Source organism: Rhodoferax sp. (assembly GCF_028688795.1).
Classification (GTDB): domain Bacteria; phylum Pseudomonadota; class Gammaproteobacteria; order Burkholderiales; family Burkholderiaceae_C; genus Rhodoferax.
Window position 1 is genome coordinate 57672 of sequence record NZ_JAQTXM010000017.1, and the last position, 52704, is coordinate 110375.

Consider the following 52704-nt stretch of genomic DNA (forward strand, 5'->3'; position numbering starts at 1 on the left):
ATTTCATTTTTACAAGCTTCCGTCATTTGCCAAAAAAATCACGTTTAAGTGCTTGATATTTATCACTCTGATACATGAATGCCTGTTTGGCGCATTTTTTGCTTTCACTACCGTATCGCCATCGGCAGATCCCGGTCACAGAAGCTGAGACATGAAAAAAACATCACACAAACATACAACTGTCCCACCCCAGATCCAGCGCAGTGCTGATCGATTTGACACCGAGCTACCAGTTGAAATCGGCGGCATTTCTAGTCTCACCCGAAACATCAGTGCCACTGGCATGTACATTGAGACCGACACCCATCTAACCACGGGCTCACATGTGCAATTTACGGTCGAGGTCGTCGTGCGGGGGCAAAATTTAAAACTCGTGTGTGAGGGCGAGGTCGTCAGGGTCGAGCAAAAAGGTGATACGACAGGCGTCGCAATCAAACTGGACAAATCGTTTTTTTCTGACATTGAATAAATCTAGCGCCTCATCACACTCACATCGACATGAAAATATTATTGACAGGATCTGCCGGCTTCATTGGCATGACCACCGCGCTACGGCTGCTGGCCCGAGGCGACCAAGTGGTGGGTTTGGACAACCTGAACGACTACTACGACGTGACCCTCAAAGAAAGCCGTTTGAGTCGACTCACAGCGCACCCGGGTTTCAAGTTCGTCAAGCTTGATGTCGCTGACCGGCCTGGCATGGAGGCACTTTTTGCCACCGAAAAGTTCGACCGCGTGATTCATCTGGCAGCGCAAGCCGGTGTGCGCTACTCGCTGCAAAACCCGCATGCCTATATTGAGAGCAACATTGTGGGCTTCACCAATGTGCTTGAAGGCTGCCGTCACAACAAGGTTCAGCACCTGGTTTACGCGTCAAGCTCAAGTGTCTACGGTGGCAACACCAAGATGCCCTTCTCCGAGCATGACAGCGTGGATCACCCTGTCAGCCTGTATGCCGCCACCAAAAAAGCCAATGAGCTGATGGCACACACCTACAGCCACCTGTACGGCCTACCCACCACCGGTCTGCGCTTCTTTACCGTGTACGGCCCATGGGGTCGACCCGACATGGCCTTGTTTTTGTTCACCAAAGCCATCCTGGAAGACACGCCCATTGACGTATTCAACTACGGCAACATGCAACGCGACTTCACCTATGTGGACGATATTGTTGAGGGCGTGATACGCGTGCTTGACCGGACCGCCACTGCCGACCCGACCTTTGACTCAGCCTTGTCCGACCCAGCCACCAGCAGCGCCCCGTTTCGGGTGTTCAACATTGGCAACAACAACCCGGTGCCACTGCTGGACTTCATTGGCTGCATTGAAAACGCTTTGGGCAAAAAAGCTGAAAAAAACCTGTTGCCACTGCAAGACGGCGATGTACCTGCCACCTACGCCAACACCGACGCTCTGAACGACTGGGTTGGGTTTGTCCCGGGCACTGGTGTGCAAGACGGCATCAACCGCTTTATTGCCTGGTACCGCGACTATTACAAGGCCTAAGAACAAGGCCTAAGAACAAGGCCTAAGAACAAGGCCTAAGAACAAGGCCTAAGAACAAGGTCTTAGCACAGGGCATAGGCCCCAAGCGCATGGCTCACAAGGTGTGTGCCTGCGCCTTGATCAGGCCTTCAACGCCTGCCTCACACAACTCCAGCACTCGCTCAAAGCCTGCTAGATTGCCGTAATAAGGGTCTGGTACGTCACGCAACCCCAGCTCAGGGGCAAACTCAAGCAACAAATGCAGCTTGCCAAGGTATTTTGGCGGGCACTTGGCATGCAGTGTCGTCAGATTGGACTCATCCATCGCCACCAACAAGTCAAACCGTTCAAAGTCTTTTTCATTGAGCTGGCGTGAACGGGTCTTTTCGGGCAAATATTGGTGACTTAAAAGCACAGAAGCCGCCCTTGGGTCGGTGCGCTCCCCAGAGCGCCGCGCGTAGGTTCCGGCAGAATCAAAACTGAGAACATTCACAAGACCCAGCTCAAGCACCCTCTGCTTGGCCACCACTAGGGCCATCGGTGACCGACACACATTGGCCATGCACACCAGCAAAATACTGGTCATCGGACCCTGAGCTTCTTCAGCACTGGCGACGGCCGAGTGATTTTTTCATCAAACGGGTGAACCAGCCCGCCAAAAGAAGCAAGAATCCGTTTCACATAGCTGCGCGTTTCCATAAAGGGTGGCACACCACTGTAGCGCTCTACCGTGCCTTCACCAGCGTTGTAGGCGGCCGCCACAAGCGCCACATCACCCTCAAAATAGGCCAATAACCAGCGCAAATATGTCAAACCACCGCGTATGTTTTGGGCTGGATCAAACGCATTCTTCACGTTAAAGCGCTCGCTGGTTTCCGGTATCAATTGCATCAAGCCCTGGGCGCTCTTGGGCGAAACGGCAAAGCTATTGAAGTTGGATTCGGCGGAAATGATCGCCAGCGCCAGTTGCGGTTCAATCTTGAACAGCGGTGCGAGCTTGGCCACCAGGTCAAAAATCTTGCGTGGTGCAATACTTTGGTAGTCCACCCGGGGCAAGGCCGCCGCCACTTGGGGCTCAGCCACTGGTGTTGCAGGTTCGCGCATGCACTCAGGCTTCTCAGGCACTGGTTCACCCACCACGGTCAACATGCGCTGCGCGGCCTCAATGCCCTGCCCGGCAGCCGCCTTGAAAAAATAAGCGGCCAAGGCATCGTTTCGAGGAATGCCACGCCCGTTGGCATGCATCCAGCCCAGGTTATATTGCGCCTCAGCGTCACCCAGGCGTGCGGCTTTGCAATAAAGATTGGCAGCCAGTTGTGCGTCACGCATTACACCCTCGCCGTTCTCAAGAGCCAGAGCCTGCTGAAAAAGGCCATGCGCCAGCGAACCTTCCTGGGCATGGGCCTGCCATACGGACAGCACACTCATCACGGCAAGCGCCATGCGAAGGCGTTTTTGTTTAACCTGCTTGCTCACGAATCAGTTCCAATATTCTTGTCTGTTGCAGAGGCTTGTGATAGTAATAGCCCTGCATCACATTGCAACCGGAATTTTCAAGGTAGCGCAGTTGCGTCAAGGTCTCAACACCTTCGGCCACCAGGCTCAAGCCCAATCCCTTGGCAATTGAAATAATGGCCAGCACCACTGGAAACTGGGTCTGATCATCCCTGATTTCCACCACAAACGAGCGGTCAATTTTCAAAGTATGAACCGGGAAACGGTGCAAATACGACAGCGATGAATAACCCGTACCGAAGTCGTCAATCGCCACCCTGACACCCAATTGGCACAGTTTTTCAAGTTGCTCAATGGCTGTCTTGGGGTTGCGAATACAAATGTTTTCGGTCACCTCCACCTCAATCTGCATCGGATCAATGTGGTGATGCGTCAATGTTTTGCTCAGCTTGCTATAAAAATCGCCACGGTCAAGGTACTGCGGTGACAGATTCAGTGACAGCCTCACAGGCTCCCCGCCCAGTCTGTTCCAGGCCAGCAGGTCCAGGCAAATCGCTTCCAACATCCAGTCACTGATGGCAATAATCTGGCCGCTTTCTTCGGCATAGGGCAAAAACTCGCCGGCACTCAAGACCCCCCGCACCGGGTGGTTCCAGCGCATCAAGGCCTCGGCACCAACAACTTTTTGGGTGCTCACGTCAATCTGGGGCTGGTAATACATCTCTAATTCACCCCGCTCCAGCGCCATATGCAGGCCATGCTCAATTTCAATTTTTTGACTGGATGCGTCCAGCATGGCGCGCTCAAAAAACGAGTGGCCATCCTTGCCTTCAGCCTTGGTGTGGTACATGGCAATGTCAGAATTGCTGATCAGCTCATCAATCGTTTCGCCATCCGCGGGATAAATGGCAATGCCAATGCTGGCTGAAATATGAATCGTCTGGCCAGCCAACTCAAAGGGTTGACGCAAGCCCTCCAGGAATTTTTCAGCCACCAAAACCGCATCTTGGCGGCCGGCAAGTTCAGGCAACACCACAGTGAACTCATCACCCCCCAACCTGGCCAAGGTGTCACCGCGCCGCAAACAGGCCTTCAGCCGCAGGGCGGCCTGCTGCAACAGCACATCGCCCACAGCGTGCCCCAGCGTGTCATTGACTAACTTGAAACGGTCCAAGTCAATGAACATCAGAGCCAACTCAGCACCATTTCGCTTGGCCTGAAGCACCGCCAGGTTCAGGCGGTCACGAAACAACACCCGGTTTGGCAGGTCAGTCAGGATGTCGTGGTATGCCTGGTACGAAATCAGCTGATCTGCCTTCATGCGCTCTGTGATGTCGCGAGCCACGCCATAGGTGCCATGCACTTCAAACAGCTCCGCTGTCGCACCACTGGTTTCGCCTGGCCGGTTATAAGAAATACCGACCAATTCGATGCTGAAGGTCCGTACTTCACAATCTGCATGGCGCGACTTCAGCCGCAGCTCTATGTTGCGCGTCAGGCTAAAGCGCGTCCACCCCTCCTTGAAAGCATAATGCGCACGCTTTTGGTCTTCGCCAAAAACCAGTGCGGAGTAATGTTGACCAATCAACTCTTCCGAACTGAACCCCAGCAACTGATTGACCCGGTTGTTGATGATGGTGATATGCCCCTCATGGTTCAACATGAAGATGATGTCCGGCGAGCTATCCACTAGGCTTCGGTATTTGGCCTCAGAGCGCTCCAACTGTACTGCAATGGCCTTGTTTTCAGTCAACAGGCGACGCTGCTTCAAAGCATTGTCAATGGTATTAAAAAGCGCAGCCGGCGAATAAGGCTTGCGCAGGTAATCAAACGCGCCGCGCTGCAGCGCACCAATGGCCGCGTCAATGCCAGTCTCGCCACTGGTCACGATCACATTGGCGTCCATTTGCCTGGCGTTCATGAAATCCATGACCGCATGCCCACTAACATCGGGCAGGCCCAAATCCAGAATCACCAAGTCAAACACCCGCTCGCCAAGCTGCCGCATCGCGTCACGGCCATCAACTGCACTGCTCAGGGTTAGCCCTCGGCTTTTAAGCAGCGCCTCTAAGCTGCTCAGCAACCTGGGGTTGTCCTCAACCAATAGCACCTGCGGCAACAATTCTGTGGCGCGGGGTGGAACCCAACCCGAAGCAGACAAGCCAAAAACTGATGGATCCAGACCGTTATTGAACACTGAGCTCACTCCGAACGACTGATGTCATGCCATGTCTCTTGTGGATACTGGCACAGCCAGCGACTTGGCAGTTTTTTGGGTGGGCATCAAAAGTTCAAACACCGTGCCTTCTTTGCTGCTGCTGCACGTGATCACACCATTGAGCTTTTTCACCAGACCATGCACGATGCTTAAACCGACTCCGCGATTTTTTCCCGCCTTGGTACTTCGCACGGGTGCAAACAAATTGGCCATTACGTCGGCCGGCATGCCCGGGCCAGAGTCAATCACACTCAGCTCAAAAAACGTGCGCCCCTCGCGCACCACCGTGCCACTGTTCTGAACCACAATCTGACCGCCCGCGGGCAAGGCCTCGACGGCGTTCTTGATCAAGTTGATCAAAATCTGCTTGACGGCATCGGCAGAGCCGTCAATTTCGGCTGGCTGCTCGGGCATTTTTGCACTGATCTGTACCGATGGCGGCATGAACTTGCTTTCACGAAACAAGCGTACCAAATCTTTCACTATCCGATTCACGTCAGTCCCACCTTCCTGCACCTTGGGTGTCGCGCCGGCAAACTCGCTCAAAATGTTGCCCACCCGATCAATCTCTTCATTCAGAATCAAAATCTCTTCGGTCACCGATTCTTGCCGGCTGAATTTATCGTCCAGCACGCCCAGGTAGTTTTTGATAATGGCCAACGGGTTATTCACCTCATGCACCAGCTTGCGCGAGCTTAGCTTGTGGTCGTCCTTCAAAGTCGCGATGCGACGGTCAATTTCGCCCCGGTCTGCGGCAGCACTGAGCGCTGCAGCACCTTGCACGCCAAAGGCCTGCAGCCACTTTTCCTGGCGCTTGAGTTCTGACATGCGCCACCCCGCAACGCCCGCTACCAACATCCCCAGACACCGCGTGGCACTAGCAATAGGGACACACACCAAGCATTCCGCACCAAAAATCCTCAGCAACTGGTCTTCCACAAGGCTGCGCAAGCCCTTTTCCGGCCCAACGAAAGCCGGGCGCCGTTGCAGTGCCGACTCAACAATCACCCCGCCCCCAGCAAGCGTGATCGAGAACTCTGCCAGCCGTTGGCGTTGTTCGTCAAACGACACGCCCACCAAGGCCTGGCCGCTGCCATTCATTAAAAATACAACCGTATCGTCCAGGTTAAACAGCATGCGTGCGTTTTGCCGGATGGCCCCCAACAGCTGGGCGTCACCGGTCTGGCGGGCCAGGGCCTGCCCCAGCTCAGCCATCAGCGTGCGGTGACGCATCTCGTCCGTTAGCCGCACCTGGGCCTGGTCGCTGGCAGACGGCGCCGGTATGTGTACCGGCGGCGCCAAAACATCTGGCACATCCGAAATGTCCACCCCCAAATACTCTGCGGCCCGCTTGATCTGGGCCGCTGCGCCCTGCATGATCAACTGAAGCTCTGACGCATCAAGCTCACACAACGCGCCTACGTCGGCCGCCACCGGCAACGCCGGGTCGAGGTCAGCCAGCAAATGCGCCAGATGCACGATACGTATCAATGGGTGCGCAGACTGCAGGCGTGCGGTGTCTTCGTGGTGATAGAGCACGCTGTCTGCCATGAACGAGTCAAGGTTCCAGCGCTCGATCAGCCAGGCACCGGCTTCAGAATGCGTGATCTGCAAAGCGCGTTGCTCTATCGCGCACAACTCAGCGTTGTCCGGCATCAGAAAATTGTGCACATACTGGTTTGGCGCAGCCGCAAGCAAAGCCAACCGCCCCACATCATGCAACAAACCAGTCAGATAGGCCTCTTCGGGCTGAGAATAATCGATGGACTTGGCAATCTCACGGGCCAGCACCGCCACGGTCAGCGAATGCTTCCAGAAGCCACGCAAATCAAGGCCGCTTGAATGCGGAAAACCATTGAACGTTTGAAACACAGACTCGCTAATCACCAGCGTTTTGATCAGCTCAGAGCCCAGCACATTAAGCGCCTGCAACAGCCCAACCTTGTTGCCACCCCGGTGGTAGGCCGCGCTATTGGCCACACCCAGCACCTTGGCCGTCATGCCGGCATCATTGGCGATCAGCTTCGCCAACTCGCTCATGCCGGCTTCATCAGCCTCACAAAGTTCAATCAACTTGAGCAGAATCTGCGGCATGGCTGGCAGCCTTGCCACCAACAATTGATTTCGAATGTCCTGAATGGTTTGAGTCATTTTTATAGGGATGCAATTGCCAATAATTTGCACGACAGCCAAACAACGCTGGCCTGGCAACTCAAGCAACTACACCAACGCTTTCCAAGCCAGAGTCAAGCCAAAACGCAATATACATGAACTGCTTACAAAAAGACACAAATTGCCTATCTCCTCACTATATTTCTAGGAGCACAAGTGCAGCACAAAAACAACGAGTCTCATGGGAGACACATCAATCCGCAGTGGCATGGATCACCGCGCTGCGCTTGCAATGAAGTGGCACTTCACATCCCCACCGCCTAGAATCCACAAAAATGACCTACACCGAAGAAGCCACACTATTCACCTGCGCGGGTGAGACGCTGCTGGGCATTCTGGCCAAGCCTGAAACACCTGCTGACACAGCGGTAGTGGTGGTGGTAGGCGGGCCACAATACCGGGCAGGGAGCCATCGGCAGTTTGTACTGCTGTCACGCGCCTTGGCTGCAGCTGGCTATGCCGTGCTACGCTTTGATTACCGTGGCATGGGCGATAGCAACGGAGAGCAACGCGACTTTGAAGGCATCAGCGCCGACATTGCCGCTGCCATTGATGCTCTGCAGCAACACCTGCCCAATATTAAGCGTGTGGTTCTGTGGGGCCTGTGCGATGCCGCTGCCGCCGCCCTGCTCTATTGCCATGACACCCAAGACCCACGTGTAACCGGTTTATGCCTGCTGAACCCCTGGGTGCGGTCCGAGGCCAGCCTTGCACGCACCCAAGTCAAGCACTATTACACACACCGGCTGAGGGAAAAACAGTTCTGGCTGAAGCTACTTCGTGGTCAAATCGACACACAAGCAATGACGGACCTGATACGAAACATTCGGGTGGCCCTCAATATTGCAGGTCGCTCAAACACACGGACTGATGCACCCGACCAATCACAGTCATCTCAAAAAACATTTCAGCACCGCATGTCGGCCGCATGGCACGGTTTCTCTGGACACATGCTGCTACTCTTAAGTGGCGACGACTACACCGCAAAAGAATTCCTTGAGCACACCAGAAGTGATGCTGCCTGGAAAAACTCACAACGCCATGACAGGCTCACGCGCAGTGACATTCCCGGGGCAGACCACACTTTTTCTAACGCAGCATCGCGTCAACTGGTCGAATACCTAACAGTCAACTGGATGGCCCATTGCCAGTGAGCGCAGGCGGTCCAATCAAGGCACCGGGTTCACCGCTTTTACAAGAAGCTGTGCCAAAGATGTTGAGCGCCCGAGACGCGAAGCCTGCTGCACAGCCAAAGGGTGCGCCTGCGTAGCCCTGCCCTCGCGAATACGTTGCACCAACGCTGGCAACGCCAGGGCAATGTCATCTGCTGAATTAAGGCGCACCACATCATTCAGGCCAGCGCTGCGCAAAGCTTCTGCGGTATCACCATTTGGGTCAGTCAGCCCCAACACCGGCTTGCCAGCCCGCAAATACTCGTAAACCTTAGCTGGGATCTGCGCGTTGCAATTGCTGGCCTGCATCACCAGCAGCGCGTCCACGTCAAGCATTTCTGCCAGCGCATCCCTGTACGGAATAGCCGGGCAAATCTCGATGAAATCTTGCGCCTGATGGGTTTGCGCCAGACTATTTAGCAAGTCATCGTGTACCGATGCCCGAAAGCGAATGCGTAATTGATGGGGCATCAGCGTGCCCGCTTGCATTAACCGCCCTAAAGCCTCAAACAGCTGAGTGGGATCACGCTCTGAGGGGTAGACAATGCCACTGTGCAACATGACCAGCGGTCGCCCTGAAGCCAACGGAACGGCTGGTGCATTTGGTGCGGACGAAAAACTCTCTTCGTCGTAACCATTTTCCAGTACAACCATGCGCTCGGCCATGCCGGGGTAACGCTGCTGATACATGCGCGCTGCGCCCGGCGTGGTGAACACACAAAATCGCGCCCGCGCGGCTGCGTCGGCCTCTATGCGCTGGTAAGACTGCCAGGTGCGATGGTCAGCCGGGTAACCGTCTTGCGCCATCGGGTCCCTGAAGTCAGCCACCCACGGCAGGCCTGACTTGCGGTGCAGCGCAGAGGCAATCACATGCGCGGTGGCAATCGGGTAGGTTGACCAGATCACGTCCGGCTTATAGGCTTCAATCATTTCAAGCCCCTGGCGAACGGCATCAAACCTCCAGCTGATCCAGCGGTCAGGGCGGGCCATCCAGCCCAGGTAACGGCGGCGAAACTGCAAATGGCGTGCGGTGTCCAGCGCAAAGGCGCGCCGCACCACGGTATCTGCCGGTACATCGGCCAGCAAATCAGCGTCTGTCTTGTCATAAGCATGCGGGCTTGCACTGAGCACCAGCGGTTGCCAACCCAAGGCCGGCAAATGCTGCACAAACCGCAAAGTGCGTTGAATGCCGCTGCTCCCCGCCTGCGGCGGAAAGTGGAATGCAATCATCAAGATCCGTTTCATAAAGCATCATAGCGCCTGATAATTCCGCACATGCAACCCAAACCATCCGCTTTGGTGTCCCCAAAAAAATCACCTCCATGCTGACTGTGAGCATTTACCGGCACCCGGATGAAATCCCCGGCGACGTGCAGCAACTGTTTGCTGCGGGTGCCACACACAACATTGAGCACAGCACCGCCTGGTACGCCAACCTGATCGATTCGGTGTACCCGGGCGATGACGGCATCCACATTTATGTACTGAAAAATAATGGCATGCCGGTGGCCGCGCTGCCGCTGCGCGCAACCATGGCCACTTTGGGTCAACAGGTGCAATCGCTCAGCAACTACTACACCGCGCTGTATGCCCCGCTGATCACACCCGGGCTTGAGTCCAGCGACCTAGCTGTGTTATTGGCTGCCGTTCATGATGCCCATGCGCCACTTGCATCCGTGCGGCTGGCGCCCATGGACCCTGAGTCTGCCGGCTTTGGCCTGCTGATGAATGCCCTTAAAACGGTTGGTCTGGTGCCGTTCAAGTTTTTCTGCTTTGGCAACTGGTACCTACCCGTTAAGGAAGACTGGCCCGCCTACCTGCAAAACCGCAACGGCACAGTGCGCAGCACCCTCAAACGCATGGGTAAAAAGTTTGCTGCGGTAGGCGGCAAGCTGGAGCTGGTCCAAGGCGGTGACGAGCTAGAGCGAGGCGTGGCCGCCTACCTGCAGGTGTATGCATCCAGTTGGAAAACGCCCGAGCCATTTCCGCAATTTGTACCAAACCTGATCCGCACATGCGCCGCGCACGGCTGGCTGCGGCTGGGCATTGCATGGCTCAATGGTGAACCCGTTGCGGTGCAACTCTGGATTGTGGCAAACGGCAAAGCCAGCATCTACAAGCTGGCCCATGACGAAAAATTCAAGACTTACGCATCCGGCACCCTGCTCACTAGCATGTTGATGGCGCATGTGATGCAACACGACCAAGTCACTGAAGTGGACTACCTGATGGGCGACGATCCCTACAAACAGCTGTGGATGAACCAACGGCGTGAGCGCTGGGGCATCATCGCCTACAACCCCAAAACACTGCCTGGCCTGCTTGGCTTGGGAAAAGAGGTGCTGGGGAGACGGCTCAAGGGCGCCCTGTCCCTGAAGTCATGGATTGCGGGTTGGTGATAATCAAACCCTCTGTTTTGTTTCTATGGGAATCGTTCATGAAAATTACTGTCATTGGCACCGGTTATGTGGGTTTGGTGTCTGGCACTTGCCTGGCCGAAGTGGGCAACGATGTGTTGTGCCTGGATGTGGACCCAGCCAAGATCAAGATTCTGGAAGATGGCGGCATGCCCATATTTGAGCCCGGCCTGCAAGAAATGGTACGCCGCAACGTGGCCGCCGGCCGCCTGCACTTCACCACCGACGTGGCACGTGCTGCGCACTTTGGCACCATCATGTTCATCGCCGTGGGCACACCGCCCGGTGAAGACGGCTCAGCCGACATGCAATACGTGATCTCTGCGGCGCGCAGCATTGGCAAGCACATGACCGACTACAAAGTGGTGGTTGACAAAAGCACCGTGCCTGTGGGTACCGCAGATGCGGTGCGCGCCGCCATCCATGACGAGCTTGCCCAGCGCCAAATCAGCATTCCGTTCAGCGTGGTGAGCAACCCTGAATTTCTAAAGGAAGGCGCTGCCATTGACGACTTCATGAAGCCCGACCGCATTGTGGTGGGCTGCGACGACGAGCAAGCCGCCCTGAACATGCGCGCCCTGTATGCGCCTTTTCAGCGCAATCACGACCGCCTGATCGTGATGGACATTCGCAGCGCAGAGCTCACCAAATACGCTGCCAACGCCATGCTCGCCACACGCATCAGCTTCATGAACGAGCTGGCCAATCTGGCAGAAAAGCTGGGGGCAGACATTGAAAATGTGCGCAGAGGCATTGGCAGCGACCCCCGCATTGGCTACGACTTTTTGTACGCTGGCGCGGGCTATGGCGGCTCATGTTTCCCTAAAGACGTCAAGGCACTGATCAAAACCGCAGCGGTTGATGCTGGCATTGACCTGAAAGTACTGACCGCCGTAGAAGCGGCCAACGACGCCCAAAAACACGTCTTGGGCAGCAAAATCAAGGCGCATTTTGGTGACAACCTAGCCGGCAAACACTTTGCCCTGTGGGGCTTGTCATTCAAAGCCAACACCGACGACATGCGCGAAGCCACCAGCCGCGAGGTCATCAAAGACCTGATCACCGCCGGGGCTACTGTGACCGCTTACGACCCCGTGGCAATGGCTGAAGCCAAGCACTGCTTTCCCAATGAGCCAAAGCTCAGCTACGCAGAAAGCCAGACCGCTGCGCTGGACGATGCAGACGCACTGGTCATCGTGACCGAATGGAAAGAGTTCCGCAGCCCTGACTTCACCACCCTGAAAGCCAAGCTCAAAACCCCTCTGATTTTTGACGGCCGCAACCTCTACGACCCCAAGCTGGTACGTGAACTCGGTTTTAAATATATGGCCATTGGCCGCTAACGCGAAACAACAAGCTTGTCATGCCCTCATGAATGCATGGATTGCGGGTCAAGCCCGCAATGACATATGTGGGCCAACAGCTACGGCGCCAGCAGCCTTTTTTCCAAGTGTGTTTTGAAATCCCTTTTTGTGTGAATAAACATGTGGACGATTAATTGCTGGCTGTCGAATTCATAGACAACCCGCGTCTGCCTTACCAGAGTCTTCCTGAAGTTGTCGTAACCCAAACCTGCAAGCTGCTCGACGTGCGTGCCAAGCAGGGGATTGGCTGCGATGCGCTTGATGGTGTCTTTAAACTCTTGATTGACCTCAGCCCAAACCAAGTCGCCAAATTGCCTCTTCACATATTTCTTGATTTCTGAAAAGTCTGCCTTGGCACCATCGAGGACAACTGCAGCACGCGTCATGCCTCGGCGTCCATCTCATTGAAGAAATCGTCCGCTGACTGAAACCTACCCTCTTGCAAATCTTTCCTGCCGAGACTCAAAAGTTTGAGCAACGCCATCGTCTCCTGCAGCCTTTCATAGGAGCCAATGTCCATAACAACCATTTTGGCTTCACCATTTTGGGTGATGATGATTGCTTCTGGATTAACCAAAAATTCTTTAACAATATCCGCTGCGTTGGACTTGAGGTATGAAATTGGCTTGATCTGTGATGCTAGGGACATGGTTGCCTCACTAAAGGTTGTTGGCCAAATATAGCCTAAATTTAGCCACCGAGTCTTTGTGTGGCCAGGTTCTCATTGCGGACTTGATCTGCAATCCATGCATTCAGGGGGCATGGATGCCGGGTCCAGCCCGTGATGCTAAGCCCCACACGAAACGGCAATAGAGCCGCAAATTTTCAATTAGCAGACTCCTATCCAGATAGGGAACCGGCATTGACATACATTTCTGCCAGAATGAATGTAGCTACCTAAAAGGCTAGCTCAACACACACTTTTGGCTATCCATGTATGTCCACCAACACCGGTAACCTCAATAGCGTCATATCCAGAGCACCCGGTGGCCTCAACTGGTGGGTTTTCTTGTGGGCTGCTGTAATCTTTATTACTTATGGCTCACTTTTTCCATTCAATTTTCTATCTGATCCAAAGCCGTTAGCTGAGTTTTATGCCCAATGGCATATGTTGCGCAATGCAGCAGACGCGGTTGACAACTTCATGCTTTTCATCCCCTTGGGCATTGGCCTGGACGCGTGCTTTCGCACTCGAAGCGCCAAACTCGCCGCGGGATTTGTGGCATTGCTGTTGTTAGGCATCGGTATCCAGTTGCTACAGCTTTATCTGCCCAGCCGCACTTCCTCTGTTGCTGATGTACTGTGGAACACCATCGGCCTGAGCGTTGGCATGCTGGCCTTCAGTCGGATTCGTCTGGCTGCAGAGAGCCTTCTGCAGGTCAACATGGGCCGACATGACAACTATGCCATGCTCTTGGTTGCCATCTGGCTTTGCTATGAATCGTTTCCCTTTGTGCCAACGTTAGATGTTGGGCTGCTTCGCGACCATGTAAAAACGGTCATCTTTGCCCCACCTTTTGAAACCATGCGCTTGCTGCAGCACACTCTGGCGGCAGCACTTGCCGGTGTTGCCATCGTACGTGCAAACTGGCTGCGACCGGGTTGGCTCAATGTAGTCATCTTAGGTGGTCTGGCGGTTTTTCTTGAAATATTTGTAGCCTATGGCAGCCTGCGGCGCGAGACACTTTTGGGCATAGCCATCGGGCTGTTTCTTGGGCATTGGTTCGACAAAGATGCAAACAAAAGAACCGGGGTGGTCGTTGTGCTGATTGCCTTGACTGCCTTTTTGATCACTGTTTTAACACCCTACAGAGGCCAGCCAGCCGACTCAACTTTCACTTGGACCCCCTTCTCTTACCTTTTTTGGTGGGGCAATACCAAAGACATTTCTCCAACCGCATTTGAAGCCCTGGTCATCGGCTCGCTTTTTTGGGCTGGTACGTTTATGAAAAGCTCTGTCAGCCAGCCATCCCCCCTGTGGCTCGGCGGTGTGTTTTTTTTGCTTCTGATGCTAGAGCTTTTTCGTATTTACCTAATGGGATATCACGGCGACACAACACCCTTGTTTCTGGCTCTGGTGCTGGTGTCATTCATTGTGTCATTTGGCCGCCGAAGCCCCACGCGAACTCATGACACGACGAACTTGCTGAACCCATTCGCGCTCCCGCTTTTCGGCCAATCTGGGAAACCACAGTTGTCGCCGGGCAACTTACGTCAGAGCCCGCAATCAGGTGCGGTTGATATAAATCCCGCTCGCGACGCTTGCACTAGTCTCCTGCGCCCCCGTGCCGAGAAAGATCCATTTTCCCGTTGGATTTATTTTCTTTATATCATCGCGGTTTTTTGTTTTATTATCTACATAATTATTACAGGGAACGCCAAAGGCATAAGAATAGAATGGCTAACCTATTGGCTCATAGGGTTATCTCTTCTTTTTTTCACCATAGAACATCCCATCATTGGAGTTGTTACTTATATCATAATCGGATATGGCATATCGAGCAACGGGCCAGAATATGACATATCTCTATCTTTGAGATTGAGGGATGGCATTGCGCTTCTGGCATTTGCTGCATGGATCATTGAAAAACGCAAATCAGGTGAATCATTTAAACTATGGAAGTTGATTCCAATTACTGCTAGCAGCTACTTTTTATGGCTTATGTTAAGCATATCTATTGCGTGGATAAAAGGTACGCCATGGGGACCGATCTTGAGATTTGACCCAGTCACTTACATTCATGCAGCAATCATGTTTGTTCTGATTGCAGATCTACTTCGAAAGAAAAGCTATCACGTCGGGTTAGCACTACTAATTATCTGCACAGCACTCGGACGGGCAATTCTCCAAGGACTAGATGGTGTTTATCTTGAGAGCTACGTAGCAACACTGCTTGTCATGAGTTTACCCATTGCAGGTATTGGCATACTGATATTGAAGAAAATATATCTGCGCATTGGTTATGGCATTATTGCCGTTGCAATGCTATTCTTCTTGATAGCGACTCAAAATAGAAATGCAGCCGTTGCTTTATTAGCTTTAGTACTGGTCTTTATTCTGCAATTACGTTTAATGTGGATAAAGAAGATTTTTATCTTAAGTGTCACCGCTGGCATCATTGCACTGGCCATGCCAAATCAATACTATGACCGTTTTAGTTCACTGTGGGATCCCCATGTTAATCAATCTACTTCTGGGCTAGATCGTGCAACGGCAGAGGGGCGTTTGGCACTTTGGCGTTCCGCTTGGGAGATCGCCAAAGATTATCCTATTTTCGGTGCAGGCCCAGGTAATTTTGCCTACTTTTTGAAATTTTATTCTCCCGGTCAAAGCAGGTTAGGTGCACATAATAGCTATCTGCAAGCGCTTGCGGAAACTGGTTTTATCGGATTATTTTTATATCTCGCCTTATTTTTATCTGCTTATCTTCTTTTAATTCGGATTCGTCAAAACCGGAATGCAACCTGGCAAGCCGATATCGCAAGCATGCTCCAGTTAAGTTTAGTAGCCTATTTAGCACTCGGTCTGTTCAATAACCGAAACGACCTAGTGCTCGCTTACATCATTGCCGGATGGGCTGTGGCGCTCAAATTCAGCCTACCGGCACCGGCTACCGGCTCAACCTCGCGAGAATCTGCCTCAGCGCCCAAGGCGCAACCAATTGCCCACCTCACGTGACGTAAACTAAACAAGCGACACATTCACGCCAAAACACCCTCCAAACCTGCAAACCCATGAACACGTTGCTCCACAAGGCCATGATCTGCGCCGCAGTGCCCAAGCGCATTGGGCTCTATGCATTGATGAAACAGCGCACTAGCTGGACACCTGAGCAAATTCAGCATTACCAAGAAAAACAGCTGCAAAAAATCATCCCCTATTGCTGGCAGCATGTGCCGTTTTACCGCAGCCACTGGCAGGGCTCCATCGACGACCCCCGAGCAATAAGAACCGTCGCAGATCTTCAGCAACTGCCGCTTTTAACCAAAGACCATGTGCGCGACAACCTGGACGCGCTCACCACCACCGACCCCAGCGTCAAAAGCACCCCGGCGCGCACCGGTGGCAGCACCGGCCGCCCCATCATCTTTCGCATGACCGACATAGACGAACAGCTTGCTTGGGCGCACATGTATGTAGGCTGGTCATGGGCTGGCTACAGCATTGGCGACCCGTTTTTGGTGGTGGGCGGCGAATCGGTGGGCGTGGGGCTGGGCGACAAGCGCACCTTCCGAGACAAAGTCATCAACCGCTGGGTCAACAGCGGCTCCAACATGACACTTGAGCGCGCCAAGGCACTGGTTGCCTCCCCGTACTTCAACACAATCCGCCTTATTTACGGTTACCCCAACTCCATCCGTGAGTTGTGCGAATACCTCGCCCAGCTCAATGCCAAGCCTGCTGCACTGAAAGGCGTGGTCTGCACGGCAGAGGTCATGCGCCCTGAAGTGCGCGAACGCATCCAGCAGGTGCTGGGCGTCAAGGTGCTTGACCAATACGGCCTCAATGACGGTGGCCTGCATGCCTGCGAAGGCCCGGAGCAAGACGGCCTGCACCTCAGTTTTCATCGTGGCATTCTGGAAGTGCTGGACGAGCAAAACCAGCAAATTCATGCGCTAGCCCAAACCGGCCGAGCCGTGGCTACACTGTTTTCAAACTTGGCCATGCCGTTTATTCGCTATGAGACCGGTGACCGCGTGCATTGGCACAGCCGTGCGCCATCAGCGTCGGACGTTTGCTGGCCGCGCATTGGGCCAGTAGATGGCCGTGCAGGTGATGTGCTGCATTTTCCCAGTGGTCGCAAGGTGCCCATGCCGGGCCTCACGCTGGTTATGCGCTGGATCGACGGACTTGACAGCTACCAGTTCATTCAGACCGATGCCGACAAGGTCACCGTGCGGTTGGCTCGCGGCCCCAATTTCTCTTGGGATGAAGCGCGCGTGCTGCAATATCTGCGTGACAAGATTGGTGATGAGGTCGAATGGAACATTGTTTGGGCCGCGCCAGAACTAACCCAGAACGGTAAACTGCTGATCATTCGGAACGACTGGCTCAAATCGACATCCGCAATTGCGTGACCGGCACTTGCACCATGCTCAGCCTGATCATCCCCGCTTACAACCATGGCCCACTTTTGGCCCAAACTCTGCCCGGTACGCTGGACCAATCCATCCGGTTTATCGAAATCATCGTGATAGACGACGGCTCAATCGACAACACTGCTGAGGTTGTACAACAATTTGCTGGACATGTGCGTTATATCCAGACAGCAAACCAGGGTGTTCAAAAGGCGCGCAACGCAGGTGTAGCGCAAGCGTCTTCAGAACGTGTGGCCTTTTGCGACTCCGATGATTTGCTAGAGCCCGATTATGTTGAAGTAGTTGGCAACTGGCTGGCCAGCCACCCCAAGGTAGATTTGACGTATGTAAACTTCTCAACCTTTGATGCCCGACCGTTCTACCCAGACAAATTTTTTGCAACACCCGAAGGATATTTTGATGGCGTTCGGGTGGAGCAAGGTTTTTATGTGGACGACCCTGACCTGTACATCAAGTCTATCCGCTACCCCTGCATGTGGGTTACAGACATGACAGTACGCAAGTCGTTTTATGAACCTTTTGGCGGGTTTGACCCCGCCTTTCAACGCATTATTACTAATGACTGGGAATTCAACTTACGGGCCATTTCAAAAGGGCGTGCCGCGTTGTGCCGTCGTGTGCTTGCCCGCGTGCGCTATCACACACGCAGCCAGTCAGATCACGCCGTTCGAACACATCTGGGTGCTGCCAAGCTGTTACAGCATGCACTAGAGTGCAATTGATGCCAGTTGTCCCCCCATCTGCGGAGGTCGATCACAAGGCTAATCTCATGACCGGCGCTCTTTGGGCAGTCGGCATGCGTTGGTCAGTCAAAGCCATTGGCTTGGTTAGCACTGCAATCCTTGCCCGGTTTTTAAAGCCGCAGGACTATGGTGTTGTGTCTATGGCTTTTTTGGTGGTAGGTTTGGTGGAAACCTTTTTGAACACCGGCGCCGCTTCGGCGCTAGTGCGTTTAGGTAGCAACCCTTCAATGGCACAAATTAATTCGGCTTGGTCATTGCGTGGCATTCAAGGATGTCTGATGGCCTTGGTGCTGTTGGCGGTGTCACCACTTGCAGCGATTTATTTCAACGAGCCACGCGTGATGCCTGTGCTTTGGGTGGTCAGCATGTGCCTGGCCTTTATGGGCTTTTCAAACATAGGCATGACTCTGGCCTATCGAGATTTGAAATTTGCCGTTGAATTCAAACAGGCACTTTATACAAAGCTAGCGTCAGTTGGCATCACATTACTTGCAGCTTGGTATTTTGTGGACTACAGGGCGCTGGTTAGCGGTATCGTCGCTGGATTTGTTGTTGAATGGTTTTTGTCTTACCGCCTCCATCCTTACCGCCCTCGTTGGTGTACCGAATGCATCGGTGAAATCTGGAAAATTTCAAAGTGGCTACTTGTCACTGGTATTGGCAGCTTTTTCTTGCATCGAACAGACCAGCTCATTGCTGGTCGTATAGGCAGCACACAGCAGTACGGTTTGTATACCGTGGGTGCAGATATAGGTGGGCTACCAGCGGGCGAGTTAGGCCCCTCGCTCACGCGCCCCCTGTTTCCTATTCTTTCAGCCATGCAGCATGACTGGGCGCGCGCCAAGTCTGCCACCTTAAAAACGCTGGGCAGTGTGAACAGCATCACCATGCCGCTAGGATTTGGGCTGGCTGCAGTCAGCACACAAGCCACTTTGCTGTTATTGGGCAACCAGTGGCTGGAGGCTGCACCATTTGTAGCGGGATTTGCCATCATCGGAGTTGTGCAGTACCTCACCAGTCCGATCAATACCCTGCTCAACGTGGCTGGTCATGTGCGGGTGCAAAGTCGTATTGTCTGGACCGAGTTTCTGGCGTTTGTTTTGCTGGCTCTGGTGTTGACACCCGCCTACCATTTGCATGGGCTGATGCTGGCGCGCATAGGAAGCGGCTTGCTGCAAGCTGCGTTAATGATGTTGGCTGCACGTCAATTCATGCAGCTCTCTTTGACGATAACGCTAGCCACTTTAGTGCGCCCATTGAGTGGCGCCATGTTAATGTATGGTGCACTAACAACATGGGGCAACAGCTTTAGTCAGCCCTTCATTAACTTGTTATGTAATGTGGTCTTGGGTGCCGTGCTCTATACAAGTTGGTTGATGTTGACTTGGCGGCTTGCGGGGCGGCCCGAAGGCTTGGAAAGCACTGCCGTTGGTTTTATCAAAAGCAGATTAAGCAGGATGCGTGGATGAATATTTACGGATTTATGATCGTCAAGGATGAGGCTGACATATTGGCTCAAACCATTCTGTCACTTATCAAGTTTGGTAGCTTTAAAAAGATATTCATCTATGACAATGGCTCTAAAGATGCCACCCTGCAAACTGCACAGCAATTCTCCAGCAATCAAGTGGTTGTAAGTCAGCTTTTGGAGCAATTTACTGACAATCTAAAGTACGAAAATGTCTATCGGCAAGTAGGCCTGTTACAAGATGGCGACTGGTTTGCGATTCTGGACGCAGATGAAATCTACCAAGAACCCCTGTTGCCAGTGGTTCTAAATGCTGAATTGGAGCAAGCCAATTTTATCGAAACTCGCTCAGCACAGTTTTACTTTACCGATGACAATAAAAACCACGAATTTAAACCTGATATAGCTGCAGCAGAGCAAAGACCGCATTATTTGATTAACTATGGTGAGCCTCGCATATTTAAATACAACTCTAAAACAAAATTAACAGCAGACCAAATCAAGAAAAAAGCACATCCATTGGTTGTCAGTAGCAAATTATTTCTCATTCATCATTTTCAATTCAGATCAGCTTCCCAAACTCAACGTCGCTTGGACATTAGATTAGCCAACAATGTGCATTCCAAAAATTGGGGCCACATCAATTCTGCCAATTGGCAAGACTATATGGTCTGCGCTAGATATTTGCATCGTTACGATGGTAACCTAAGAGAGGGATTACCGGCTGGGGCCAATTTGTACAAAATTAAAAACAATGCTGCTTACACTATGGCTAATTTATTATGGCTACGCAAGCATGGGTATCTAACTCCTGATCAGATGGAGTTTTTTGATGCTTCACGCTTGCAACGTTTGATTAGAAAACTATGGTAACCAATCAGTTGCAGCCCTCTGTATGCATCAGTATTTTGAATTGGAATAATGCTGATGAAACCTTGCATTGTCTTGAATCCCTAAAAAAAATCAATCAATCGAATGTTAGAATTATTGTCCTTGACAATGGCTCGACTGATGATTCGATCCAGAAATTACAGGTTCAAAGTGGTTTTGAGTTAATTACAAGTGCCACTAATCTTGGTTTTGCAGGTGGTCACAATAAAATTATTCAATATGCTCTTGATCATGATTTCAAGTATGTTTGGCTTTTAAATAACGACGCGCTCGTTGCAGAAAAATGCCTTGAACATTTGACAGACCATGCTGAACAACACACAGAGGGTGCATTGTTTAGCCCAGTCATTAAAAATCTCTCTCCACCGCACAAATTACAGCACGTTATCAGCCTACTAAATGCTACGCAGACAGGTGTCGAAGAATATCTCGACATTGATATAGCCAGAGAACTTCAGCAAGAGCAGCCAGATAAAATTATCTTGTGGGGAACTGCGTTGTTTTTAAGATGTTCCGCTGTCAAACATATTGGCTTGCTGGATGAAAAGCTATTCGCCTACTCTGAAGATACTGACTATTCCATGCGGTCTATCAAAAATGGTTACCGCAACCAAATTGTTTTTAATGCTGAGATACTTCACCATCAACCTGTCGGCCCTAGAAAACCACATTATTATTACTACACCCAAAGAAACGGTTTTTTGACCTGGAAAAAATATGTCAGCTTTAAAGATTTAATGCGCCTAGCCCGCTGGAATCTGCAACTGGCTCGCAAGTTAAAGGCAGATATCCCAGGGCAAATTGATGCTATCTCGGCATTGAAACTTGGCATTTGGCACGGCTGGACAAACCGTGGCGGTCCATACAACTCGCAAGAAAAACTAGGGGTTTTCCCCACCCTTCTCGTTAATTCCTTTCTGGCCATATCATGACACGCGTTTTGATCAGCATTCTCAACTGGAATTCTTCAGACAAAACTTCTGAATGCATCCAGTCTTTGATGCATCTGCAAGTCGACGAGCAACTCAGCGTCGATATTCGGGTGCGTGACAATGGCTCTGCCCTGGATCAACTAGCTAAATTAAAAGTCCTAGAGCAGTCTTACCCGTCAGTATCTTTTGACTTTAGCACTCAGAATACAGGTTTTACGGGAGGCCAAAATCATAATATTCAGTATGCGCTTGACCAAGCCTATGATTATATTTGGTTACTGAATAATGACACGGTGGTTTACCCGGATGCATTGGGTTTGCTGGTGCAAGAGATGGAATCTGATCCTAAGTGTGGTGCGAGTTCACCCATTATTCTTCGGTTGGGACAGCCTGAGATTGTAGATTTTTGTGGCGCTTGTCATGAGTGGTCTAATATTGACACGTTAAGGCCCAATTCTTTGGCTGAGGCACCAAAGTTTCTTGAAACACATGCCAAGACAGTATGGGCAGTAGGCACTGCGTTACTGCTGTCTTGTGCTGCTGTGCGAGAAATTGGCATGCTCAACAGCGACTACTTTGCCTACTACGAAGACGATGACTTTGGGGCCAGACTAGTGACCAACGGTTGGCACACCCGCATTGTTTTGGAAGCCAAGGTAGAGCACGCATGTTTTGAAGGCGACATGTTCCAGCGTCAACCCTATTTTTTTTACCTCCTGACCCGTAACGCCGTTTTTTTTGCTTTGACACATGTGCCGGCGGCTTACCGCAGGTTTTTGCGCGTGAGATATGTCACCCGTTCGTTTCATTTGGCCGAAAAACTCTATGGCCTGGGGCATGCTGCCAAAGCACAGGCATGCTTGCTAGGTCTGAGTGATGGGCTGTTTGGTCGCGGTGGCCCGCCAAAGCTTGGCCGGACGCTACCCTTTTGGGTAGCAGTTTTGCGGCCACTGTTGCGCTGGTGGAACACGCGATAGCGCAGGCAGGCCATGCTGATATCCATCATTGTCCCCACTCGAAACCGTGTGCCACTGCTGGCGCGGGCTCTGCAAGCCATCAAATCCCAGGGTCATGAAAGTTATGAGGTACTAGTGGTGGACGATGGTTCAGACACTGCCACGCGCAGCGTTTACCCCGCCCTGATGGAAAGCCTGGGCAGCGCTTTCAGCTTGATGCTTGTAGGCACAGACGGCCAGCGCGGCCAGGGGCCCTCTGCCAGTCGCAACCTGGGTATTCGCTCGGCTCGGGGTGAGGTCATCGCTTTTTGTGATGATGATGACCTGTGGCTAGACCCCTGCCACCTGAGCGCAGTGGCTACGTTATTCAAAGACCACACTGCAGTAGAGCTATGCATCGGCAACCAGCGGGCTGTGCATGTAGACGGTGCTGTACGTGACCTTTGGCTGCCCACTTTGGGCACACGCGCTGTCGGCCGCCCCATGCTAACCGACCGCTTTGGCTCGATTACCGTCGCTGACTTGATCCAAAGCGGCGGCTTTGGCCACCTGAATATGATTTGTGTGCGGCGCAGCGTGGTGCAGGCTGTGGGTGGCTTTTGGGAGGCGGTCAACTACGAAGAAGACCGCGACTTTTTTTGGCGTTGTGTTGATGCCAGCACCGCACTGTCCTACACCCCTGCCACCGTGGCCCAGCACCATGTGCCCGACCCCACCCGGCGTGTCAACGTGTCATCGGCCCTTCAACAGCAAGAGCGCTGGCTGGTGGCAGCCATGGTCAGCCAGCACATTGCAGCTAGCGTCAAGTCGCCAGCCATTGCGCAGCTTTGTCTTGCCCACGAGGGCGACCTGCTTCGGCGGCTGGCGCTGCATTGCGCTGACCACGGCCAAGCCCGCGCCAGCCTGGGTTTTGCCTGCCAGGCTCTGGGTGCCAGGTTCTCGTTCAAATGGGCCGCCTACTGCGCCTTGGCCTGGCTCAAGTCACTCAGGCCTTCATAATTGTCCGCTAGACTCAGGACATGGTTTCACCCCCAAAAGTTCTCGTCATTGGTGACGATACCCGCAGTTTTTTGACGTGCGTCCGTTCCTTGGGGCGGCGCGGTGTAGAGGTGCATGTGGCCCCCTATACGCTAGATGCCCCCGCCTTGCAGTCGCGCTACATCCGCAAGGTGCATTTGTTGCCCTACTACCTGGACGGCGGTGCAAAGTGGCTGCACGCTATGCAAACTCTGCTGGCGGCAGAGCAATTTGATATGGTGTTGCCCTGCGAAGAGCGGGGCCTGCTGCCCCTGTTTGCACACCAGGCCGAGCTGCCTGGCAGCACCGTATTGGCCATACCAGATGCAGTGGCGTTGGATGCTTTTTTTGACAAACTCAACACCCGCCAGCTTGCGCAACGTTGCAGCGTGCCCATACCCGATGGCTATGTGTGGCGGGCAGACAGCAGCGTGGCGCAGTTGCAGGCACAGCTTGGCTTGCCCGTCGCGGCCAAGCACCGCCAGTCTTACAGACTGCAGCAGCTGTATGTGCGCACGCAGGTGCGCATTCTGCAAGACGCTGCGGAAGTTAACCAGTGGCTCCAAAGCCAACAGCCAGCGCCAGACAGCGTATTTTTTGAAAAAATTGTCGAAGGTGTTGGCTTGGGTGTGTCTGTGCTGTGCCATCAGGGAAAGGTACTGCAAGCGTTTGAGCACCATCGCGCCAATGAACTGGCCGGCAGCAGCTACTACCGCAAAAGCATGCCGCTTAATGCTGAGCGCCTTAATGCCGTAGCGCGCATGGTGGCGGCTGTCAGCTACACCGGCCTGGCCATGTTTGAGTTCAAGCTCAACACCCACACCGGCCAATGGGTGCTGCTTGAAGTCAACGCCCGGCCCTGGGGCTCTTTGCCCCTGCCCGTAGCCTGGGGCGTGGATTTTCCGTATAGGCTTTTCCAGTTGCTGTGTGCCAGGCAAGAAACTCCCGCCGTGGCCTACCCCAGCGGCAGATACAACCGCAACCTGATTGCAGATATTTGGCAAATGCGCACACTGGTGGCGCAACTAAAAAGGCAACCAATCACGCTAGGTGTCGCTTTGTTGCGTTGGCTAGCGGGCTTTGGTCGGCTAATCTTGCTGCGGGAGAAACACGATGTGTGGGTAGCAGACGACCCTGCCCCGGCCTGGACCGAGATGCGCCAATTTTTGGCGCAGCGGCTGCCCAAAAGACTTTTGCCAACTGCGGTTTTGCCCAAAACCAGCGCGGCCATTGCAAAAGCCACCAGCAGCAAGCCACGGCATGTGCTTTTTGTATGTCAAGGCAATATATGCCGCAGCCCTTATGCAGAGCGCATAGCGCGCTCTATATTTAGTAGCAAAAATTTACCCATTGCAGTTGACTCTGCAGGCATGCTGCCGCGCAACCGACGGCCAGCGCCAGCCAACGCCATTGCAGCGGCCAAGTTAAGCCATGTGGACTTAAGTGACCACCTGTCCAAATGCACAGATACTGAGCTGGTTTCAAAGGCTGACTTGATTTTTATATTTGATGACATTAACTTTCAATCCTTCAAACAACGGCATCCGGATCAAGTGAGTAAACTGATCTTGCTGTCCGCTTTTGACGATGAAAAAGAAGCGGGTTACGTTGCAGACCCCGATGGCAAAGATATCGGCGAGTTTCAAATAACCTACGCACTGATTGACCGGTGCCTCAAGAATTTTGCTAAGAGATTGAAGTGATGTTTAACCTGCAAGAGCATCAGCCCGTGGTGTTACCTGCGGGTGCACCACCGGTTTTAACTGTGGTGGTAGACACTGAAGAGGAATTTGACTGGAGCCAGCCGTTTAGCAGAAGCAATACCAGCACCACATCTATCGCCGCCCAGCCACTGGCGCATCAACGGGTTTTTGACAAACATAGCGTGGTGCCTACCTATGTAATTGACTGGCCGGTGGTCACCAACCCGGCTGCAGTCAAAGTGCTGCTCGGTTTAATGGATGAGGGCCGGTGCGAGATTGGCACCCACCTGCACCCGTGGGTATCACCGCCCCATCAGGAAGAAGTGAACACCTTTAATTCATATGCGGGAAATTTGCCCCAAGCGCTGGAATACCAAAAGATTGAAATGCTCACCGATGCCATTGAGGCAGCCTTTGGCAAACGACCCCTTGTTTTTAAAGCCGGCCGCTATGGCGTTGGCCCCCACACCGCCGACACCATTGCCAGGCTGGGGTATCTGATAGATGCCAGCGTGGTGCCCTACACCGACATGCGCGGTGATGGCGGCCCTAACTTTGCCAGGCATGGAGTCAACCCGTTTTGGTTTAAAGCTGCTGGCAAAACCCTGCTTGAGCTGCCAGCTACAGCAGGCTACGCTGGCAAGCTGCACCACATGGGCCATAAGCTCTACCCACTATTGCAAAACAGCAATGCGCGTCGACTCCGGCTACCTGGCATAGCATCACGCATTGGCATGCTGGAGCGGATTAAATTGACCCCTGAAGGCTACACGAGTCAGGAGCTCATGCACCTGACGCAATGCCTTTTGAAGCAGGGTTGTCAATATTTTGGGCTGACCTACCACAGCCCATCACTGGTGCCCGGCAACACCAGCTATGTTAGATCGCAGCAGGAGTTAAGCAGCTTTATTAATGTGCTAGACCAATATGTATCATTTTTCTTGAACCAAATGGGTGGCAAAACCTTGTCGCCAACCAATTACCTTGCATTGGCGCAAGCTACCTTAATCCAACTGCCCTTTAATATGTTTGTCGACAAGTAAGTTAAGTACGGAAAGCAGGCAAATTAAAATATATACAATTTCATAATAAGTCAAACTAACCCCTGCACCACCTACCATATAGGCAAGCAAAGACAAAAACATGGCGTCTGCCATATCAATAGCCCAAACCAAATCTTGGCGCTTGCTATTTTTTATCTTTCTCCGGATTGCCTTTCGATTAGAATTCGCAGTTGCCAGCAAAGATAATAATAAAAATAAACCCACCACACCCATGTCACCCAGCACCTGAAAGTAAATGCTATGCGCTGCCTTGGGGCTATATAAATTCATATCAATATTGAAAATACTTGTCGTCGCCTTATAAGTGTCCCAAATCCAGTAGTTTTGAATGGCTGAAAATCCACCCCCAAAAATCGGGTTATCGAGCCCTATCGCCAAGCTAACCCGCCACGCCGCCACCCGATTCATAAATGAATTATCTTCATTGGCAGTTTCAATGGACGAGATGCGGTCAAACCAACTGTCTGGTGCCACAGCCAACACCAGGACCACACCCACAAGAATGGCCAAAAAAGCAACGCCCTTGCGGCGACTCATAAAAAAATACCACACCCCTAATACAGCCAATGCCAAAAAACCACCGCGTGAATTGGTAGCAATCACAGTCAAAATGGTTAATAAAAAGGCAATTAATGATAATTTTTTGGCATATTTGTTACTTAAGGTAGTAGAAAAATACAAAATGATTGGCAACACCATGACCATGGCAACAGCAAACAAATTATTATCAGTGAGTGATGAGTCTGGTATGCCACTCATTTGATGGGAACCACCAGAAACAATAAACTTAAGCCCTTCTACCACACCGTGCAAACCCAAACCAAGCGCAATCATTGCTAATACAGCATGAATGCCCATCCTATCTTTAACAAAAAATGGCACGGCGAGCACAAAAGCAAACCCTTTCATGATTTTTTCATATGTATCCATCACCATTGGGTTTGGTGACAATGAAAATGCCGCACTGAGATTGGCGTGTATCAAAAATGCAACTAACAACCAATAAGTACCCGCAAGCTCTGGCTTTTTTACTTTTTCTTTGCCTCGACCCCAAAAAAGTAAACCTAGTGCTATAGCAGCAAATATTAAATTAAACCGCACACCCTGCATAAAACCAAACAAATAGTGCGTTGGTGTTAATACCGTTGTATAGCCCCAAAATAAAAAGGCCACAAACCCATTCATAATGGCCATTGGCACCATGACGAGCATGGCCAAAAACATCACCATGTCTCTCATTTTGTTTGGTCCGTTTTCTTAAAGGCAAACAAGCCCAAGTCAACAGACTCCCCACGCGACTTTTTGATGATTTTCCAGCACAAGTAAATCATCAATCCCAAGTCCAGCCAAAACAGCGCACCCTCAACCATTTTTCAAGTCCTTAAATTTTTGAGTCAGTATCGCTACCCGATGATCCCACGAGTTAGCCTGCGCGTAACGCGTTATCTGAGCAGCATTCCACGGTTTTAGCAGCGCCGCTGCGAGTGCTGTTTGCAGCGCGGCCTTGTCACCAAAGGGCACCACCGTGCCAAGGTCATCACTCACCACCACTTCTTTGTTGCCACCCACATCGGTGGTTACCACTGGCAAGCCGCACGCCATTGCCTCCAAAAACACGTTGGCCCAGCCTTCGTTGCTAGTGGCCAGCACAAAGACATCGGCAGCGCTCAATATGTCAGCCAACTGATGATGCGGCCTGGCACCCAAAAACTGCACATGTGCCTGCAGGCCCAGGGTTTGCACTTGTTGCTCTAGCTGGGAACGGTTGTTGCCCTCTGCGGTTGCCCCTCCCACTATCAAAAACTTGAGCCTGGCAAACTGGGTTACCAGTGCGGGCAGTAGCTCTATCACCCGGTGAAAGCCTTTGCGCTCTACCAGCCCCCCTACCGACACCAGCACCATATCTTCAGCCTGCAAGCCCAGCGCCTGGCGTGCCAGCAGTTTGTCTGCACGCTTAAACTTGGCAAGGTCTATGCCATTGCCAACCACTTGCAGCTTGGCTTCAGGCACACCCAGGCGGCGGGCCACCTTGCACAGGTCTTCTGACACACCAAAAACATGGCTTGCGCGCTGCAGCGCCACCTGCATACGGCCGCAAATGGCGGGGTCTTTGGCATGGCGGTGCTCGGTGCCGCGCAGTGTGATGGTGGTGGGCACGCCAAACCACTCGCCCAGCAATGTGGCTGCATAGCCATCCGGGTAGGTAAAGTGGGCATCAAGCACATCCAGGCGCTGCTGCTTCTTAAGCCGCCTGATAGTGGTCCAGGCACCTAGTGCCATCAGCACCCCGTCAAGGCGCTTCAACACACCCGGAAACGAGAGATACCTAGGTTGAAACACCTCAATGCCAGACTGCAACTCTTGCCGAGCCACTGGGGGCCTGAAATGTGGTCTGGCCAGCCGCAGCAGCCCCTGCAACGGAAACCACGGCTTGGGCGACACCACACACAAGTCAAGCTGTTGGGCCACGTTAAACATGCGCTCGCGTACAAATACACCCGCGTTAGGCTGCGCCTTGCTGGGGAATAGGCTTGAGAAAACAACAATTTTGGGTAATTTGTCAGTCACAGGCGTGCTTGGCCGAAAAGAGCCTATCGTAACGGCTGACCATACCCGCCAACGCAAACCGCTGTAGTGCGTGCTGGCGGGCCAAGCCACCGTGCTGCAAAGCCAGCGCCGGGTCAGCCATGTAAGCCCACAACGCCTGCGCCATGCCATCTACATCACCCGGCTGCACCAGTTGCCCGGTGCCACCCACCTCAACCAGATCGGGTGTGCCGCCCACCGCAGTGGCCACCGTGGGCAGGCCAGTGGCCATAGCTTCTTGCAAGGTGCAAGAGGTGCCCTCGGTCAGTGAGGGCAGCACAAAGCAATCCAGGCAGTGCAAAATGGCAGCGACATCTTGGCGTGCACCGGGCAACCAAGCCAGGTGCTGCACACAGGCGCTTGCCAAAATGCCTTCAACCTCATGGCGCAACGGCCCCTCACCCACGATGACCAGGCGGGCACGCGCTGCGGCTTGCGGGTGCGTGGCCAGTAGCCGGACAAATGCCTGAGCCAAAAATGGCTGGTTCTTTACCGTTTGCAGCCGTCCCACGGTACCTAGCAACCAATGCTGTCCTGGCACAAACGGGCAGCCTTCAGGTGCCTGCGGGTACGCAGTGGGTGCAAACACATCGGTATCGACACCGTTTGCAATCAGGCTGCGCCGTTGTGCTGGCACACCAATAGACTTTGCCAAATAATCGTCCAGGTCTTGGGACACTGATACATAGTGACTGACAAACGGGCGATAAAGCCGCCGCAACCGCTGATACTTTGGGTTGCGCCCCTGTGGGTCTTGAGCATCCCAGCCATGTTCGGCATGCACCCGCTGCGGTACCCCTGCAGCCCAGGCAATAGGCACAAGTTCTAGTGCTGCCAAATTGCAGGTGTGAACAACATCGGGCTTGAGCTGTCGAAACAGCCGCCATATCTTGGGGTAAAGCGGCACTGCGTGCCCAGGTGGCTTGTTCAACGCAATCAATTTCACGCCTGGATCCACAATGCGCTGTGCAAAATCACCAAAATCGGTAAGTGAAAGCAAAACGTGCTCAAACCGATCGGTGGGCAAACGATTAATCAACTGTACGATGATGTTTTCAAGCCCGCCAACCGAAAAGCTGTAAACCACATGAACGATGCGAATACGCTGACTAGATTTTTGAGGTGTGGTATTTATTGTCATAAATCACCAGCTTATTAGTGCCATTGAGTTATCTTCCGATTATCTGAATTTATTATTTTTCTTAACCTTGGCGCATTCAAACTTGATTTTTCTTCACTTGCCAAATTTTTAGCAATACTGCGCGCATTGGCCGCTTTTGCAACTCACACCAGTAACCAAGCGTTAGTGCTATCACAAAGGGCGCGATGATCATTGCTGCCGACATGTAACCGGTACGACCCGTGTTGCTTGCAACGGCGTTGATAATACCAATCACCGGCAAATGAAATAAATACAACGCCAGCGTAGAGCCAGAAAAAAAAGATAAGGGTCGTGCTATCCATGCGAAAAATCTGCCCAGCCACTGCGCGCCCTGCGACATCCCGTAGATGTGAACCGCAATGCACAAGCCAGTCAGGTACTTCCAGGGCAGGCTATCAGGCACGACGCCCAGGAATCTGGCTTTGCCAAGCGACGAATAGTCTGCCCACAACATAAAGGCAAGCAGCGCCAGGCTGCCCATGGCCACCAGCAGCCCAAATCGCCCAAGCTGCCGGTGCTTGAGGAGGTAATAGGCAGCAACGCCCAGCAACCAAACTGGCAGCAAAATCAAAATTTTTGGTCCTGCAATGGCGGCCCCAGCGACCGCAAACACAATGCGCCGCCAGCCATTCAATAACATGACGGCACCAAAAATAAAGTAGTACCAAAATTCATAGGGTATCGACCAATAGGCACCATCGCTTCCAAAGTGCTGATCCATACCCCAGGATTGGTTGAGCATGATGGCAGACAACACATACCCCGACACGGTGCCACCACCTGTTGCTGCATGCGCGTTCAAATAACTTTCAGCATTGATGGCCTGCCCGATGGCATCCAACACCACGGTGAGCAACATGGCTGGCAAGATCACTGAATAAAGTCTTGCAAGCCTTGCTGCTGCATAGACTGCCAGCGTCTGCTCGCGCTGGTCAGTGACGAAGGCAATGACAAAACCCGAGAGCACAAAAAACGCCATCACCGCCTCGTTACCAAAGTAAGTGAACGGCCAAAGGTAACCACCAACAAGATGGCCATGCCCCAAATGGCTCAACACAACCACAACAGCGCAGACGACGCGCATCAAGTCAAGGTAGGCAGAAAGTTGTCGGTTCATAGGTGCTGTAGCAGACTCATCTTCATAAAGTTTATAAACGTCTCAATTTCGGTCACCCCACACCACTTCATAAACCACTTCAATATTTGTAGCTAGTAGCGCTTGCTGCATAAGGGCTAGAGGCAATATTTTTACATAATTTAGTTGCCATATATCATTTTCACTACTCGTTATTCAGTTTCATTTTTTTGGCCTCGCAAAACTGATACGGAAAATCCATTTGGCCAATAAATGCCGAGTAAGTGCGACACGACTCCGTTGCCAGTTGGTACCCAAAGGCAATCAACTCCTGATTTGCCAACACCAAATAGTCTGCATTGCTCTCCTGAGATGTGGCTGCATCATTGATCAAGCGAGCTCGGCATGCGCCGCTCAAATCTGTGTCAATCGAAAACGCCTTGTACCGACTCATCTTAGCTGTGGCTCGACCAATTGCTGCGCATATGACGGGCTCTCTTGCAAAAGAATAAAAACCCAATTCGTGATTGAGTTGCACCAGCCGCATTGAGTTGAAATCTTGCAGTGCCTGGGCAATGACATAAACCTTGCCAGCACGCGCAGCTGTCTTTGCACGCACTAGTTTGTCATAGGCAGCAGTGCGAGGAAAATTGCCAGAGACACGGTAAACCGCGACCGCCGGCGGAAATTGGCTTAACAGCCAACTGTTGGGTGACCCATCCGCCGCAATCAAAACGGTGGCCGTTGAAGGTGACTCCATGGCTGGTAGATCTACTTTGTAAGCCTGGTCGCTCCAAGCCGCCCGCAGTCCAAAATTGGAATGTACGACCCCGCCCGACAAACTCCAAAGTGATACAAGCAATGTGATTGCAAGCGCCATTCGGTGTGCAATAAAAGCGCGGAATCCCAAATAGACAAACAGAGGCAACATCACCTCTATTGCGGTCATGTAACGGCCAATACTGAAAATCTTTAACCAGACAACATAACTGAGGCCACTAAAAATTAACAACCAAGTTGTGATCATTTCTGGTGCCAGCCAAACAAAAACGGAACCCCTAGCGCGCGCACGATGCCGCCACAGATTCCAGATGCCATCAGCTAGCCAGGTGAGCAGCACTGCAAATGTAGCCACCCAAAGATAGTTATAAATCGGCGCATCATGAATCCTCGCAGGGCGCAGCCCCATCCAAACTGGCCAAGCCAGCGTCTCAATAAGATTGACTGGCCCCCACCGTGTATCGATCACGGATGTTGCCGTGGCCAACTCTGATCGAAAATGCCCATTGAATTGCGGGAACAGTGGGTTGCCAAACTTTGCCCAAACCTCGTAAAACCACCACCCCGAGCTGGCCATAAAGCTGAATAGAACGCCACCAATGTAGAGCAACAAATTGCGCAGGCGCGCAGCGGTAGCCGCCGCTGGGATCAGGGCCAATGTGATAGCCATTGCCACTGCAAAAGGCGCATTTGTCAACTTGAGTCCAATTGCCAAACCCATGAGTAAACCGATCGAACCCGCAGGTGGCTGAACAATCACCTTTTGTTCACGCAGTTTCACACACCAATGACAAAGCAAATAGAGTCCTGACAATACAAGCGGTGAACTACTGCTGTCACCAGCCGAGGTACCAAGTTGGGCGATAAAACTGGCGTTTAAACAACCCAGCACTGCTAGCAGCATTGGACCAAACATAGCAGGGTTACCACCAGCTACAAAAACTGTGCGCGCAATCAAGAATACTAAAACCGCGTTAAAGCCATGAAAACTGCCGAGTAGGAATCCAACAAACCAAGGCGGTAAGTGCAGATTAAGCCAATAGACAGGCAGATCAATCAGTGGACTGAAGTAGGACTGAAGTTGTGCTGGCGCTAAATCAAGATCGAGCCGCCCTGCTAACAACGCATAGGGGTTATAAACATGGTAGTTGCGGGTGTCCCAGTTTGCATCTTGCCCAAGAAACACTGCGAGGCAACCAGACCCGAGGATGACTGCCATGCATACAAAAAAAACCGCAACTGTTTGCCGCCTCATTATTGCCCTTGCTTAATATGCCTAGCTAGTTAATATCGAAAAAGCAGGAAGGGATATTAATTAACAGGCAGTTTAAACGCAAATCGACGGTAAGCATGGAAACTGATAAACGTCTGAAATGCGGTTGCAATTATTATTGAGATGACAGGCGTTATATTGATGCTTATTAGCCATAAATAAATTAAATAATTAATAAGTGCCATCACCATTGCCACTAATATGTATCGCAAGGCCTCATCAGAGCTTCGCAAAGTTTTCACGTTGTAAGTAAATTGCCGATTTATCAGCCAGGTAAATACCATTGCACACGCAATAGAAGGAATACGCGCCAACCAAGGATTGACGCCGGAATAAACCAAAAAATAAGTAAGGCCTGCATCTATCAAAAAACCCAAACCACCCACTATAAGGAAACGGAAAAACATTACCAAGAAATAGCTATTTTATTGAAATTAAGAATTTGTCATATACCACATGCGCTTTTGCTCAAGCCGACCACGTGCCACACTATCTAAAATTAATCCACTTACCATGAAGACAACTGCAACCAATGTAATACCAGTTGCCAAGATGGCTGTTGGAAATCTTGGAACAAGACCTGTCTCAATATATGTAAATAAAAGTGGTAAAGCCAGAACAGTAGCGGTTATCAAAAGAAAAATTGCAAGCACACCAAAAAAGCGGGCCGGCCTGATCTCCTTAAATAAAATCAAAAAAGTAAACATGATCCTGAATGCGTCACGAAATGTTCGCAGCTTGCTGACAGAGCCTTCTTGGCGTGCACCATAGTCGGTGGGAAGTTCTGCAATGGGCATACGCAGCTGGCTGGCATGCACCGACATTTCAGTTTCAATTTCAAATCCACTTGATATTGCAGGGAAACTTTTTACAAATCGTCTAGAAAATATTCGGTAGCCTGAAAAAATATCAGTAAACAAAGGACCAAACAAGTTCCGATACATGCCATTAAAAAGGCGGTTGCCAAACCCATGCCCCATACGGTGTGCATTCTCATACACGTCACGTCGCGTCCCAACAACCATATCTAGATGCTCTTCAATGAGCTTTTTCACCATTTGTGGTGATGCTGTTGAGTCGTAGGTGCCATCCCCATCGGCCATCACGTACACATCGGCATCAATGTCTGAAAACATGCGCCTAACGACATTTCCCTTGCCAGGCCAATTTTCTGCACGGACCAGCGCGCCGGCTGCACGCGCCTCTTGCGACGTGTTGTCTGTAGAGCGGTTGTCGTAAACATAGATTTTTGCTTCGGGGAGCATCCGTCGGAAGTCCTCTACAACCTTGCGAATGGATAAACCTTCGTTGTAACAGGGCAAAAGCACTGCTACATTCATATGTGTTGTTTTAGTTGTTGATAGATCGTTCACTCTTCGCTCCCTTTATGACATTCAGTTTTCCACTATAAGTGAAAAAGATGAACTTACGGTTTACACCAGTTGCCGCCTCTTCTGTATTGATAGCGGAATAGTGCATGTTGTTGTTTCGACCACACTCTTGGTCCAGATGTGCTCGGCGACGTGTCAGTTTAGGCCATCCATTTTGCCAATCCAGCTTCCCCTCTTGCTTGCTTGGCGGTGCACAATTTAGAGTTTGCGAGATGGGCACGCTCAGCAACAGACACTTCTCTTGTCTTGACGCGGCTATTTGCTCTGATATTGTCACAGCCTAAGGAAGGTCTGATTAACTCACCGTCAAGTGAGTTATGTGGCCGTTGTTTTTCAAATCGTGAGATTTCACAAGAAATCTCCAAGAATTCCTGAGTTTTGGCGGCTGCTTTGGGCCTTTTCGGCCCCGCTCAGGGTCATCGCCCGGTTTTCGGGCGCACTCATGCTTTCGCGCCCATCAATTTGCCGCGCACCATCCACAAGTTGGACAGCGCAAACAAGGTGAAGAGTCGGGCTGTGTTCTTCTTCAAGCCCCGGTAGCGAACCTTGACAAAGCCGAATTGACGCTTGATCACCCGAAACGGATGTTCTACTTTGGCGCGAATGCCAGCTTTGAGCTTCTCTGCCTTGTCGATCAGAGCATCAGCCGGGTCATCCTTGTTGAGCGCTTTGCGTTTGCCTGGACGCATGGCAATTTGCCAGGACACCGCCTTGTCCGCATCGGCTCTTTTGTCAATGCCTTGGTAGCCAGCATCACCATAAGCCAGAGTCTCTTCACCGTGCAGCAGGCTGCTGCCTTCAACGACGTCATGCACGTTGCCGGAGGTGCCGCGTACGGTGTGCACCAGTCCTGAATCAGCATCTGCGCCAATGTGGGCTTTCATGCCAAAGTACCACTGGTTGCCCTTCTGGCTGGAGTGCATTTCTGGATCGCGGGCTTTGTCTTTGTTCTTGGTGGAGGTAGGTGCCGCTATCAGGGTGGCATAGACCACGGTGCCTGTCTTCAGGAGCAAGCCGCGCTGAGTAAGCAGGTTGTTGACCGCAGCCAGGATTTGCTCTGAGAGCTTGTGTTTTTCCAGGCGATGGCGAAACCTCAGGATGGTGCTCTCGTCTGGCAGGCGGGCAAATTCTTCAAGCTGGGCAAACTCACGGTACAGCGGGGTGTCAAAGAAGGCCTCTTCCATGCCCGGGTCTGACAGGGTGAACCAATGCTGCATGAAGTGGGTGCGCAGCATGGTTTGCAATGAAAACGGGGGGCGCCCAGTTTTACCTTCGGGGTAATACGGGGCAATTAGCTCAACCAGATCAGCCCACGGCACCACTTGCTCCATCTGCTCCAGGAACACTTGCTTGCGGGTCTTCTTGACGTTCAGGTTGAGATTCAAAGTGGCTTGTTTTATGCTACGTATTTTATAGCAAATGACGGGTCTATAAGCATAATTTGCGAGGAGTTATGCAGAGTTTCCCTAACCTCATACATACCCTGCCTTATACAAAGATTAATCTCTTTTATTTTAAAGTGTAGTTATAAAAATAAGGATCAAATACAAGAGTACCACTCGAAGATGAGATATAGTTTAAATTAATCCATTCATAAATCAACGGATGAATTTTACTATACTGAAAATTAACATTGCTATCAAGCGGATGATTTGAAAGAAATATATAATCCGGCTTATTATTATTTAATCTATTAATTTCATCCAGCTCAAACTTTGAACTCCTATTAATCAAGGAATATATCTCCCAGAGTGGCATTTTCTGACGGTAAATGGCGTGTAGACTAGGCATATCGGGCACCGCCAAGAAACTCTCATTTTTTTTCATTTTGTTTTCTATAACATCACTTGCCAAGTCTAACTTAGTTGAAATTTTGGGCCTTATATAGACATAATCCCCAGTAATCTCCGTTATAATATAAGGCTTTTTCAACAATGAAAAAGTGAAATAAGGTTGCGAATCAAGTGCTGCTATTATTGAAAAAACTAGTAGTAAAAATCCTAATAAAAATGCTCGGGGCCCTTTAAGATATCCTGCAATAATTAACAAACCCATTATGACTGGCAATATACCGAGACCGAGATGCACAGTATCAGCCCGAGAGAATGTGTAATGCGCATATGGTACAGATGTGACAATGATAGAAATCAACATTAACCGCATATCATCACCAGTTACCACATATCTATTTAATAGACTTAGCACCAAGACAATAGGAAATATTATCAATAATAAGAAAAACCCACCCGTTGTTATTAGTGTAGCGCTTGTAATTACACCAACCCCATCTAAATGTACCATCCAAGGCCAAGGTATAGGTAAGGCAATATTTGTGGCGGCATACTCAAAAAGCAAACGAATACTATTTAAAAATGCTATAAAAAAACCATCAATTGCCAACATCATCCAAATATTTGGTAAAAAACCTATAAAAATACCTATGCAAAAAAAACCAATCAGTTTTACGGTTTCTTTTATTGATTTCTCAAAAATTGAAATATGGGCAACAATAAGTAAAACCGAGAATCCGCCATATACACCATGATTTCTTCCTATGACTGCAGCAAGTCCGATACAAATACCACCTAAAAACCATACATGTGGTATGCGTCGTTTTAACATCGAAAAAATACAGGCCACTAGGATAACACTTACAGTATGATCATAAACTTTGTAATAAGGAAAAACCCACACAGTTAAAATGCATCCTATTAATAGCGCAAATGCCCAAAGCGCAAATCCTACTTTTTTACTGACTGAAAGGCATGCATAGACGCCAACGACTATGCCGATAGCTTGAAATATTACAGCACTTAGGCGTGCACCCCATATGCCATCATCCCCAACAAGCCACATGATTACTGCGGCCCAGTAGTACCGACCAATGTCGTAAGCCATAAAGTCGCGCATTGGTACTTCACCGCGCAGTACCCTCTGGGCCCCATACCAGTAGAAGCCTTCATCAGCCAAATCCAAACCATATCGCCATGTCATCAAAAACCAAATAACTGTTACTAAGCAACCGGCAGTAGTTGCAATTATTAGCCTTTCTTTGCGATTTGTCGGTACAGATGTCATTGCATTCCCATTTTTTAGATTAATAATTCATCACAAAGAGTCGAGTGAATGCCCTTGGTCTCTAGCCCATCGAACAAGGCGGTATCCTCCTGGCCAAGAAAGACTAAGCTAGACCTGTCAGCGGTGGACCATCACGCGTAACAACCGCTGTTGAATACCAGCTTTTTTAGACAGTGTTCCACTTAATCATCTGTCCGAAATTCCGGTTCCATTTCTAGGTGATGTCTTGAAAATTTTTCTGCTCGTTAAGAAAGTAATCGGAACGGTTAAAACGATTACCGCTGCCATAGCGAATTCCGGCGAGATATTCATTTTTCCTATCAGTATCCACATTAGCAATAGCCCTATCATGTATTGCAGCATATAAACAAAAGGAAACTTAAGGAAGGTGACAAGCGAACTACGCCTGCGAAATACGAAGCGGACGCTCAAGAAGTAAGAGATCACAACCCCAGTTGCATAGGCCAATGTATAAGCCACGGGATAGGGGGTAAATTGTGCTAATGCCACAAACAGTGCCCATCCAAGGATCGTATTGGCGGTCCCAACCAACAAAAAACGAATGAACTCACTTTTCATTAGCGCGCCTTTAAACTAAGCATTTTGAATACACCATAGTCGCGAATGTAGTCTGCTGCGTTGTAAAAGTCTGAAGCAAACACCAATAACACGGCGTCCGCCGAATATTTGTACTGCGTACCCCAAGTCATAGGCGGTAGATAGATGCCAAGGTTCGGGCGATCGAGTATGAATTCACACCGATGGGTACCGTCGTCGGCCACAACCGCGCAGCTACCGCGAACGCAGATCAGAAACTGGTGGCAAGTGTGGTGCGCATGCTCCCCGCGCACTTCACGGCTAGGAACGTCAAAAACTAAAAAATAGCGCTTTGCCGCGAACGGGATAGACCGATCAAACTCGCCCACAGACAAACTACCGCGCATATCTCGCACATGGGGCAGTTCGTGCAAGGTCACGCCATTAACATGCGATGTGGTCACCCCAGCCACCAACGCTGGTGCAGTTGCGACCGGAGCGTCCGAGCCCACATAGCCGACTATTCGCGCTGGGTTGCCCACAGCAATGGCGTTGGGCGGTACCGTGCGCGTCACCACAGCGCCTGCACCGACCATTGCATCGCTGCCAATCTCAATGCCGGGTAGCAGGGTGGCATTGGCGCCAATAGATGCGCCCTTGCGCACGATGGTTCGTTCGTATTTTTCGGGGTACGCCTTACTGCGCGGAAAGCGGTCATTGGAAAACGTTACGTTAGGTCCGATGAATACATCATCTTCCACTTGCAAGCCATCCCAAAGCTGTACACCGCACTTGATGGTTACCCGATCGCCTACCACCACGTCGTTTTCAATAAAAACACCATCGCAGAGATTGCAGTCACACCCGATCACCGCGCCAGGCAGAACATGTGCGAACGCCCATATGCGCGTGCCTTTGCCAACGTTCGTTGATTCGCAAAGCGCCTTTTTATGCACGAAGAAATTAGTCATGACAAACCTTTCCATCGTATTGTTGCAAGTCCATCACAACGGCAAGCGGACGACCCTTGGTATTCTCGAATGCCCGCCAGGCATAGTTGCCGATGATGCCAAGCCCAAGCGAGTTAAGCGCACCAAAAAACACAACGGTCAATAACGTTGCCGCATAACCGGGTACTGCTATGCCTCCAAAAATCTTGGCAACCAGCACGATGCAGCCCACCACCACCGACATCAGCACACCGAACAGGCCGAACACCGAAAGCACTCGGATTGGAAGGTCAGTAAACGAGAATACGCTATCAAGCAGGTAGGTCACTTTCTTCTTCAATGTCCATGCGCTTTTGCCGTGCTCGCGCTCGCGCCGCTGATACGCAACCTCTGAACGTCGAAAACCCAGCCAAAAAATCTGACCGACCAGCGATGAATTCGACTCGCCAAGTGTCAGAAGACGGTCGCGGAAAGCACGGTTACAACCGAAGACATCGACCCCCTTCTCGGGGATATCTTGGATTACAAAGCGCTTATATAACCGCCAAAACATATCGGATGCAAGTCGCGTACTAAGCGGATCCTGTCGATTCTCGCGACAGCCGACCACTACATCATATTGCCCTGTAATTAAACGGTCGAGGAACTCCACTGTGAGTTCTGGTGGCTCTTGCAGATCTGCAGCGATAACTGCAAAAAACTTGCCGGTGGCTGTCTGTAGGCCGCTGCGGATCGCAGCGAAAGACCCAAAGTTGCGCGAATGCATGAGCAATTGGGAGGTGAAGGGCGCGCCTGGCAACGCATGCGCCAGTAGTGCGTGGCTCTCGTCAGGACTACCGTCAACCACGAAGACTACCTCGACTGCGATCTGCCGCTCGGCACGCACGCGCAACGCAACTGTGGCCAACGCCGCCAAGAGATGAGGGATAGATTCAGCATTGCGATACACCGGTATCACGATAGAGAGACCTATCACCACGCGTTCACCTTCGCAATAACGTGCGCCACCTCAACATCTGTCATTTCCGGAAAACACGGAAGCGTCAAAATCTCATGACATAGCTGTTCTGTATTGGGCAATTGCACATGAGCATAGCGACTGCCAAATGCTGGTTGCAGATAATCTGGTATCGGGTAATGAACGTCTGTGGCGATATCACAAGTTTTAAGATGTTGTCTCAACGAATCCCTGTTTGCAGCCCGTAATGTATAAAGATGAGCGACGAACTCCTCACCATAGGTAGGTGACACCTTTATGCTGGAATGCGAGATAGATGCGCTGTAGCGTGTTGCAATCGATCTCCGCCGCACATTGGCCGCATCAAGATCAGGCAAAAATTCAGAAAGGACTGCTGCTTGTATTTCATCTAACCTGCTATTGCGCGCACCGGCTATTTCAACCTGATATTTATCCGACCAGCCATATTGCCGGAGTCGCTTCACACATTCAGCAACTTCGACATCATTAGTAACCACAGCGCCACCATCCCCAAGTGCCCCAAGATTCTTAGTTGGGTAAAAACTAAAGCTGGCCGCATCACCAAAAGTGCCGACACGATGACCATCCAACCTTGCACCATGAGATTGCGCACAGTCTTCGAGTAGCTTTACGTTCCGCGCACGACAGAGGGTTGCGATCTCTGTGATCTCAGGCACTGCTAGGCCGTAAAGATGAGTTACGACAATAGCTTTCACACCAGTGTCCAAAGCCCGCTGGACCTCACTCAATGTCACATTTCTTGACTCAACATTGACATCCAAAAACAATGGTTCTGCACCTATCGCCAACAATGCGGTGGTTGTGTACATCCCTGCATTAGCGACCGTTGCAACCAGATCCGCCTGCCCAACACCAAAGGCCTTCAAGGCCAGTTCGATAGCATCTGTGCCATTTGCAAGGCCAACACAGTGCGGTGCCCCGATATATGCCGCAAATGCTTTCTCAAAGGCAACGACTTCGGGCCCAAGCACGAACCATGAGCGATCCATTACGCGCCGAATGGCGTCATCGAGAAATGGTCTGGAATTAAGCAATCGCCGAGACAAATCATTTATTAACATATATAAGGTAATTTTTTTATTTGCTTATCAAAGCAAGGCATGAATTGAAAAGTTCATTAACCGACGGAATATTTTTTCCAAACCACGAATTCACTGCGCAAAAAAGACAGCTCCCATATCAGGGCTGGCCAGGATTTTTATTCTCGGACTTCATGATGGAGTGATATGGAATAAAGTCTATTAAATTCAAAAACTTAATGGCATTGCGTTCAAACTCACGCCAGTTTGTGCCACGATCGACAATATCTTGCAGACGAAGTCGCACGTTCGGAAGTAAGGATAACGTTGCCTTATTTGCCATTTAAAACTCCAGATATATTTCTGCTATTTTAAGCTTATAGATCAAATTGGTCGAGAATGTACCGTTTCAAAACGATGTTTGAGCTTTAGAAACTGACGTTCGAAAAGCTCGTAGGAAAGTACTGAAAGAAAAGTCGTCGCAGCGAAAGCGGCCAATGCACTGACCCAATATGACTCTGACTCGATTTGAGTCGCCACGCTACTTCCAATAGCTATCCCTAGCAAATGAAACACATAAAGTCCATAAGAAATTTTCCCAAGGTATCGCAACGGGCGTTCCTTCAGAAAACCGAGAAATGGCTCGTGTAAAGCTGCGGTCGTCAATGCCGCAGCGCCAACAGCGATGAGCGAGTAGACGATGACCTGATGAGTCCCGATCTCGTCGATTGGTGGCATCAAAGCTCCTGAAAATAGTGCAACTATGCCAACGATTACGATCATGATCCGCGCGAAGACCGGCGAGGGGGGACTTGGCCGCTTCACACCCAATGCGGTTCCAAGGAGAAGCGAATCCGCGCTAAATACGGATGTCCAAATCATCGGGTGAGGTGCTTGGAACAGAACGGCGAAAATGCGTACTCCAACGAACAGGACCCACAACGCAAAAAGTCCGCTCAACAAACGCGTTGGGATAGTAATCAGCCCAACTAAAAGCAATGGGAGAACGAGGTAAAACTGCTCTTCAAGCGAGATCGTCCACAAATGGGCAGTATGTGAAATCGGGTTGTACCCACGGAGTCCGGTGATGATGTTGTCAAGGAACATCATTAATCCGCCTAAACGGAACCACTCCGTCGGCAGTTGAGGTTGGCGATAGTATTGCAGGACGAAGGCACCAACACAAAATATGAAATACAGGGGCCAAATACGAAGCCCGCGTCGGATGTAGAAATTTCTGATCGAAATCGTTCCATTTGCATGTTGTTCGGCCCGCAGAATCGCAGTCAAGAGGTAGGCGCTTAGAAATAAGAAGACATGTACACCTACCCAACCTTGGTCATGCAATAGAGCAAGAATTGGCTCTGTTGATCGAGGCAAGTGATGAACAAACACCAACAAAAACGCGAAGAAACGAAGTCCGTCAAGTGTTGGGAAATACATCTTTTCAGATATGGCAATTAAATGTGCTGGCGGGAGACCCAGTTCTTGTGACTGTGGTGGTGAATTTGATTCGTAGGTTGTTTTCATAGCCGTTGAGTATCAATGAAGCCCTGTAGCCAGCGCTGGCACAATCCTAAGCCAACGGGTCATATAAAAAACCAACCCCGAAAAATTGCCTTTTACCATCAACTTGACCCCGATGTCGATCATCAAAAACATACGCCTGACTACGTTTCCCTTGCCAGGCCAATTTTCTGTGCGGTCCTGCGCACCGGCAGCGCGGGCCTCTTGCGTCGTGTTGTCGGTCGAGCGGTTATCGTAAACGTAGATTTTTGCTTCGGGGAGCATCCGTCGGAAGTCCTCTACAACCTTGCGAATGGATAAACCTTCGTTGTAACAGGGCAACAACACTGCTACAGTGATTGGGGCTGGTGCCGTGCCTTGAAGATTGTTCACTTTTCGCACCCTTCGGGAAATTTGAATGTGCAATATAAGCTAAAAATATGAACTTTCGGTGTAAGTGCGGCCGCCTCCTCCTCATTCAAAGAATGAACAGTGTATGTTGTTGTTTCAACCCCACGCTTGCACCAAACGCTAAGTCGATGAGGGAAGACTATTAAGATTGCAACTACCATCGCTTACAGTGGTCACAACTTGGACCATGAATTTCATGGACATACATGTTGATTTGTTCTTCAGAAGGAGTTGATAACAATAATGATTGTTGATCCGGTTGGTTTAATGCCTGCGATTGTTGCACTTATTGTTGCTGTTGCCACTTCGCTTGCTTTAACTAGGATATTCGGTGCGCCGCCAATTCAAGGGCGTTTCGTTTGTATTGACGGGTTACGGGGTTATCTTGCTTTTTTTGTATTTTTAGCTCATTCAAGCGTTTGGTATTTTTATTTACATACGGGTAAATGGGTTATACCGCCGTCTTTTTTGTATACGCATTTTGGGCAAAGTTCAGTCGCGTTGTTTTTCATGATCACTGGCTTTTTATTTTTTGGTAAGCTACTTAATGGTAGAACACGTCCTATAGATTGGTTGCAACTTTTCGTATCAAGACTTTTGAGATTAACGCCACTATATTTCATAGTAATAATTTTACTTTTTTTTGTCGTGGTTATTCTATCAAATGGTGTTTTAATTGAAACATCGCCAAAATTATTAAGAAATATCGTCGCGTGGTTAAGTTTTACAATATTTGGTGCACCAGACTTAAATGGCATTAAAAATACTTGGATTATAGTTGCTGGCGTGACTTGGTCATTGCCGTACGAATGGAAGTTTTATTTCTCACTACCTTTGATTGCAATTATTATAGGTTTGCGTCCACCAATTATTTACATTGGATTGAGTGTAATATTTCTTTGGTATTTTGAAGTATGGCTCGTTAATTTTCATTATTTGTCTTTTTTGAGTGGAATTTTTGCAGCACTTATTGTGCGCTCTGAAGTATTCTGTCGCCTTGCGAAGAATAGGTTTTTATCGCTGGTCGCTATTGGATGTCTCGCGGCAGTGTTATTTTTTCCAACAGCATATGAACTCGCACCGTTGGTATTGCTGACCGTATTTTTTGTGTTGGTTGCAGCAGGTAACAGCCTGTTTGGTGTGCTAATCGGTTCTGCGTCTCGGACCCTGGGTGAACTGGCTTATGGCATATATTTACTGCAAGGTATAAGCTTATTTTTGTTATTTAACTTTGTTCTAGGGCTGCCAGCCGCAAGAGCGTTAAGCGCTGCGCAGCATTGGATGGTGATCTGCGGTTTAACGCCAATTCTTATTACAGTGTGCTTTTTTGTGTTTCGGTATATTGAACACCCATTTATGCAGCAAACGCCAACGCTGACCGCTTGGCTACGCAGTCGTTGGTCTCGTGCGCAAGCGGCCATGTAATGTGTCCAAAATTCAACTCACAATTCACTCTTAATTTCATAGCTGCTAGCGCTTTAAAGGTAAGGGCTAGCGCACTATTTGATATATAAATAAGAATGCTCTTCACAACCGTCACGTTCATCTGCTACTTCTTGCCCATTGTGTGGGCAGGCTTTTTTGTGGTAGCGCGGTTCAGCAACAAGGCAGCTGCGTTTTGGCTGTTTGCCGCATCGGTGTTCTTTTATGGTTACTGGATGCCAGAGTTCACGCTGCTGCTGCTGGCATCCATCACTGGCAACTATCTGATTGGTGCCAAGATTGCATTGGCGGCAGATGCTGTGTTGCGTGGGCAGCTGGCGCGCAAAAAGGGCTGGCTGGTGCTGGGCGTTGTGGCCAACCTGGTTTTGTTGAGCTATTTCAAATACGCCAACTTCTTTATAGACAACCTCAATACCGTGCTGGGTGAAAGTTGGAGCATTGGCAAAGTCATTTTGCCCATTGGCATCTCGTTCTTTACCTTCACCCAAATTGCTTATCTGGTAGACACCTGGCAAAAGGGTGTCAGAGAGCACAACCCGGTGCATTACGGCTTGTTTGTCACCTACTTTCCGCACCTGATTGCAGGGCCAGTGTTGCACCATTCGCAAATGATGCCGCAGTTCAGGCAGGCAGATACCTACCGGTTTGATGCTGGCAATTTGATCGCCGGGTTGTGTATTTTTGCGTTGGGGCTATTCAAGAAAATTGTGCTGGCAGATGGCATTAGCCCGTATGCGGACCCGATCTTTCAGGCGGCAGATGCTGGCCTGGTGCCAGATATGCAAGAGGCCTGGCTGGGCGCGCTGGCTTACACGTTTCAGCTGTACTTTGACTTTTCGGGTTATTCGGACATGGCCATCGGCTTGTCGTGGATGTTTAACGTGCGGCTACCGTTTAACTTCAACTCACCCTACAAGGCGACCAACATCAGTGATTTTTGGCGACGCTGGCATATGACGCTGTCGCAATTTTTGCGTGACTACCTTTATATTGCGCTGGGTGGCAACCGGCATGGCGTTGTACGACGGTATGTGAACCTGATGGCCACCATGGTACTGGGTGGGCTGTGGCACGGGGCAAGCTGGTCGTTTATTGTTTGGGGGTTTTTGCACGGGCTGTATCTGGGTGTAAACCATGCCTTCAGGGCGCTGTGTGGCGAGCGTCTACTCAAGCAGCTAGCGACAAATCGGCTGTTTACGTTGGCGGCGTGGCTGCTGACGATGCTGGCCGTGGTGGTGGCCTGGGTAGTGTTCAGGGCCGAAACATTGCCGGGCGCGCTCAGGATGCTGCAGAGTATGGCCAACCTGACTCTGACCACACCAGAGCACATTTATCTTTGGAATGCGGGGTTGAATCTGCAGACTGGGATGTGGTGGTGTGGCGTTTTGGCAGTCTTGGCTTTTGTTGCGCCGGGCAGCAACAATATTGGCAACCAGTTGCTTAAGGTCAATCATGACCGGCCCGCCGTCAGGCCGTTTGTTTTGGGCGTTGCTTTGGCCGCTGTGGCGGTGTTGCTGGTGGTGAATGCCACACGCAAATCAGTCAGCGCTTTTATTTACTTCAATTTTTAGCATGGTCCGTACTCTAAGCTTATGGTCGGCTGGTGTGGTGAGCCTGGTGTTAGCGCTGGAGCTGCTGTGCCGGCTGCTGCCCGTGTCAACCTCCACCGAGACGGGTTATTACACCGACCCGCTGATCCTGACCTACCCGTCCAGGCACCGCTGGGTTGCGTCAACTGGGTGGGATTTGCGCAATGCCCAAACGCTGCGGGCGAATAACCTGGGCTATCCCGCTGACCGGGATTTTGTTCGCGACGAACGCGCGGTGGCGTTGATTGGTGACAGCTTTGTAGAGGCATCCATGTTGCCGGCCGCTGACCGGCCAGGTGCGCAACTCGCGCAGATGCTGGGCACGCGCCCGGTGTATGCAATGGGGGCGCCAGGCACGGCTTTGCTGGACTATGCCGAGCGCATTCGTTACGCGCATGAGAAGCTGGGCGTACGTGATTTTGTGGTTTTGATGGAGCGCGGCGATGTAAAGCAGTCGCTGTGTGGCTCGGGCAACGTTCATGGACCGTGCCTTGACCCCAAAACACTTGCGCCGCGCATTGCAACGCTGCCGCCGCCTGGCACAGCAAAACGGTGGCTGCGCCATTCAGCTCTGGCACAGTATTTAGCCAGCCAACTCCGGGTAACACCGCAAGCGTTGTTGGATCAATTGAAACCGAAATGGCTGCAGGCACCACACGCTACTGCGCAGCCAGTCGCAGTGCCGGCCGATACAGCAGTTTTGACAGACAGTGCCAAGCATGAAATAGACACGGTTGTGACAACGTTTTTTGAACGCATAAAACCACATGTGCAGGGAAAGCTGGTGGTGGTGTTGGACAGTGACCGTGTCGCTATGTACACAGGACAACTGAAGCCAGACCCGGCCCGGCAGCGCTTTATTAACTTGGCTAGGGGGGTGGGAGCTCTGGTGGTTGATACCGAACCGATCTTCGCCACGCATCTTGCGCAATCACCGCTGCGGCTGGATGTTGGGCCGTATGACGGGCATTTGAATGCGCTGGGCGTGGAACTTGTTGCCAGAAGCGCGAGTGCGGAGCTGATCAAACCGTAAAACAATAAAAACTGTACTGTTAATAAACAAAGCGACTCAACCCTAGCTTTGATGCACACGCATTCAAGTCAAAGTTAATGTCAATCTCGTCTGACTTGCTATCTGCCTTTTTATAATTTTTAACTGAAGTTATTGAATAATGTCCCTCGCTGACATAGCGTTCATTTATATCAATTACTTTGCCATGGAAATATCGCTTCCAGTACATGATGCCAGCTCCGTGATCCCAATTGTGCTCTTCACGGAAAACTTTCTCATCTTCAGGTGTGTTTGGATGTAGTCGAAAAGGCCTCCACCAGCCACAACCATTATCATATTGCAACTGGCTGGCTTCTTTGGTTGTACAGCCAATTAATTCCCAATATCGGTGCTGCTTAAATTTGAAAATATTTTTCAAGCCGCCTGTACTTTTGACCGCAGCCATCTCACCTTGTTTTAATTTATCAAATATTAATCCAATTTTTTCCAGTTTAGACATTCTGACAAGTAAATCTGAATGCCAAAAAGCGACCTTATCTGCCCAGAGGAAAGTGAATTCCATAGGAAAGTGCGGCCACATCGCTGTGTAGCCCAAGCCTGCGTTGAAATCAATCCCAATTGAACCTGGCAAGATAGTGGGCCTGTCAATCGTGCAAGCTGGGTCCCAACCTACAACTGGGGTGAAGCCTAGTTCCGCGACGGTTCTTTGCTGCAATTGACACCAACGATCATTGACGCACCAACAAAGCCAAAGCTTGCTTGCACCCTGAGTCTGTTTTTTCCACCCATCGGCCGCGATCTGAATGCGTTCCATGTTGCCATCAAATGCACCCCAATCGCCAGTACCGCCTCGTCCGTTACCACGTGCTAAATCCCAACCCGAAAACTTCGAGGCGGGATTCGTTTCAGTTTGCTGTTCCATCATTCAACTCCGTTTAACTTGTTTTTCACATTAACTTCTCAGGCCTAGGTGTGCTTCGAGCGTAGTTACCGAATTGTGTTTTACAAGCACTGTTTACATTCGTCAGCAGTGAGGATCTGGCTGAATTATTATTGATGAAAACGTGGCTATTTAGTGTCCTCCAAACTCCTGAGAACCTCAATTTTTTGCTGACCGCCATTCCCTGTTCAAGCAAAGACAGTCGAACTCTCTGACCCGCCCAGCAGCGTCCCTCGATACTGGATACATACCGAGCAGGTCAAACCCATTCGCGGTCAACAGCGCTAAGAATTCAGAAAAACTGGGCATGCTCTGGTAAATAGGCAAGAAAGAAACTTCAGTTTGTAGCAAAGGCACCTGCTTCAACCGATTCAATCCGCCTTCTATCACTGCACTGTCGTACCCCTGGGTATCAACCTTAACGAATGTCTTGGACCAATCAATGGGCAAATCTAGAGAATCAAGAGTTTGCAGATGAATGGTTTCAGTACCTACTACTGACATTCTCGAACTAGTCTCCCTTGGTTGCAACAATGAGCTCAACTCGCTCCCTGCCATGATGTTGATTTCCGTTGGGCCTATTTGGTTGCCAATGCCGATCTGGTGAAGCACCCAATCAGAGTCTCCAGCAGCAGCCTTATTCAATTCGACAAATGGCGCAGAACATGGCTCAAAAGAGTGTATAAGCCCACGAAAGCCGATGGAGCGCAACAATCGGCCGTACCCACCAATATTTGCACCAATATCAAGTACAGTAGAAATCTGAAGTTGCTTGAGTACTTTTTTTAAATGTCTATCATAAACATATTCTTGGCTGTAGGCCAAAGACAAAATATCATAACCAATTGCTTGCAATCCATTTTGAATTAATCGCGTGAATTTCAATCTACCCCCCTCAATTTAGGTTAAGGTATCGAAAATATATCTCTACCGCAAATCGAACCCGAAAAAATAAATAAATATGGTAATCCCTACGTCTTTGCCGGGGAGACAGTGAGGGTTTTACTTTTTCTTGGGTGTGGATGACCATCATGAAAACTCTCAATCGTTGGGAAAAGGGTCCAGGATCGAATTAGTCAGGGTGTGAAACTTGTGATAAGGACTGCCAGCGCAACGCTGGCACAACTCTAAGATGAGTATATGGCGTGGCGGGTTGGTTTATTGATCAAGCTTGCCGCTTTCACGCAGCCAGGTATCAGGACGCAAAGTAAAGTCCATTGGTGCCAGGTTACCCAGTCTGGACGCAGGTGCAAAGTGGTTTTCTTGGTGGTCTCCCGGCAAGTTCATGGTAAAAACACCGGCACCCACCAGCAAGTTGTTGCTGGTCATCAGCGTTGGCGGCCGTGGCAGTTTGTCGGCAAACACGTGCAAGAACCGGGCAGGCAGTACAGCCGCGTTATAAAAGGTGTTGTGTACCAGTTGCAGCCGGTTTTGTGGCCACACACCGCCTTCAGCGCCATAGGCCAGCAGGGTGTGGTTTTCGGTTGTTTTGCTTTGGCCCAGCACGTTGCCAACCAGCGTGACGGCGCCACCGTTCGGAAAATCTGCCTCATACGATGCGCTGCCGCTGTCGCCATCCACCAGCCAGTTGTAGCGGATGTCACTGGTGCGGGCGCGGCTTTTGAGTAAATGGCCAAAATACCCGTCATGAAAGCGGCTGCCCACCACGCTCAGGCGTGCAATGCGGCCAGCGTAAAGCAGGTGGGGTAAAGGTGACTTTTGCCTTGGTGCTTGTGCAAACAGGCTGCGTTCAATAGCCAGTTCTGTATCTGGCTGGTTGCCGGTCAGGATGCCCATTTGGTTGTCAACAAACACGCAATTGGTCAGGTGAAGCTTGCCCTGCTCAAAGCGAATGCCTGCACCGTTGCCGTCGGCCACCCGGGCACCGCGAAATTCAATGTTTGAGATGTTGAAGTCGCCGTTGCGGATCACCCAGATGGCTTTGCCCTCGGCGCTTTGACCTGCGGCATGGAGCACTGGGCGCGGGTTAAGACCTTGAATGGTCAGGTGTCTTTGCGTCCACACGGCAACATCACCCACATAGTTGCCAGATGCAATCAGCACCACATCGCCGTCCTTGGCCAGGCGTGCGGCCTCAGCTATGGTTTTGATCTGCTCGTGTGCACCCACATGCAAGACTGCGGCAGCGGCGGAAAAGGCAACACAAAAAAGCCAGATTGCAAGCAGTGTTGGCATGGGTATCGGCCGTTGATCCAAATGAATGTGTATTTTTTCGCTTTCACTACTCTCGCCGGGTAGCAGTAAGCTGCTCATACGGCCCCACGTAGTTGGCCACGCTGTTTTTCCAGTTGCGCACGTTTTCCACAAATTCACGGCCATTGGTTTTGAGCACGGGCCACAACGCAGGGTTGTTAAGCAGGCCCAGCAGGGCTTGCGCCAAAGCATCAGCACTGCCAGCCTTGAACAGCACGCCGGTTTTGTTGTGCTCAATCAGCTCCTTGTGGCCACCCACATCTGACGCCACAAACAGCTGGCCCTGTGCCATGGCCTCCAGCGGCTTCAGGGGGGTGACCAGCTCAGTGAGACGCATGGGGTGGCGCGGGTAGGCCAGCACGTGGATGAGGTCGTAGTACTTACTCACGTCCTGGTGCGGCACACGGCCCGAGAAGACCACCTTGTCGGCCACGCCAAGCTGCTGCGCCTGCTGGCGCAAGTTGGCTTCTTGCGAGCCGCCGCCCACCAGCAAGACTTTGATGTCTGGACGGGCTTTTAGCAGGGCAGGCAAGGCGTCCATGAGCAGGTCAAGCCCTTCATAGGCGTAAAAAGACCCGACAAAACCAATGACAGTGCAGCCTTGCAGGCCCAATTTGGCTTGCAGTGCCGGGTCTGGCGGGCTGGCCAGGTTGAACGCCTCGACGTTGACGGCGTTGGGGATGACGGTGACTTTGCAGCTGGCCACACCACGCGCCACGATGTCGGCACGCAGCCCTTCACAAATGGTAAAGACGTGGTCAGCGCGTTGAATTGCACGTGTTTCCAGTCCACGGGTGGCGCGATAACGCAGGCTGCCCTGATTGGTGGTGCCGTGGTCTACCGCAGCGTCTTCCCAGAAGGCGCGTATTTCATACACCACGGGTATGCCCAGCTGGCGGCCCACCTTGAGGGCTGGCAGCGCGTTAAGCACAGGCGAGTGGGCATGGATGATGTCAGGCTTGACCTGGCGGGCTACTTGATCCAGCCGCTGGCCCAGCGCTTTCATTAGGGCGACTTCACGTCCCACGGGCAGGTCAGCAAAGGGGCCGGTGCCCGCCGGGGTGCGGTAAAAGTGCAAGCCATCTACGTCTTCCTCAGGCGTAGCTACTGGTCCTTGTTTGGGCGACGTGATGTGAAAAGTTTCCCAGCCCAGCGCTCGCTGCTCACGCAACAGCGAGGCGGTGCGAAAGGTGTAACCGCTGTGCAGCGGAATGGAGTGGTCCAGAACGTGAAGAATGCGCATGGCTCAGGTCAACTCAGCTCAGCGCAGCACGCCCCGGGTATCAATCACCACCTTGTCCCTGATGGTGTCCAGATCGATCTCCTTGAACTCGGTGTGGTCCACCAGCAGCAGCAAAATGTCGGCCTCTTTAAGCAGCTGCTTCAGGTCAACCAATGGAAAGCTGACCTTGCTTGGCTGCACATTGGGATCGCACACCAAAATCTTGCCCACGTTTTGTTTGATGAGGTCTTTGACGATGTCAAGCGAGGGGGATTCGCGCATGTCGTCGATATTGGCCTTGAAGGTGATGCCCAGGCAGCCAATGACAGGCTCTTTGAAGCGGACGGCCTTGGCCTTGACTTTGTCAATGACCCAATGGGGTTTGGCGTCGTTGACTTCACGGGCGGTTTTGATAAGTTTGGCTTGCTCTGGCGCGCTGGAGACAATAAACCAGGGGTCTACGGCAATACAGTGGCCACCCACACCGGGGCCGGGTTGCAGGATGTTCACACGAGGATGGCGGTTGGCCAGGGCAATGGTTTCCCAAACGTTGATGCCCAGGTGGTCACAGATGACAGACAGTTCATTGGCAAAGGCGATGTTGACATCGCGAAACGAGTTTTCTACCAGCTTGGAGAGTTCGGCGGTTTTGCTGTCGGTGAGCAATATGGCGCCGTTGCAAAAGCTTTTGTAGAGTTCTTTGGCTTGTTCGTTGGCGGCTTTGTTAAGGCCACCCACTATGCGATCGTTGTCCACCAATTCACGCAATATATGGCCCGGCAACACACGCTCCGGGCAGTGGGCGCAGTTGATTTTGCCGGCCAGTTCAGGGCGGACTTCCACAATGGTTTTGTAGATGAATTCGGTGGTGCCCACGGGTGAGGTGGATTCAAGGATGACCAGGTTGCCCTCGCGCAGGTAGGGCACGATGGCGCGGGTGGCAGACTCAACATAGCTCAGGTCTGGGGCTTTGGGGTTGCCGTCGACCTCTTTGAACGGGGTGGGCACGGCAATGATGAAGGTGTCGCCCTCTTCCGGTGTGGTGGATGCCTTGAGGTTGCCGCTGTTGACGGCAGAGCGCACCAAGATGTCGAGGTCGGGCTCGATGATGTGGATGCGGCCACTGTTAATGGTGGCCACAGCACTTTCATTCACATCCACGCCCAGCACCTGGTGGCCTTTGGTGGCGAGCATGGAGGCGGTGGGCAGGCCGATGTAGCCCAGACCCATGACGACGATTTTTTGACTGAGACGTGCCATTTTTATTTTCCCTTTGTGCTTTCTTGCATGGATAAAACAGTTTGAAGAATCCGCCCCACGGCTTTTCCGTCGCCATAAGGGTTGTGGGCTTGCGACATG

Annotated in this window: 46 protein-coding genes; 18 read left to right on the forward strand and 28 right to left on the reverse strand. The window is 51.1% G+C overall.

Annotated elements, in window-relative coordinates:
* Positions 1-151 precede the first annotated feature (151 nt).
* A complete protein-coding gene (locus PHQ58_RS13670) occupies positions 152-469 on the forward strand; it encodes a PilZ domain-containing protein (protein WP_300111810.1) in 318 nt (105 codons plus the stop codon).
* A gap of 29 nt (positions 470-498) precedes the next feature.
* Entirely contained in the window at positions 499-1506 is a 1008-nt protein-coding gene (locus PHQ58_RS13675; RefSeq protein ID WP_300111811.1) for an NAD-dependent epimerase, read from the forward strand.
* Between the two features lie 94 nt (positions 1507-1600).
* On the opposite strand, the gene PHQ58_RS13680 is transcribed toward PHQ58_RS13675, so the two are convergent.
* Genes PHQ58_RS13680 through PHQ58_RS13695 form a run of 4 tightly spaced genes read right to left on the reverse strand, consistent with a single transcriptional unit; the run spans position 1601 to position 7309 of the window.
* Positions 1601-2071, reverse strand: coding sequence for a low molecular weight protein-tyrosine-phosphatase (locus tag PHQ58_RS13680; protein WP_300111812.1), 471 nt, complete (start codon positions 2069-2071; stop codon positions 1601-1603).
* Positions 2068-2961 (reverse strand): lytic transglycosylase domain-containing protein, encoded by an 894-nt coding sequence (locus PHQ58_RS13685; RefSeq protein ID WP_300111814.1) that lies wholly within the window; start codon positions 2959-2961, stop codon positions 2068-2070. The genes PHQ58_RS13680 and PHQ58_RS13685 overlap by 4 nt, the downstream gene beginning before the upstream one ends.
* Positions 2945-5101 carry an EAL domain-containing protein gene (locus tag PHQ58_RS13690; RefSeq protein WP_300111883.1) on the reverse strand — a complete coding sequence of 719 codons (2157 nt, stop codon included), beginning with the start codon at positions 5099-5101 and terminating at the stop codon, positions 2945-2947. Before PHQ58_RS13690 ends, PHQ58_RS13685 begins: the two co-directional genes overlap by 17 nt.
* Positions 5102-5161: 60 nt before the next feature.
* Positions 5162-7309 carry an HDOD domain-containing protein gene (locus PHQ58_RS13695; protein ID WP_300111816.1) on the reverse strand — a complete coding sequence of 716 codons (2148 nt, stop codon included), beginning with the start codon at positions 7307-7309 and terminating at the stop codon, positions 5162-5164.
* Positions 7310-7605: 296 nt separating this feature from the next.
* On the opposite strand from PHQ58_RS13695, the gene PHQ58_RS13700 reads away from it, so the two are divergent.
* Positions 7606-8484 carry a hydrolase 1, exosortase A system-associated gene (locus tag PHQ58_RS13700; RefSeq protein WP_300111818.1) on the forward strand — a complete coding sequence of 293 codons (879 nt, stop codon included), beginning with the start codon at positions 7606-7608 and terminating at the stop codon, positions 8482-8484.
* Between the two features lie 15 nt (positions 8485-8499).
* Here the strand turns inward: PHQ58_RS13700 and PHQ58_RS13705 are convergent, their stop codons facing one another.
* Complete coding sequence (locus tag PHQ58_RS13705; RefSeq protein WP_300111820.1) at positions 8500-9747, reverse strand: glycosyltransferase; 1248 nt, start codon at positions 9745-9747, stop codon at positions 8500-8502.
* Between the two features lie 77 nt (positions 9748-9824).
* Between PHQ58_RS13705 and PHQ58_RS13710 the strand changes: the two genes are divergently transcribed.
* Positions 9825-10901 carry a GNAT family N-acetyltransferase gene (locus PHQ58_RS13710; RefSeq protein WP_300111821.1) on the forward strand — a complete coding sequence of 359 codons (1077 nt, stop codon included), beginning with the start codon at positions 9825-9827 and terminating at the stop codon, positions 10899-10901.
* Between the two features lie 38 nt (positions 10902-10939).
* Positions 10940-12262, forward strand: coding sequence for a UDP-glucose/GDP-mannose dehydrogenase family protein (locus PHQ58_RS13715; protein ID WP_300111822.1), 1323 nt, complete (start codon positions 10940-10942; stop codon positions 12260-12262).
* Between the two features lie 80 nt (positions 12263-12342).
* Here PHQ58_RS13715 and PHQ58_RS13720 read toward each other — a convergent pair whose 3' ends face one another.
* Both PHQ58_RS13720 and PHQ58_RS13725 read right to left on the reverse strand, forming a co-directional pair.
* Positions 12343-12669 (reverse strand): type II toxin-antitoxin system RelE/ParE family toxin, encoded by a 327-nt coding sequence (locus PHQ58_RS13720; protein ID WP_300111824.1) that lies wholly within the window; start codon positions 12667-12669, stop codon positions 12343-12345.
* A complete protein-coding gene (locus PHQ58_RS13725; protein WP_300111826.1) occupies positions 12666-12932 on the reverse strand; it encodes a type II toxin-antitoxin system Phd/YefM family antitoxin in 267 nt (88 codons plus the stop codon). The genes PHQ58_RS13720 and PHQ58_RS13725 overlap by 4 nt, the downstream gene beginning before the upstream one ends.
* Positions 12933-13220: 288 nt before the next feature.
* On the opposite strand from PHQ58_RS13725, the gene PHQ58_RS13730 reads away from it, so the two are divergent.
* Genes PHQ58_RS13730 through PHQ58_RS13775 form a run of 10 tightly spaced genes read left to right on the forward strand, consistent with a single transcriptional unit; the run spans position 13221 to position 26136 of the window.
* The gene (locus PHQ58_RS13730) at positions 13221-15962 is read left to right on the forward strand and encodes an O-antigen ligase family protein (RefSeq protein WP_300111827.1); all 2742 of its coding nucleotides are present in this window, start codon (positions 13221-13223) and stop codon (positions 15960-15962) included.
* A 56-nt stretch (positions 15963-16018) separates the two neighbouring features.
* On the forward strand, positions 16019-17362 hold the full coding sequence (locus PHQ58_RS13735) for a hypothetical protein (RefSeq protein ID WP_300111829.1): 1344 nt from the start codon (positions 16019-16021) through the stop codon (positions 17360-17362).
* A 14-nt stretch (positions 17363-17376) separates the two neighbouring features.
* Positions 17377-18105, forward strand: coding sequence for a glycosyltransferase family A protein (locus PHQ58_RS13740; protein ID WP_300111830.1), 729 nt, complete (start codon positions 17377-17379; stop codon positions 18103-18105).
* Positions 18105-19595 carry an oligosaccharide flippase family protein gene (locus PHQ58_RS13745; RefSeq protein ID WP_300111884.1) on the forward strand — a complete coding sequence of 497 codons (1491 nt, stop codon included), beginning with the start codon at positions 18105-18107 and terminating at the stop codon, positions 19593-19595. Before PHQ58_RS13740 ends, PHQ58_RS13745 begins: the two co-directional genes overlap by 1 nt.
* Positions 19592-20467, forward strand: a complete 876-nt coding sequence (locus PHQ58_RS13750; protein WP_300111832.1) for a glycosyltransferase — start codon at positions 19592-19594, stop codon at positions 20465-20467. The genes PHQ58_RS13745 and PHQ58_RS13750 overlap by 4 nt, the downstream gene beginning before the upstream one ends.
* Positions 20461-21417: a glycosyltransferase family 2 protein gene (locus PHQ58_RS13755; RefSeq protein ID WP_300111833.1), complete on the forward strand. Its 957-nt coding sequence runs from the start codon at positions 20461-20463 to the stop codon at positions 21415-21417. The genes PHQ58_RS13750 and PHQ58_RS13755 overlap by 7 nt, the downstream gene beginning before the upstream one ends.
* Positions 21414-22394 (forward strand): glycosyltransferase family 2 protein, encoded by a 981-nt coding sequence (locus tag PHQ58_RS13760; protein WP_300111835.1) that lies wholly within the window; start codon positions 21414-21416, stop codon positions 22392-22394. Before PHQ58_RS13755 ends, PHQ58_RS13760 begins: the two co-directional genes overlap by 4 nt.
* Before the next feature lie 12 nt (positions 22395-22406).
* Positions 22407-23372, forward strand: coding sequence for a glycosyltransferase family A protein (locus PHQ58_RS13765; protein WP_300111837.1), 966 nt, complete (start codon positions 22407-22409; stop codon positions 23370-23372).
* A 20-nt stretch (positions 23373-23392) separates the two neighbouring features.
* Positions 23393-25093, forward strand: coding sequence for an ATP-grasp domain-containing protein (locus PHQ58_RS13770; RefSeq protein WP_300111839.1), 1701 nt, complete (start codon positions 23393-23395; stop codon positions 25091-25093).
* Positions 25090-26136, forward strand: a complete 1047-nt coding sequence (locus PHQ58_RS13775; protein ID WP_300111841.1) for a polysaccharide deacetylase family protein — start codon at positions 25090-25092, stop codon at positions 26134-26136. Before PHQ58_RS13770 ends, PHQ58_RS13775 begins: the two co-directional genes overlap by 4 nt.
* Here the strand turns inward: PHQ58_RS13775 and PHQ58_RS13780 are convergent.
* From PHQ58_RS13780 to PHQ58_RS13855, 16 genes are all read right to left on the reverse strand, one after another.
* Positions 26098-27384 (reverse strand): putative O-glycosylation ligase, exosortase A system-associated, encoded by a 1287-nt coding sequence (locus PHQ58_RS13780; RefSeq protein ID WP_300111843.1) that lies wholly within the window; start codon positions 27382-27384, stop codon positions 26098-26100. The genes PHQ58_RS13775 and PHQ58_RS13780 overlap by 39 nt on opposite strands.
* 135 nt (positions 27385-27519) lie before the next feature.
* Positions 27520-28725 carry a glycosyltransferase gene (locus PHQ58_RS13785; protein WP_300111844.1) on the reverse strand — a complete coding sequence of 402 codons (1206 nt, stop codon included), beginning with the start codon at positions 28723-28725 and terminating at the stop codon, positions 27520-27522.
* Positions 28718-29884 (reverse strand): TIGR03088 family PEP-CTERM/XrtA system glycosyltransferase, encoded by a 1167-nt coding sequence (locus tag PHQ58_RS13790; RefSeq protein ID WP_300111846.1) that lies wholly within the window; start codon positions 29882-29884, stop codon positions 28718-28720. The genes PHQ58_RS13785 and PHQ58_RS13790 overlap by 8 nt, the downstream gene beginning before the upstream one ends.
* Before the next feature lie 76 nt (positions 29885-29960).
* A complete protein-coding gene (locus PHQ58_RS13795; protein ID WP_300111847.1) occupies positions 29961-31022 on the reverse strand; it encodes an acyltransferase family protein in 1062 nt (353 codons plus the stop codon).
* Between the two features lie 163 nt (positions 31023-31185).
* Positions 31186-32979 (reverse strand): hypothetical protein, encoded by a 1794-nt coding sequence (locus PHQ58_RS13800; RefSeq protein WP_300111848.1) that lies wholly within the window; start codon positions 32977-32979, stop codon positions 31186-31188.
* Between the two features lie 92 nt (positions 32980-33071).
* Entirely contained in the window at positions 33072-33440 is a 369-nt protein-coding gene (locus tag PHQ58_RS13805) for a GtrA family protein (RefSeq protein WP_300111850.1), read from the reverse strand.
* 27 nt (positions 33441-33467) lie between these two features.
* Positions 33468-34406 (reverse strand): glycosyltransferase, encoded by a 939-nt coding sequence (locus PHQ58_RS13810; RefSeq protein WP_367187323.1) that lies wholly within the window; start codon positions 34404-34406, stop codon positions 33468-33470.
* Between the two features lie 458 nt (positions 34407-34864).
* Positions 34865-35824, reverse strand: a complete 960-nt coding sequence (locus tag PHQ58_RS13815) for an IS5 family transposase (RefSeq protein ID WP_300111888.1) — start codon at positions 35822-35824, stop codon at positions 34865-34867.
* 109 nt (positions 35825-35933) lie between these two features.
* Entirely contained in the window at positions 35934-37502 is a 1569-nt protein-coding gene (locus PHQ58_RS13820; RefSeq protein ID WP_300111851.1) for a hypothetical protein, read from the reverse strand.
* Positions 37503-37688: 186 nt separating this feature from the next.
* Positions 37689-38081 (reverse strand): GtrA family protein, encoded by a 393-nt coding sequence (locus tag PHQ58_RS13825; RefSeq protein WP_300111853.1) that lies wholly within the window; start codon positions 38079-38081, stop codon positions 37689-37691.
* Positions 38081-39010 carry a WxcM-like domain-containing protein gene (locus PHQ58_RS13830; protein WP_300111854.1) on the reverse strand — a complete coding sequence of 310 codons (930 nt, stop codon included), beginning with the start codon at positions 39008-39010 and terminating at the stop codon, positions 38081-38083. The genes PHQ58_RS13825 and PHQ58_RS13830 overlap by 1 nt, the downstream gene beginning before the upstream one ends.
* Positions 39003-39968, reverse strand: a complete 966-nt coding sequence (locus PHQ58_RS13835) for a glycosyltransferase family 2 protein (protein ID WP_367187324.1) — start codon at positions 39966-39968, stop codon at positions 39003-39005. The genes PHQ58_RS13830 and PHQ58_RS13835 overlap by 8 nt, the downstream gene beginning before the upstream one ends.
* A complete protein-coding gene (locus tag PHQ58_RS13840; protein ID WP_300111856.1) occupies positions 39962-41050 on the reverse strand; it encodes a DegT/DnrJ/EryC1/StrS aminotransferase family protein in 1089 nt (362 codons plus the stop codon). The genes PHQ58_RS13835 and PHQ58_RS13840 overlap by 7 nt, the downstream gene beginning before the upstream one ends.
* Before the next feature lie 118 nt (positions 41051-41168).
* Positions 41169-41351, reverse strand: a complete 183-nt coding sequence (locus PHQ58_RS13845) for a hypothetical protein (protein WP_300111858.1) — start codon at positions 41349-41351, stop codon at positions 41169-41171.
* 41 nt (positions 41352-41392) lie between these two features.
* Positions 41393-42538: an acyltransferase gene (locus tag PHQ58_RS13850; RefSeq protein WP_300111861.1), complete on the reverse strand. Its 1146-nt coding sequence runs from the start codon at positions 42536-42538 to the stop codon at positions 41393-41395.
* 12 nt (positions 42539-42550) lie between these two features.
* Entirely contained in the window at positions 42551-42907 is a 357-nt protein-coding gene (locus tag PHQ58_RS13855; RefSeq protein ID WP_300111863.1) for a glycosyltransferase, read from the reverse strand.
* A gap of 261 nt (positions 42908-43168) precedes the next feature.
* On the opposite strand from PHQ58_RS13855, the gene PHQ58_RS13860 reads away from it, so the two are divergent.
* From PHQ58_RS13860 to PHQ58_RS13870, 3 genes are all read left to right on the forward strand, one after another.
* Positions 43169-44350, forward strand: coding sequence for an acyltransferase (locus PHQ58_RS13860; RefSeq protein WP_300111865.1), 1182 nt, complete (start codon positions 43169-43171; stop codon positions 44348-44350).
* Between the two features lie 95 nt (positions 44351-44445).
* A complete protein-coding gene (locus PHQ58_RS13865) occupies positions 44446-45939 on the forward strand; it encodes an MBOAT family protein (protein ID WP_300111866.1) in 1494 nt (497 codons plus the stop codon).
* Position 45940: 1 nt separating this feature from the next.
* Complete coding sequence (locus PHQ58_RS13870; RefSeq protein ID WP_300111867.1) at positions 45941-46990, forward strand: hypothetical protein; 1050 nt, start codon at positions 45941-45943, stop codon at positions 46988-46990.
* Positions 46991-47009: 19 nt separating this feature from the next.
* Here PHQ58_RS13870 and PHQ58_RS13875 read toward each other — a convergent pair whose 3' ends face one another.
* From PHQ58_RS13875 to wecC, 5 genes are all read right to left on the reverse strand, one after another.
* Positions 47010-47891 carry a hypothetical protein gene (locus PHQ58_RS13875; RefSeq protein WP_300111868.1) on the reverse strand — a complete coding sequence of 294 codons (882 nt, stop codon included), beginning with the start codon at positions 47889-47891 and terminating at the stop codon, positions 47010-47012.
* Between the two features lie 177 nt (positions 47892-48068).
* Positions 48069-48794, reverse strand: coding sequence for an FkbM family methyltransferase (locus PHQ58_RS13880; RefSeq protein ID WP_300111870.1), 726 nt, complete (start codon positions 48792-48794; stop codon positions 48069-48071).
* A gap of 273 nt (positions 48795-49067) precedes the next feature.
* Positions 49068-50105, reverse strand: coding sequence for a hypothetical protein (locus tag PHQ58_RS13885; RefSeq protein WP_300111872.1), 1038 nt, complete (start codon positions 50103-50105; stop codon positions 49068-49070).
* 46 nt (positions 50106-50151) lie between these two features.
* A complete protein-coding gene (locus PHQ58_RS13890; RefSeq protein ID WP_300111874.1) occupies positions 50152-51366 on the reverse strand; it encodes a TIGR04063 family PEP-CTERM/XrtA system glycosyltransferase in 1215 nt (404 codons plus the stop codon).
* Positions 51367-51384: 18 nt separating this feature from the next.
* The gene (gene wecC / locus PHQ58_RS13895) at positions 51385-52605 is read right to left on the reverse strand and encodes a UDP-N-acetyl-D-mannosamine dehydrogenase (protein WP_300111876.1); all 1221 of its coding nucleotides are present in this window, start codon (positions 52603-52605) and stop codon (positions 51385-51387) included.
* Positions 52606-52704 lie beyond the last annotated feature (99 nt).

Excerpts from the sequence above, each read along its gene's own strand:
- PHQ58_RS13820 (WP_300111851.1), bottom strand. The coding sequence starts at position 37,502 with ATGACATCTGTACCGACAAATCGCAAAGAAAGGCTAATAATTGCAACT.
- PHQ58_RS13740 (WP_300111830.1), top strand. The coding sequence starts at position 17,377 with ATGCTCAGCCTGATCATCCCCGCTTACAACCATGGCCCACTTTTGGCC.
- PHQ58_RS13760 (WP_300111835.1), top strand. The coding sequence starts at position 21,414 with ATGACACGCGTTTTGATCAGCATTCTCAACTGGAATTCTTCAGACAAA.
- PHQ58_RS13885 (WP_300111872.1), bottom strand. The coding sequence starts at position 50,105 with ATGCCAACACTGCTTGCAATCTGGCTTTTTTGTGTTGCCTTTTCCGCC.
- PHQ58_RS13730 (WP_300111827.1), top strand. The coding sequence starts at position 13,221 with ATGTCCACCAACACCGGTAACCTCAATAGCGTCATATCCAGAGCACCC.
- PHQ58_RS13715 (WP_300111822.1), top strand. The coding sequence starts at position 10,940 with ATGAAAATTACTGTCATTGGCACCGGTTATGTGGGTTTGGTGTCTGGC.
- PHQ58_RS13850 (WP_300111861.1), bottom strand. The coding sequence starts at position 42,538 with ATGAAAACAACCTACGAATCAAATTCACCACCACAGTCACAAGAACTG.
- PHQ58_RS13875 (WP_300111868.1), bottom strand. The coding sequence starts at position 47,891 with ATGGAACAGCAAACTGAAACGAATCCCGCCTCGAAGTTTTCGGGTTGG.
- PHQ58_RS13710 (WP_300111821.1), top strand. The coding sequence starts at position 9,825 with ATGCTGACTGTGAGCATTTACCGGCACCCGGATGAAATCCCCGGCGAC.
- PHQ58_RS13790 (WP_300111846.1), bottom strand. The coding sequence starts at position 29,884 with ATGACAATAAATACCACACCTCAAAAATCTAGTCAGCGTATTCGCATC.
- PHQ58_RS13670 (WP_300111810.1), top strand. The coding sequence starts at position 152 with ATGAAAAAAACATCACACAAACATACAACTGTCCCACCCCAGATCCAG.
- PHQ58_RS13805 (WP_300111850.1), bottom strand. The coding sequence starts at position 33,440 with ATGTTTTTCCGTTTCCTTATAGTGGGTGGTTTGGGTTTTTTGATAGAT.
- PHQ58_RS13675 (WP_300111811.1), top strand. The coding sequence starts at position 499 with ATGAAAATATTATTGACAGGATCTGCCGGCTTCATTGGCATGACCACC.
- PHQ58_RS13890 (WP_300111874.1), bottom strand. The coding sequence starts at position 51,366 with ATGCGCATTCTTCACGTTCTGGACCACTCCATTCCGCTGCACAGCGGT.
- PHQ58_RS13845 (WP_300111858.1), bottom strand. The coding sequence starts at position 41,351 with ATGGCAAATAAGGCAACGTTATCCTTACTTCCGAACGTGCGACTTCGT.
- PHQ58_RS13720 (WP_300111824.1), bottom strand. The coding sequence starts at position 12,669 with ATGACGCGTGCTGCAGTTGTCCTCGATGGTGCCAAGGCAGACTTTTCA.
- PHQ58_RS13745 (WP_300111884.1), top strand. The coding sequence starts at position 18,105 with ATGCCAGTTGTCCCCCCATCTGCGGAGGTCGATCACAAGGCTAATCTC.
- PHQ58_RS13795 (WP_300111847.1), bottom strand. The coding sequence starts at position 31,022 with ATGAACCGACAACTTTCTGCCTACCTTGACTTGATGCGCGTCGTCTGC.
- PHQ58_RS13705 (WP_300111820.1), bottom strand. The coding sequence starts at position 9,747 with ATGAAACGGATCTTGATGATTGCATTCCACTTTCCGCCGCAGGCGGGG.
- PHQ58_RS13765 (WP_300111837.1), top strand. The coding sequence starts at position 22,407 with ATGCTGATATCCATCATTGTCCCCACTCGAAACCGTGTGCCACTGCTG.
- PHQ58_RS13680 (WP_300111812.1), bottom strand. The coding sequence starts at position 2,071 with ATGACCAGTATTTTGCTGGTGTGCATGGCCAATGTGTGTCGGTCACCG.
- PHQ58_RS13860 (WP_300111865.1), top strand. The coding sequence starts at position 43,169 with ATGATTGTTGATCCGGTTGGTTTAATGCCTGCGATTGTTGCACTTATT.
- PHQ58_RS13840 (WP_300111856.1), bottom strand. The coding sequence starts at position 41,050 with ATGTTAATAAATGATTTGTCTCGGCGATTGCTTAATTCCAGACCATTT.
- PHQ58_RS13770 (WP_300111839.1), top strand. The coding sequence starts at position 23,393 with ATGGTTTCACCCCCAAAAGTTCTCGTCATTGGTGACGATACCCGCAGT.
- PHQ58_RS13725 (WP_300111826.1), bottom strand. The coding sequence starts at position 12,932 with ATGTCCCTAGCATCACAGATCAAGCCAATTTCATACCTCAAGTCCAAC.
- PHQ58_RS13735 (WP_300111829.1), top strand. The coding sequence starts at position 16,019 with ATGAACACGTTGCTCCACAAGGCCATGATCTGCGCCGCAGTGCCCAAG.
- PHQ58_RS13800 (WP_300111848.1), bottom strand. The coding sequence starts at position 32,979 with ATGGCAGTCATCCTCGGGTCTGGTTGCCTCGCAGTGTTTCTTGGGCAA.
- PHQ58_RS13830 (WP_300111854.1), bottom strand. The coding sequence starts at position 39,010 with ATGACTAATTTCTTCGTGCATAAAAAGGCGCTTTGCGAATCAACGAAC.
- PHQ58_RS13750 (WP_300111832.1), top strand. The coding sequence starts at position 19,592 with ATGAATATTTACGGATTTATGATCGTCAAGGATGAGGCTGACATATTG.
- PHQ58_RS13695 (WP_300111816.1), bottom strand. The coding sequence starts at position 7,309 with ATGACTCAAACCATTCAGGACATTCGAAATCAATTGTTGGTGGCAAGG.
- wecC (WP_300111876.1), bottom strand. The coding sequence starts at position 52,605 with ATGGCACGTCTCAGTCAAAAAATCGTCGTCATGGGTCTGGGCTACATC.
- PHQ58_RS13700 (WP_300111818.1), top strand. The coding sequence starts at position 7,606 with ATGACCTACACCGAAGAAGCCACACTATTCACCTGCGCGGGTGAGACG.
- PHQ58_RS13825 (WP_300111853.1), bottom strand. The coding sequence starts at position 38,081 with ATGAAAAGTGAGTTCATTCGTTTTTTGTTGGTTGGGACCGCCAATACG.
- PHQ58_RS13755 (WP_300111833.1), top strand. The coding sequence starts at position 20,461 with ATGGTAACCAATCAGTTGCAGCCCTCTGTATGCATCAGTATTTTGAAT.
- PHQ58_RS13870 (WP_300111867.1), top strand. The coding sequence starts at position 45,941 with ATGGTCCGTACTCTAAGCTTATGGTCGGCTGGTGTGGTGAGCCTGGTG.
- PHQ58_RS13865 (WP_300111866.1), top strand. The coding sequence starts at position 44,446 with ATGCTCTTCACAACCGTCACGTTCATCTGCTACTTCTTGCCCATTGTG.